This is a genomic window from Pseudomonas corrugata (assembly GCF_001269905.1).
Taxonomy (GTDB): Bacteria; Pseudomonadota; Gammaproteobacteria; order Pseudomonadales; family Pseudomonadaceae; genus Aquipseudomonas; species Aquipseudomonas corrugata.
Window position 1 is genome coordinate 57,672 of sequence record NZ_LHVK01000010.1, and the last position, 57,671, is coordinate 115,342.

At 60.0% G+C, this 57,671-nt stretch carries 41 protein-coding genes and 3 pseudogenes (1 of these 44 only partly in view); 26 read left to right on the forward strand and 18 right to left on the reverse strand.

Going from position 1 to position 57,671, the window contains the following annotated elements:
* Positions 1-1,836, reverse strand: the 5' portion of a protein-coding gene (gene recQ / locus AD665_RS16945) for a DNA helicase RecQ (protein WP_024778613.1). It extends 291 nt beyond the left edge of the window; the window shows 1,836 of its 2,127 coding nt (coding positions 1-1,836); the start codon lies at positions 1,834-1,836; its stop codon lies off the left edge, out of view.
* A 431-nt stretch (positions 1,837-2,267) separates the two neighbouring features.
* On the opposite strand from recQ, the gene AD665_RS16950 reads away from it, so the two are divergent.
* From AD665_RS16950 to AD665_RS16995, 11 genes and pseudogenes are all read left to right on the forward strand, one after another.
* Complete coding sequence (locus AD665_RS16950) at positions 2,268-2,855, forward strand: UPF0149 family protein (RefSeq protein ID WP_024778612.1); 588 nt, start codon at positions 2,268-2,270, stop codon at positions 2,853-2,855.
* Between the two features lie 10 nt (positions 2,856-2,865).
* Entirely contained in the window at positions 2,866-3,261 is a 396-nt protein-coding gene (locus tag AD665_RS16955; RefSeq protein WP_053192891.1) for a YbaN family protein, read from the forward strand.
* A 184-nt stretch (positions 3,262-3,445) separates the two neighbouring features.
* Positions 3,446-5,296, forward strand: coding sequence for a hypothetical protein (locus AD665_RS16960; RefSeq protein ID WP_155514785.1), 1,851 nt, complete (start codon positions 3,446-3,448; stop codon positions 5,294-5,296).
* 169 nt (positions 5,297-5,465) lie between these two features.
* Positions 5,466-8,375 carry a hypothetical protein gene (locus AD665_RS16965; protein WP_053192893.1) on the forward strand — a complete coding sequence of 970 codons (2,910 nt, stop codon included), beginning with the start codon at positions 5,466-5,468 and terminating at the stop codon, positions 8,373-8,375.
* Positions 8,376-8,805: 430 nt separating this feature from the next.
* Positions 8,806-9,048 carry a DUF6124 family protein gene (locus AD665_RS16970; protein ID WP_053192894.1) on the forward strand — a complete coding sequence of 81 codons (243 nt, stop codon included), beginning with the start codon at positions 8,806-8,808 and terminating at the stop codon, positions 9,046-9,048.
* A 338-nt stretch (positions 9,049-9,386) separates the two neighbouring features.
* Positions 9,387-13,403, forward strand: a complete 4,017-nt coding sequence (locus tag AD665_RS16975; RefSeq protein WP_053192895.1) for an RCC1 domain-containing protein — start codon at positions 9,387-9,389, stop codon at positions 13,401-13,403.
* A 27-nt stretch (positions 13,404-13,430) separates the two neighbouring features.
* A complete protein-coding gene (locus AD665_RS16980) occupies positions 13,431-14,354 on the forward strand; it encodes an Ig-like domain-containing protein (protein WP_053192896.1) in 924 nt (307 codons plus the stop codon).
* A 29-nt stretch (positions 14,355-14,383) separates the two neighbouring features.
* Positions 14,384-15,997, forward strand: a complete 1,614-nt coding sequence (locus tag AD665_RS16985) for a hypothetical protein (RefSeq protein WP_201720614.1) — start codon at positions 14,384-14,386, stop codon at positions 15,995-15,997.
* A gap of 37 nt (positions 15,998-16,034) precedes the next feature.
* Positions 16,035-19,085: a hypothetical protein gene (locus tag AD665_RS27680; protein WP_175582009.1), complete on the forward strand. Its 3,051-nt coding sequence runs from the start codon at positions 16,035-16,037 to the stop codon at positions 19,083-19,085.
* A gap of 146 nt (positions 19,086-19,231) precedes the next feature.
* Positions 19,232-19,366, forward strand: a pseudogene (locus tag AD665_RS27515) (DUF6124 family protein); the annotation flags it as partial.
* Positions 19,367-19,818: 452 nt separating this feature from the next.
* Complete coding sequence (locus tag AD665_RS16995; protein ID WP_053192900.1) at positions 19,819-21,579, forward strand: hypothetical protein; 1,761 nt, start codon at positions 19,819-19,821, stop codon at positions 21,577-21,579.
* A gap of 21 nt (positions 21,580-21,600) precedes the next feature.
* Here the strand turns inward: AD665_RS16995 and AD665_RS27520 are convergent.
* Positions 21,601-21,765 (reverse strand): annotated as a pseudogene (locus AD665_RS27520) (UPF0149 family protein); the annotation flags it as partial.
* A pseudogene (locus AD665_RS28180) lies at positions 21,759-21,983 on the reverse strand (type I secretion C-terminal target domain-containing protein); the annotation flags it as partial. The pseudogenes AD665_RS28180 and AD665_RS27520, both read right to left, overlap by 7 nt.
* Positions 21,984-22,387: 404 nt before the next feature.
* Here AD665_RS28180 and AD665_RS17000 point away from each other — a divergent pair.
* Together AD665_RS17000 and AD665_RS17005 are read left to right on the forward strand one after the other, a co-directional pair.
* Complete coding sequence (locus tag AD665_RS17000; protein ID WP_231994996.1) at positions 22,388-22,711, forward strand: DUF6124 family protein; 324 nt, start codon at positions 22,388-22,390, stop codon at positions 22,709-22,711.
* 264 nt (positions 22,712-22,975) lie between these two features.
* Positions 22,976-24,877, forward strand: a complete 1,902-nt coding sequence (locus AD665_RS17005; RefSeq protein WP_053192904.1) for a trypsin-like peptidase domain-containing protein — start codon at positions 22,976-22,978, stop codon at positions 24,875-24,877.
* A 118-nt stretch (positions 24,878-24,995) separates the two neighbouring features.
* On the opposite strand, the gene AD665_RS17010 is transcribed toward AD665_RS17005, so the two are convergent.
* A complete protein-coding gene (locus AD665_RS17010; protein WP_053192907.1) occupies positions 24,996-32,120 on the reverse strand; it encodes a retention module-containing protein in 7,125 nt (2,374 codons plus the stop codon).
* 452 nt (positions 32,121-32,572) lie between these two features.
* Here AD665_RS17010 and AD665_RS17015 point away from each other — a divergent pair, with 452 nt between their 5' ends.
* From AD665_RS17015 to AD665_RS17025, 3 genes are all read left to right on the forward strand, one after another.
* Positions 32,573-33,931 (forward strand): TolC family outer membrane protein, encoded by a 1,359-nt coding sequence (locus tag AD665_RS17015; protein WP_024779106.1) that lies wholly within the window; start codon positions 32,573-32,575, stop codon positions 33,929-33,931.
* 19 nt (positions 33,932-33,950) lie between these two features.
* Positions 33,951-36,110, forward strand: a complete 2,160-nt coding sequence (locus tag AD665_RS17020) for a type I secretion system permease/ATPase (RefSeq protein ID WP_024779105.1) — start codon at positions 33,951-33,953, stop codon at positions 36,108-36,110.
* Positions 36,111-36,202: 92 nt separating this feature from the next.
* Entirely contained in the window at positions 36,203-37,567 is a 1,365-nt protein-coding gene (locus tag AD665_RS17025; RefSeq protein ID WP_024779104.1) for an HlyD family type I secretion periplasmic adaptor subunit, read from the forward strand.
* 116 nt (positions 37,568-37,683) lie between these two features.
* Here AD665_RS17025 and AD665_RS17030 read toward each other — a convergent pair whose 3' ends face one another.
* Together AD665_RS17030 and AD665_RS17035 are read right to left on the reverse strand one after the other, a co-directional pair.
* Positions 37,684-38,277 carry a tRNA-uridine aminocarboxypropyltransferase gene (locus AD665_RS17030; RefSeq protein ID WP_024779103.1) on the reverse strand — a complete coding sequence of 198 codons (594 nt, stop codon included), beginning with the start codon at positions 38,275-38,277 and terminating at the stop codon, positions 37,684-37,686.
* Positions 38,278-38,284: 7 nt separating this feature from the next.
* Complete coding sequence (locus AD665_RS17035; RefSeq protein ID WP_024779102.1) at positions 38,285-39,178, reverse strand: LysR family transcriptional regulator; 894 nt, start codon at positions 39,176-39,178, stop codon at positions 38,285-38,287.
* A gap of 229 nt (positions 39,179-39,407) precedes the next feature.
* On the opposite strand from AD665_RS17035, the gene speB reads away from it, so the two are divergent.
* The 4 genes from speB to AD665_RS17055 all read left to right on the forward strand — a co-directional run bounded on the left by speB (position 39,408) and on the right by AD665_RS17055 (position 43,902).
* Positions 39,408-40,358 carry an agmatinase gene (gene speB, locus AD665_RS17040; protein ID WP_024779101.1) on the forward strand — a complete coding sequence of 317 codons (951 nt, stop codon included), beginning with the start codon at positions 39,408-39,410 and terminating at the stop codon, positions 40,356-40,358.
* A gap of 9 nt (positions 40,359-40,367) precedes the next feature.
* Positions 40,368-40,775: a YybH family protein gene (locus tag AD665_RS17045; RefSeq protein WP_024779100.1), complete on the forward strand. Its 408-nt coding sequence runs from the start codon at positions 40,368-40,370 to the stop codon at positions 40,773-40,775.
* Positions 40,776-40,824: 49 nt separating this feature from the next.
* Positions 40,825-42,375, forward strand: a complete 1,551-nt coding sequence (locus tag AD665_RS17050; RefSeq protein ID WP_231995067.1) for a purine-cytosine permease family protein — start codon at positions 40,825-40,827, stop codon at positions 42,373-42,375.
* Between the two features lie 138 nt (positions 42,376-42,513).
* The gene (locus AD665_RS17055; protein WP_024779098.1) at positions 42,514-43,902 is read left to right on the forward strand and encodes a sodium:solute symporter family protein; all 1,389 of its coding nucleotides are present in this window, start codon (positions 42,514-42,516) and stop codon (positions 43,900-43,902) included.
* Between the two features lie 228 nt (positions 43,903-44,130).
* Here AD665_RS17055 and AD665_RS28050 read toward each other — a convergent pair whose 3' ends face one another.
* On the reverse strand, positions 44,131-44,244 hold the full coding sequence (locus AD665_RS28050) for a PA1414 family protein (RefSeq protein WP_282958520.1): 114 nt from the start codon (positions 44,242-44,244) through the stop codon (positions 44,131-44,133).
* Positions 44,245-44,383: 139 nt separating this feature from the next.
* Positions 44,384-45,277 carry a putrescine utilization regulator PtrR gene (gene ptrR, locus AD665_RS17060; protein WP_024779097.1) on the reverse strand — a complete coding sequence of 298 codons (894 nt, stop codon included), beginning with the start codon at positions 45,275-45,277 and terminating at the stop codon, positions 44,384-44,386.
* A gap of 102 nt (positions 45,278-45,379) precedes the next feature.
* Here ptrR and AD665_RS17065 point away from each other — a divergent pair, with 102 nt between their 5' ends.
* Positions 45,380-46,546 (forward strand): MFS transporter, encoded by a 1,167-nt coding sequence (locus AD665_RS17065; RefSeq protein ID WP_024779096.1) that lies wholly within the window; start codon positions 45,380-45,382, stop codon positions 46,544-46,546.
* On the opposite strand, the gene AD665_RS17070 is transcribed toward AD665_RS17065, so the two are convergent.
* Positions 46,547-48,001, reverse strand: a complete 1,455-nt coding sequence (locus AD665_RS17070; protein WP_053192909.1) for an NCS1 family nucleobase:cation symporter-1 — start codon at positions 47,999-48,001, stop codon at positions 46,547-46,549.
* Positions 48,002-48,440: 439 nt separating this feature from the next.
* Complete coding sequence (locus tag AD665_RS17075; protein WP_053192911.1) at positions 48,441-49,277, reverse strand: CvfB family protein; 837 nt, start codon at positions 49,275-49,277, stop codon at positions 48,441-48,443.
* 339 nt (positions 49,278-49,616) lie between these two features.
* Here AD665_RS17075 and AD665_RS17080 point away from each other — a divergent pair, with 339 nt between their 5' ends.
* From AD665_RS17080 to AD665_RS17090, 3 genes are all read left to right on the forward strand, one after another.
* Entirely contained in the window at positions 49,617-49,805 is a 189-nt protein-coding gene (locus AD665_RS17080) for a hypothetical protein (protein WP_016702300.1), read from the forward strand.
* A 186-nt stretch (positions 49,806-49,991) separates the two neighbouring features.
* Positions 49,992-50,708 carry a TorF family putative porin gene (locus AD665_RS17085; protein WP_024779093.1) on the forward strand — a complete coding sequence of 239 codons (717 nt, stop codon included), beginning with the start codon at positions 49,992-49,994 and terminating at the stop codon, positions 50,706-50,708.
* Positions 50,709-50,771: 63 nt separating this feature from the next.
* A complete protein-coding gene (locus tag AD665_RS17090) occupies positions 50,772-51,638 on the forward strand; it encodes a DUF6279 family lipoprotein (RefSeq protein ID WP_053192913.1) in 867 nt (288 codons plus the stop codon).
* A gap of 138 nt (positions 51,639-51,776) precedes the next feature.
* Here the strand turns inward: AD665_RS17090 and AD665_RS17095 are convergent, their stop codons facing one another.
* A complete protein-coding gene (locus AD665_RS17095) occupies positions 51,777-52,169 on the reverse strand; it encodes a hypothetical protein (RefSeq protein WP_024779091.1) in 393 nt (130 codons plus the stop codon).
* A 174-nt stretch (positions 52,170-52,343) separates the two neighbouring features.
* Between AD665_RS17095 and AD665_RS17100 the strand changes: the two genes are divergently transcribed.
* Positions 52,344-53,075, forward strand: a complete 732-nt coding sequence (locus tag AD665_RS17100; protein WP_053192916.1) for a DUF899 domain-containing protein — start codon at positions 52,344-52,346, stop codon at positions 53,073-53,075.
* A 199-nt stretch (positions 53,076-53,274) separates the two neighbouring features.
* Here the strand turns inward: AD665_RS17100 and AD665_RS17105 are convergent, their stop codons facing one another.
* From AD665_RS17105 to AD665_RS26990, 3 genes are read right to left on the reverse strand one after another with little or no spacing between them, the layout of a single operon-like run.
* Positions 53,275-53,529, reverse strand: coding sequence for a BrnA antitoxin family protein (locus AD665_RS17105; protein ID WP_047701705.1), 255 nt, complete (start codon positions 53,527-53,529; stop codon positions 53,275-53,277).
* On the reverse strand, positions 53,507-53,749 hold the full coding sequence (locus AD665_RS17110) for a BrnT family toxin (protein ID WP_053192917.1): 243 nt from the start codon (positions 53,747-53,749) through the stop codon (positions 53,507-53,509). The genes AD665_RS17105 and AD665_RS17110 overlap by 23 nt, the downstream gene beginning before the upstream one ends.
* Before the next feature lie 3 nt (positions 53,750-53,752).
* Positions 53,753-54,040 carry a HigA family addiction module antitoxin gene (locus AD665_RS26990; RefSeq protein WP_080996595.1) on the reverse strand — a complete coding sequence of 96 codons (288 nt, stop codon included), beginning with the start codon at positions 54,038-54,040 and terminating at the stop codon, positions 53,753-53,755.
* Positions 54,041-54,685: 645 nt separating this feature from the next.
* On the opposite strand from AD665_RS26990, the gene AD665_RS17120 reads away from it, so the two are divergent.
* Complete coding sequence (locus AD665_RS17120) at positions 54,686-54,949, forward strand: hypothetical protein (protein ID WP_053192922.1); 264 nt, start codon at positions 54,686-54,688, stop codon at positions 54,947-54,949.
* A 48-nt stretch (positions 54,950-54,997) separates the two neighbouring features.
* Here the strand turns inward: AD665_RS17120 and AD665_RS17125 are convergent, their stop codons facing one another.
* The 4 genes from AD665_RS17125 to AD665_RS17135 form a co-directional block, all read right to left on the reverse strand.
* The gene (locus tag AD665_RS17125; protein WP_053192924.1) at positions 54,998-55,558 is read right to left on the reverse strand and encodes a hypothetical protein; all 561 of its coding nucleotides are present in this window, start codon (positions 55,556-55,558) and stop codon (positions 54,998-55,000) included.
* 124 nt (positions 55,559-55,682) lie between these two features.
* Positions 55,683-56,000, reverse strand: coding sequence for a hypothetical protein (locus AD665_RS17130; RefSeq protein WP_024779088.1), 318 nt, complete (start codon positions 55,998-56,000; stop codon positions 55,683-55,685).
* 568 nt (positions 56,001-56,568) lie between these two features.
* Positions 56,569-56,832, reverse strand: a complete 264-nt coding sequence (locus tag AD665_RS26995; RefSeq protein ID WP_080686244.1) for a hypothetical protein — start codon at positions 56,830-56,832, stop codon at positions 56,569-56,571.
* Positions 56,833-56,921: 89 nt separating this feature from the next.
* The gene (locus tag AD665_RS17135; protein WP_024779087.1) at positions 56,922-57,497 is read right to left on the reverse strand and encodes a hypothetical protein; all 576 of its coding nucleotides are present in this window, start codon (positions 57,495-57,497) and stop codon (positions 56,922-56,924) included.
* Positions 57,498-57,671 lie beyond the last annotated feature (174 nt).

Genomic DNA, 57,671 nt, shown 5'->3' on the forward strand with positions numbered 1-57,671 from the left:
CAACTCATGGCGTACATCGGCCACCGCCTTCGGCGCCTCGGCCTCGCCGCCCAACACCTGGAGGAAAGCCTCACCATAGCGCTCCAGCTTACGCGCGCCGACGCCGCTGACCCGGGCCATCTCCGCCAGGGAGGTGGGTTGGCTGCGCAGCATTTCCAGCAGCGTCGAGTCGGGAAAGATGACGTATGGCGGTACGGCATGTTCCTCGGCCAGCTTGCGCCGCAAGGCACGCAAGGCTTCCCACTGATCGCGCTCCTCGCCGCGGACCAGTTGGCTGGCCTGGCTCTTGCTGCTCTTGATCGCGGTCGCCGGCTTGAGATCGCGGCGCAGTTCCAGGCTCACCTCGCCTTTGAGCAACGGCCGGCAGGTCTCGCTCAGACGCAGGCCGCCGTAGCCTTCCAGGTCGATGTCCACCAGGCCACGGGCCACGAGTTGGCGGAACAGAGAACGCCATTCACTTTCGGAGCGGGACTTGCCTACGCCATACACCGACAGATGCTGGTGGCCGAAACTGCGAACCTTCTCGTTGTCCTTGCCCAGCAAGACATCCACCAAGTGCCCCACGCCATAGCGCTGCCCGGTGCGGAAAATGGTCGACAACGCCTGACGCGCCGGTTCAGTGGCGTCCCAGGTTTCCACGCCGTCGACACAGTTGTCGCAGTGCCCGCACGGCTGGGGCATGTCTTCGTCGAAATAGGCCAGCAAGGTCTGGCGGCGGCAGCGGGTTTCTTCGCACAGCGAGAGCATGGCATCGAGCTTGTGCTGCTCCAGGCGCTTGTGGCGTTCGTCACCTTCGGAGTTCTGCAGCATCTGCTTGAGCATCACCACGTCTTGCAGGCCGTAGGCCATCCAGGCGTCGGCCGGCAAGCCATCACGGCCGGCACGACCAGTTTCCTGGTAATAGGCCTCAAGGGACTTGGGCAGGTCCAGGTGCGCCACAAAACGCACGTTGGGCTTGTCGATGCCCATGCCGAACGCCACGGTGGCCACCATGATCAAGCCTTCCTCGTTGAGAAAGCGCTTCTGGTGATAGGCCCGCAGTTCGTTGGGCAGCCCTGCGTGATAGGGCAACGCCGGAAACCCCTGTTCACAGAGAAACGCCGAGACTTCGTCGACTTTTTTCCGTGACAGGCAATAGACGATGCCCGCATCGCTGCGCCGTTCGGCGAGGAACGCCAGCAACTGCTTGCGTGGCTGCTCCTTGGGCACGATGCGGTAGAAGATGTTGGGGCGGTCAAAGCTGGAAAGGAACCGCTCGGCGTCTTGCAAATGCAGGCGCTCGACGATTTCTTCCCGGGTCCGTTTGTCGGCGGTGGCGGTCAGGGCGATGCGCGGTACATCGGGGAACAGCTCCGCCAGTTGCCCCAGTTGCAGGTATTCGCGACGGAAATCGTGACCCCACTGGGACACACAGTGAGCTTCGTCAATGGCAAACAGGGCGATTTCCAGGCTCTGCAGGAAAGCCAGCATGCGCGGCTGTACCAGGCGCTCCGGGGCGAGGTAGAGCATTTTCAGCTCACCGCGCCGGATCCGCGCCGCCAGGTCCCGCTGCTGCTCGGCACTCAGGGTGGAGTTCAGCGAAGCCGCGGCGACGCCCAGTTCCTCGAGCGTCGCGACCTGATCGTCCATCAAGGCGATCAGCGGCGAAACCACCACCGCCAAGCCATTGCGCAACAACGCCGGAACCTGGAAGCACAAGGATTTGCCGCCGCCGGTGGGCATCAGCACCAGGGCATCGCCACCGCTGGCCACGCGCTCAATAATGGCACCCTGGCGGCCACGAAAACTGTCGTAGCCGAAGATGTCCTTGAGGACGCGTTGAGCCTGTTCGAGCATAGAAACTCCAAAAATCACCAAAACATCCCTGCAAGGCTGGTTCAGAATCGAACATGCTGCACCGGCAAATCGTAAGTGCGAGTTTCGAGCCGGTGGGACACCGCAGGGCATCACAAAGCGCGGCAGTATACCCGAGGCCCTCTGTGCAGAGGGCGTTGCTGACAAGAGGTGTTCAAGATCTGTAAGGCCTGACATTGCACTCTGTGGCGATGGGATTTATCCCCGCTGGGCTGCGAAGCGGCCCCAGAACATGCAACTCAATCTACCTGACACACCGGAGCGTATGGCTTCAGGGCCGCTTCGCAGCCCAGCGGGGCGGTGCGACGTTTCGCTAAATCCCCTCGCCACAGGCAAATCAGCCAAGCGGCTGGCCTGGGCGCTCAAGAAGGCCTAGAATTCCCGCATTGTTTATTCCCCCAAGGTAGCCCGTAATGTCCTTCGCTGAGCAACTGACCCGCCTGCAAGTCTTCCTCGACGCCGATGAGCTGCACGAGGAAGCGCTGGACTACGTGGCCGCTCACGGCTACCTGACCGCCCTGTCGATCTGTTCCGAGCAGGTGCCGGATCGCGAGTGGATCGACGCCCTCTTCGCCGAAGAGCCACATTACACCGACGAAGCCCAACGCATCGAAATCGAAGCCACGCTGGTTGGCCTCAAGGCCCACATTGCCCGTCAACTGGCCTCCGACGAAGAATTCGAGCTGCCCTGCGAGCTGGACCTGGGCGATGACCCGGACGACTCGGAACTGCGCGGCTGGTGCATCGGTTTCATGGAAGGGGTGTTCCTGCGCGAAGCGGCCTGGTTCGAAACCGCCGAAGAGGAAGTCAGCGAAATGCTGCTGCCGATCATGGTCGGTTCCGGCCTGTTCGACGAACAACCGGAGTTCTCCGACATCGCCGCCGATGCCAACCTGATGGACGACATGATCGTACAGATCCCGGAAGCCCTCACCGCGTTGTACCTGCTGTGCAACGCTCCGGACGAGAAGCCGGCGATCCTCAAGCCTCGTCACCACTAAGACGCGGCCTATGGACAACCCCATAGGCAACCGCCCCCTGATGTTGCGTTACGTGCTGCTGGCCATCGGCTGGCTGAGCGTTGCATTGGGGGTGATCGGAATTTTCCTGCCGGTGCTGCCCACCACGCCCTTCCTGCTGCTGGCGGCGGCCTGCTTCGCCCGCAGCTCGCCGCGTTTCTACCAATGGCTGGTGGAGCACCCGCGACTCGGGCCGTGGATCAAGGATTACCTCAGCGGCAACGGCATCCCGCTCAAGGGCAAGGTCTACGCCATCGGGTTGATGTGGGCGAGCATTCTGCTGTCGTGCTACCTGGTGCCCTTGCCGTGGGCACGGGGGTTCATGTTGACGAGTGCGGTGTTGGTGACGGTTTATATCCTCAAGCAAAAGACTTTGCGCAGGCCTTGATGGTGAGACCGCCTGCTTGAGAGAACAGCAGGCGCCCATGCCCTTGGCTTCGCCTACCACTCGTCGAATAACACGCCACACCTGTAAGCTCTGACAGTAGTCAGGCGCGGTCGCCGTCACGTCAAATGTGCTCCATCGCCTTGCGATTCAACACCATCGCATCGTTCTGGACCAGGAGCTGGCCGTGACCTCTTTCCGTCTTTACCTACCGCCATTCAGGTCCTCCACCGACGGTCAGCGGGCACTGTGGCCTCTAATGATCGCGGGCATGACCAGCCCTGTCGCAGACGGCGATGGCGGCATCAATCTGGCCGTGGTTGAAGATCACACGGAGGGTGCTTTCTGTATCATCGATCCGTGGTCACCCATGCAAGAGGGTGACATCGTCGATGTCTACCTGGACTCGAACAATGTCTGGCATCACGAACTGCTCGCTGACCAGAACGAGAGATTGTTCTTCTTCGTGGACCGGCAATGGTTTGTGCCCGGTTGGATCGAACAGTGCTATTACGTACTGCTGCGCAAAAATGAAACGACACCTGACGATCCATCCGCGCCCCTACGGCTTCTGGTCAAGCTGGACCGACCCGGCGGTCGCGACAAGGAACCGCATCTGCCGGGGCACTCGGAACTCAAGAGGGTGCAGTTGCCACCCGAAGTGATCACTCAAGGCGTCGATGCCGAATGGGCCGCCAAGGGCGTGCCCATGACAATCCAGCCCTACCCCAACATTGCCGTGCGTGACGTCATCCAGGTGAAATGGGGCAGTGTCTTCCTCGCCCCCCGGAGCCTGTCACCGGAGCAGGCCGCGGGCACACAGCCCATCGAAATCATCGCCGATCAGGCCGCGATACTAGCCGGCGGCGACAGCAACGCCCTGCTGGTACAGTACGTGGTGCACGACGAGGTGTGGAACTATTCGGAAAAATGGTCGATTTCCACAACCGTACGAGTCGATGCCGGGGCCTGGCGCCTGGAAGCACCGATCATCGAGGAGGCGATCGACGGGATCATCGATCTCAAGACCTTGAACCAGCAGGACGTCACCGTGCAGATCCTGGTCCGGACGGAAGACTTCAAAATCGGCGATACGGTGACCATGACATGGATCGGCACGCCACAAGTCGGCAAGCCGCTGATCCACACCCAGGCACAGCAGATCACGAAAACACCCACCATCCTTGCGTTGAAGGTTCCTTACGCAGAAGTCCGCGCCATTGCCATGGGATCGGCCGAAGCGTCGTATGTGCTGACCAAGGAAAACGGAGATCCACCTCTTTCGTCCAGGCGCGCATTTGCCAATGTGGTGGGCGACCTTTATGCCCACCCCGCCCCGGTCCTTCACGAACAACTGGGCGATATCTTGGAACCTGACACGCTGATGGCCAACGTGGACATCTCGTACCCAGGTATCGCCGATGGAGATTTCATCGAGCTGATCTGGGAAGGCACGCGATCCGACGGCACGCCTTATGTGTATCCGCAAACCCATAGTGTCAGCAGGAGTGAAGCCGAAGACAAAGCGGTCACGCTGTACGTATCTGACGAGCACATCAGCGTACTTGCCAACGGCCGCCTTGATCTGTGGTATCAGGTGTCCAACGACCAAGTGGGTGTCTACGGACAAAGCGAATCCGAACATCTGCTGGTCACGGTCCAGGCCTTGATGGCTACGCTACCGCCCCCCACGGTCGAGGGGGTCGAAAACGGCATCCTCGATCCCTCGAAAATCTTCGATAAGGTCCGGGTATTGGTCGACTACACGGGCACGGTCAAAGGCGACATCCTGACTTACTATTGGACCGGCTCCAATCCTTCCGCCAGTACCAGCGGCTGGATACCCATCACAACGGTGTCTGCCGGTAAACCTGTGACGTTTCGAGTGGATGCCGAATTCGTGACAGGCCATATCGGGCAATCCGTAAAAGTACGCTACGCCCTCAAGCATGCTACCGGAGCGTATAGCTATTCAAACACTCTGGATTTTTTCATCGATACCTGCGGCAAGGAGGTCGAGCAGAACAAAAAGGCCTGATGTCCCTGCGATACTCCCTCGCCACAGATTCATCAGTCACTCCAACATCCCCGATGACTGTCAGATCTGACAGTAGACGCCCTCATCCCGGCGCGTCCTAATAATCCCCACGTGCATTGCGCCTCTACTGCTTTATTGGCGGCCCCTCAACCAGTCGAGGTGTACCCCCATGGAAAAGCGATTTCCCCCAAGCTATTCACCAGACAGCCAACCGCTTGCCGGCCTTGAGCCGCCCTGGTTTCCGGGCTGGACGCTTTTCGTCGAGGATTATGACGCGGGTATTCCGGCCAGGCTGGTGGAGGGAGGACTGCTGTGCATCGTCGATCCCTGGACCCAGATGGAGGTCGGTGATGTTTTCCACCTTTACTGGAAGGACACCACCACGCCGGTCTGGAGCACCGAGATCGATCTGAACCAGAAAGGGGCGCGCCTGGTTTTTCGTATCGACGCGGGGCATATCGTCAGGGGTGACGCTTTTCCGGTGTTCTACAGTGTACTGCGGGTGGGTACGACGGTGCCTGAAGAGTCGCAGCCGCAGTGGAAACTGCTGGTCAAACTCGACCCGCCCGGCGGTTTCGATGAGGATCAGGGCACCCCGGGACACTCGGGGTTGGAGTATTCGATCCCCCAGGACATCCTCGACAACGGCGTTGGCCCCGAAGAGGCCGCGGCCGGTGTGCCGATCACCATCAAGCCGTACCTGTTCATGCGCCGCAATGACAAGATCAACGTGGCCTGGGGAGCGGAAAATGTCGAGCACACGGTGGCCGAGGGTGAGGTGGGTGGGGAAATCATCGTCACTATCCCCCTTGAGGTCATCGAGCGAGCCGACGACAGCGATGGCCTCGCCGTGGCCTACCAGGTGGTGGATGAGTGCGGCAACTACCCCGGCGGGTACTGGCGCTGGTCTGCGGTGACCCACGTCCTGGTCGATGTGAACAATGACCGGCTCGACCCGCCACTGGTGCTGGTCAACGGCCTGCCGGTGGACGAAATCGACCTCGCCGAACTGGCCGGCGAACCCGTCATCGCTCGTGTTAACACCAACCGCCACGAACATGTCGTGGGTGATCTCCTGCGCCTGACCTGGCGTGGCACCGCCGCCGACGGTTCGTCGGTGATCGTCGGCCCGCTGGAGCAAACGGTTGCAACCATTCCCTACTTCTACGACTTCACTATTCCCCATGCCGATGTCGCCGCCATCTCCCAGGGACGAGCCTCGGTAGGCTACGTGCGGGTCAGGAGCGGTGAGGTGGACCGTCCCTCGAAAAGCGCGGCGGTGACCGTGACGGGCGATACTCGTCGCTACCTGCCGCCCGAGATCGTGGAAGCCGTCGCGGGAACCCTGGACCCGGACCTGAATTACTACACCCTGTCCATTCCCGACTATCCGGGACGTACCACTGGCGACGAGATCATCATCGTGTGTGAAGGCCGTACCGCCACCACCCAGCCGACCTACCATGAGGTGATCGCCATCGTCGGTGGGGAGGCGGTCGGCGAACCGGTGCTGGCGAACCTGGCTAAAGAGCAAGTCAAGCGCCTCGATGGCGGTTCGCTGACCGTGTACTACAGCGTGAACGGCCAACCGGATTCGGATTTCCTGCAACTGAGCGTGGGCGTCGCGGCGCCGTCGTTGCCGATTCCCACGGTGGTGGACGCCCCCGACGACGTGCTGGATCCTGACGACGTCAATCCCGCCATCGGCGCTAATGTGATCGCGACCTACACCGCCACCCTGCCCGGGGATGTCGTCGTGCTGCGCTGGCGCGGCTCGTCGAGCAATGCCCCGGATCAGCCAAGAACCCTGACCGCGAATACGGCGGGCAAGGTGGTGCCGTTTACCGTGCCGTTCACTTATGTGAGCGGCAACCTGAACGGGACGGTGGATGTCAGCTACTCCATTACCCGGGGCACGACTTCATTGGGCAACTCCATCGTCCGGCACCTGAGCATCGGCTCGGCCCTGGAGCTCCGCGCACCCTCGGTCAAAGAGGCCAGTGGTGCGACCCTGAATCCGGTCAATGCCAAGGACACACTGACGATTATCGTGCCATCCAACCCTGCACTGCTGCCTGGCGACAAGCTGAAAGTCACCTGGACCGGCGCCCCGGGCACGCCGGCCGAGGGTTCATACACCTCGGATGAATGGCTGGTCAGGGACGGCTGGGAAATCCCGATCGACAACAGTGTAGTGGCGTTTAGCTTGGGCAAAGCGGTGACGGTGACCTACACGGTCAATCAGGGTGGCGTGGATCTGCCGCCCTCGGCTCCCTTGACGTTGAATGTACAAGCGATGCCTATGGCCAGCCTGGCGATGCCGCTGATTCCACAAGCGGCACAGGGTGGCATCGGTAGCGAGCTGGATTTGGGTAGCTTCAGCGGCGATGCGAGGGTCACGGCGGCACCCTGGCCGCTGATTGCCGCCGGCCAGCGGGTCTGGCTGCGCTGCGAAGGAACTGCCAGCAATGGCTCGGATTACACGATTACGCTTTACACCGGCACAGAGCTGGAGTCGGGCGATGTATCGACCGGGTTGTCCAAGGAAATCCCTCGGACAGAACTTGAAAAACTGCGCGTTAGTTCAGCGCTCAAAGTGGTGTTGGAGGTGACGTTCAATCGAAGTAGCAACCAGGGAGAGGCAGTTGCCTTCCCATTGCGAACCTACACGGTTCGAAACGAAGAGCGGAAGGTGGATCATTACACGCCGTTTGATGGTGGGAATGCCAATGGTTGGCACAACGGAAATGCGTTTGAGGTCGTTCATGAGGCTGGTAATTATTTTGGTCGAATCAGTCACAACGCAGCCGGATTTGGGTCATCAGTGCTGGATCTTTCACTCCGAGAGGATGTTCGCTATGAGCTCAGCTTTGTTGCCCGTACCTTTTCCGGCGTCTACCCGTTGCATTTTTGGGCCATTGGACCTGGGACTATAGGATTTCAGATTACTATCGAGCTCTCTAGTGTCTGGGCGCCATACTTAAGGCAATTCACGTCCAGCTCGGTAGTCGATCAGCTACTGATTAGTGCGGAAATGGGGGGCATCGACGTGGATAACATTCGAATACGCCAGCTATGAAAGAAAGCGGATTTTGACTGCTTGACCAAAGGGTTCGTGACGGCATGAAAAAGGGCGAAAAAGGGGACGCATTTATTTTCGAAAGACTGTAAGCCTTGATGTAGGACACGGCCGCTCGGGGCTACACCTTCTTGCGCCATTGCCTACAACTGCGCCAGAATCCGCCGGCTTGTGCACCTGGTGGGCGGGTTCTATCGTTTTCCGGTCGCTGATTTATCAGTGATCGGGTTTGGTAGCCCGGGTCGTTGGTGCATAGCGTCACCTCCTGCAAGCGCATCCATGCGCTTTGCCTTTTGGTGGCCATGCGCAGGGTCTCTCCGGAGACGCCGGTTCCAATGCCCGGTCTACCAACCTTCGTATGGCCGCCACCCTCATTCGTTTGGTAGCGAGAGGGTGATGGCTCCTCTTTTATTGCATTGGAGCTTCAACCATGTTCAAACCAACACCCAATCCGCCGACAGACCCGCTCTTCACCGTCGTGAATGGCATCGACACCGAGTGCCTGCTCGCGAACCTCAGTGAAACCCTGGCCTCTGCGGACGCCATGATCAGCGACCTGGCCTTCGAACTGGACGGTTCGCGACGGCATGTAGCGTTGGGCATTCAGCAATTGATCGAGCTGGGCGGATTACTGGTGAGCCGGGCGCTGGATAACGTCGATCCGGGCCAGTAGGCGCTTTTCATTCAACTCCAGAAACGGAACGCGGAGCATCCCAGGCGGCATTCCCACGCGGGAGCGTGGGAACGATCAGACCGTGCTGGCTGACACACCACCTCTGTGGCGAGGGAGCTTGCTCCGGCTGGACTGCGCAGCAGGCCTTCTTTTCGGCGGTCGCTGCGCCCGAGGCGTCGGACCGACCGAACGGGAGCTCTCCCTCGCCACAGGGAACATGCCCAACACCGACCATTCGTCTACAACCGCCCCACACCTGTAAGTTCTGACAGTAGCCACTCCCCTCGTCCCCGGGCATAAATCACTCCATCGTCCCCGCCGCGACTGGAGTGCCCCCCATGCTGAATCAACCCAGAAAATACCCTGCTCCGCTGGCACTGCGCGCGCCGGACATTCCCGGACGCTCCGAGCAGGACCTGCCCTCCGGTGAGTGGGGCCTCAACCTTGCCGCCGTCCTGGGCACTCATCCCAACAAGGGACTCAAGGTCCACATTCCCAGCTGGCCGATCACGGGCACGGGCATAGGCGACAACGTCAAGTTGCTGCTGAACGGCGGCCAGGTCGATCAGCACACCATCACCCAACCTGTCGAAGTGGGTGAACGCGTGACCTTGTGGGTCGCACCGGGACGCCTCCAGACCGGTTCCTACGAGCTGACCTATGTGATCAAACGGCCCAGCCAGACAGAAGAGACCTTCACCCCACCGGTCAGACTGTACGTCAAGCTGGAACTGCCCGGCGGCCAGGATACCGATCCGGACCCTGGTTCGCATTCCGAACTGTATATGGACATTGACCCCGAGCTCGTCGAAAACGGGGTGGACGACGACGCCGCCCGAAACGGTGTCGACGTCACCATCAAGGCCAAGCCGGGCAGCCCCAGCCCGCTGCCCTACCCAAACATTGCCGAGGGCGACCTGATCTATTTGAGCTGGGGCGGCGTCGAGGTGATCTCCGATCCGGTCAGCCAGGCGCAGATCGATGATCCGGGCAACAACCCCATCATCGTCCATGTCAGCGAAACGGTCATTCGCGACGAAGCCGGAGACTCCGGCCCCGAGGGGCTGGCCGTGACGTTCAAGATCCATGACCGAGTCAACAATGCTTCCGAGGACTGGTGCCCAGAGACGCGCCTGGTGGTCGACACCGGCAACTCGCGACTGGAGGCGCCGATTCTCGAACAGGCCGACGGCAACCTGCTCGACCTGGACACCCTCGGCGATGCAGCGCTCCAACTACAGGTCTGGGCCGCCAATACCACCTTATTCGCCAAGAACGATGTGATCATCATGCGCATCAAGGGCACCACGCTCGACGGTGACCCTATCGAGGAAACCGCTCGTCAAGCGATCGAGGAAAACCCGCCCACCGTGGTCAATGTCCTGTTGCCCAACAGCGCCGCCCGCGCCCTGGCCAAGACCCAGGCAGTGTTCTCCTACAAACTGGAACGCGGTGGCACGATCATCCAGCAATCCAAGGGCCGCTTCATCAACATCATCGGCGAGCCCAATCTCCTGGCGGCGCCCATTGCCGAGGACGCCCAGGGCGGTGCGCTCGATCCGGACCTGACCAGTACCCGGATCCGCATTCCATTCGATGAGCGCATCGAGGAAGACATGGCCATCGAACTCAAATGGTTCGGTACCCGTCCCGACCAAAGCAGCTACGAACCGGAACTGGAGTGGTACTTCCCCAGCCGGGACGAAGTCGAGTCCAAGGAGGACTTCTTCATTCCCGTCGACGGTCGCCACCTCAAGACCCTTGAGGGCGGCACGCTTGACCTTTCCTACAACCTGCTCAGCGACGAAAACGGCGAGATCGTCAGCCGTGGCTCCCGACATGCAGCGCCCGTGAATGTGGGCGAGCCACAGTTCGAACTGGTCAGGGCCATCGTCGTCGGCGAGCAGAACGGCGCGCTGGAACCGGGCGACCTGCCCAACGGCACCAGCAAGGTCACGTGTCCCGCCCCCGTGGCGAACCCGACCAAATCCGGGGATGTGGTGAGTTGGCAGTTGTTCGACGCCCAAGGCACAAAACTCTTCGACGACTCGAAGACCCTCACTGCGCTGAACGCCGGCAAGAATGTGGATTTCCCCCTCAATGCTGCATTTGTGCAGCAGCACTTCGAGGCTCATCGTGGTGAAGAACTGACCGTCAAATACGACATCCTGCGCTTCGACACGGGTAAGTACAGTTATGCAACCCCCTTGGAATTTGTCATTGGTGAAGCGCGACAGCCGCTGCTGGATCCGGCCAAGGTACGCGAGGCCATCGATGATGTGCTGGATCCGGCCGATGCAACGGGCGGCGCCCACATCGACATCGAACCCAACCGTGCAGAAAATGCCGGCGATCACTTCTATGTCACGTGGGCCACCACCGATGGCGCAACAACTCACACCGATGACAAATCGATCACCGGCAGCATGAAGGGCAAGCCCGTCGAGTTCCCGGTACCCCGCAGTATCGTGCTGGCCAGTGAGGATAAAACCGTCATCGTCAGCTACCGGGTCGAGTTGCTCGAAGGAGGCGACCAACCCGGCGAGGATTACGAGCTGTTGGTACAACACCAGGCGTTCAGGCTGCCTGAGGCAACCTTCAGGGAAGCGACTGGCCCGGGACAGGACCAGCTGAATCCCGATGACGTCTACCCCAACGGCGCCACCGTCATTATCCCAGCTACCGCACTGCTGAAAACCGATGATGAAATCACCGTAACGGTGCAGGGACAGGCCACCACCTATTACTCACACACAGTCCTGCCAACGGAAGCCGACAAGGAGCTGGCGTCGATCAAGGTGCCCCACGCGGTAATCAACGCCAATGAGGGCAACAGCATTGCGTTGGACTACACGGTCGCACGCAAGGCCGGTGGCACGGACGGTCCCTCGACGCCTACCGAGTACGATGTTCGCCGCGTGATCGGGTCTGGAACACTGAAGGTCATGGGTGCCCGCTATACCCGCAGTACCTACAGGGCCTCCAGTGCCAGCCGTATGCTGAGCGCATTCAATGCCACCACGGGCCAGCCTATCCAGGCACAGTGGAAGTACACCATCGACAAGGACTGGACGACGGCCGAGACTTGGCGCGACACCGCCCCGCATCAACCGTTGCAGGTACGCACGACCGACGATCAACTCACCCTCAATCCGGCCAATATCATCGGTAACGGCATAGACACAACCGTGACCGGTCTCGCCGCCTTTGTCGCCCATCGCGATGTCGGCGACGTAGTCGGATGGGGCAACGCCGCTTACGGCGGCGACATTGATGCCACCATCATCACCATGGACGACATTGTGGAAGTGAGCTGCACACGCAGCGCCTATGCAGCCCGTCGGGCCAACACCGCCGTAGTGACCTGGGGAACCCCAGCTGAAGGCGGGCTGATAACGGGCGATCCGTTGAATTTCGCCCAGGTCGTGGGCAACGCAACAGCCTTCGTCGGGTTGAAGACCACCGGTCGGGTGGTCGCCTGGGGCGTGGCCGCTGTTGGCGGCACGGTCCCTGACGCGATTGCCAACCTGAATGACATCATTGAAGTGACCTCCGCCGGAACGGCCTTTGCTGCCCGACGGGCAACTGGCCAGGTCGTCGCCTGGGGAAATGCCACCAACGGTGGAACGGTTCCCTCTGAAATCGGCGGTTTCACCGATATCAAATCCGTCATCGGCAGCTTCGGTGCCTTTGCCGCTCACCGGGGGAACGGCCGGATCGTCGCTTGGGGCCACGCAACCTATGGTGGCACCGTACCGGCCGACATTGCCGCCATGACCGACATCATCGAGCTGAGCTGCGCCAACGCCCAAGCCTTCACAGCCAGGCGCGCCACCGGTCAGGTCGTCGCCTGGGGCACCGCAGCGTATGGCGGCACCATCGATCCTTTGATTGGAGGATTGACGGACATCGTCGACATCAGCTCCACCTGGCGCGCCTTCGCAGCGCGGCGCGGAAACGGGCATGTGGTAGCCTGGGGGACTGAGGCAGAGGGCGGCAAGGTGCCTGCCGATATTGCAGCGTTGGATGACATTGTTCAGGTGACCGGCTCATCGGTAGCGTTCGCGGCCTTGCGAAAAAACGGCACGGTGGTGGCGTGGGGCAACGCAGTGGCCGGCGGCGATACCTCGGCCGTGGTGGGAGAACTGACGCAGGTACAAGCGCTTTACAACAATACCCACGGTTTTGTGGCACTGACTGCAGACGGTCGAGTGGTGACATGGGGGCATGCCGGCGGCGGCGGTGACAGTAGCGCTGTGCAAGACCGGCTGGCAGGCAAGGTTTCCTACACGGCCAACTCGGCCTCAAGGGGCCTTGCACTCAAAGCCAATCGGCTGGCCGGCCTCGTTCGGTAATCCTCTACCTCCTCAGGAAACGTCGACATGCCAACGACTCTGGATGATCTGAAAGAAGCGTCCGTGGACGAAGCGCCGGATGAGGTGCTGGACCCGGCGAACCTTCCGCCCGAGGGTGCGACAGTCCGCATCGAACCCTACATCCCAATGAAGTTTCGCGACATCGTCACGCTGTACTTTTATGACGAACTCATCGACTACATTCCAATCGCTGCCGGTGCGGTGGATAAGGACGTTGAGTTTCCCGTAACCGCCCAGGTGTTTATCGATAACGCCCAGGACGACGTCGTGGAGATCTACTACGAGGTGCAATTCGAAGGCGTCGGGCCGGCACAGAAATCTGCGGTGCTGCCACTGAGGCTGTATGCAGGCTTCGAAGCCGACGCCAAGCTCGACCTGAGCGGCAGGAACTACATCGCCGCCGTCGAAAAGCCGCCGTTGCAAGTGCCGGACTACGCTCGCCTGACGCGCACGGCGGATTGGGGGAGCGGTCCCTATAACTTCAGCAGCAGCGACGCTCACATCGCGCTTGTCGATGAGAGCAGCGGCCAGGTCACTGCCCGGCGCAACGGGCAATGCACCATCAGCGCCACCGACAGCAGCACACCGCCCCAAACCCAGCATTATTCACTGACGATCCAGGGCATACAGGAACTGCATTTCCTGACCCATAACGCAGACTGGGAAGGCATGAAAAACCTTTGTGCGCAGGCCGGCCTCGAGCCCGTGACGCTGACGCAGATCAAGCAATTCTGGACGCTGTACAAAGCGGGGTTGCAAGAAGGTGTGGGAACCTATCTGGGCTGGTTGAACTACCCCGTCTGGACCGGCACCGCGCTGGGCGCCGGAACAGCCTGGCAGTACGACCTCAACGGCGACTCCGTCAACGACAATGCCGATGGCTCGGACACCCAGACACACCATCAAGTGGTAGGTATTTACTCGCCATGAATGGGTTATTCGTAGCCAAAAGCAAAGGAATGACTCATCGGATAGTCGCTTGGCTGGTGTCGATTGTCGCCCTGATAGCCATGACGGTCGATGCGGCGACAGGCCCGGAAGTCGCACAGTTGCTCAATCGTAATTTCCAGTTTGCCCCCCCCGGGTGCGCAGCGCAAAAACCGGCATATACCTGCAGCGGCGTATTGGCCCGGGGAAGTCCGGCATCGGGGGAGTTCTGGAAACATGATCCGATATCGTCGCAACTGGGCGCACAAGGCTTCACCTACCTGCGCGCCGACATTGGCACGCAATCCCTGGGGCTGCCCTACGGCGTATTGCTCAGCGATGGATTCACGGCCATCGGCCAGGGCAAAGCCCTGGACGTATTGTGTGCCTACCCTTTCCAATTTACCCCGCAAGCCGACCGGCCCGACTTCGGCTGTGGCTGGATCGCGGCCAATGCCAGTACGGCAACGGATCCCGCTTCCTGCGCAGCCCAAGGCGTCAGCGACGCTGAAGGCTGGCTCGAACATTTTCGTCAGCAAAACCTGCGGCCTACTGGCCAATGTTCTTTCAGCGGCCTTGAGGCCGAACAATTCCAGGCCAGCCTGATCGCCCACGAAAGCCTCAACAGCATCTGGTCGGTCCTGCCTATGCAAGTTCAGATCAGGAACTGGGATGCCAACGCTCCCAGGCAGATGCCGATTCTAGGTCTGTTCTACGATGTAACGCAGGCGGATGCCCTGCTCGGCGCCCAAAAGGATCAGCGGGATTATTTCAACGCAACGGGTGACTGGTTGCCCATCTTGCGCATGAACCTGAGTCAGGCACCGGGGGCCGTATTCGGTTTCAACCAGCAGGACCAGTTGTACGTCGGCTATCAAGTCGCATCGAAGTTGAATGCGCGGTATGGCGATGTCTCTGCGAGCTGCCAGGGCGAGCAACCGGCGTTCAGGTGCAATGGTGTCCTGATTCGGGCCGCCGATGCCTCGGCCGGTTTTCGCGCCTGGAATCCCAGCCCGAATTCGATCAGTCGTAACGGTGTTTCATTTTCTTACGTACGAGCCGATGTCGGCACCCAACAGCTCGCGGGCACCCAGGGATTCATATTCAGGGAAACCTTCGCCCCGACAGGTTATCCGGTGGCCCTGCGCTGCGCTTATCCGGCCAACGCCGGGACCGCCTCGATTCCTGACAGTTGCCGCGCAAGCTGCGAGTCTCAGGGCGTGACGACGGTCGCCGCCTGGCAATCCAGGTACGCCGGCAACCCGGGAAACAGTTGTGCATTCGCTAGCAACCCTGCTCAGTTCCAACTCAGCATCGCTGTACGCCCGACCTTCAGCAGCCCCCCAGCGATACTGAAGTGGAACGAAATGATCATCGCGGCCTGGCCCGACGACATTCCCAAAGAACTGCCACTCGAGGCGCTTTTTTATATCTCGGGAAGCGCAACGGGGTTCGCGAACGCCGCGTTCATCCAGCGTGACTACTTCCTGCACGCGGAAAACTTCCTGCCTATCGTGCGCTTGAACCTGCTCGCCACCGATGGACATCCGTTCAGTTTCGAACCGCAGGATCAAACGGTCCTGGGCACATCGACGCAGGCACTGATCCAAGGCATCACCCCCAACCCGGATAATGAAGGGTGGTAGTGACTGATTGAAGGGTTTTACCAGGAGCATCAAGCTCATGCGCTATCTCATTGTGTTCATGCAAACCCTGGTGCTCACCCTGCTGTTCGCCAGCGTGCCGACGCTTGCCGTCACCGGCCCGGAAGTCGCGCAACTGCTCAACAACCGCTACAAGAACACCGTTTCCGAATGCCCGGTCAACAAGCCGGCCTACTTCTGCAGTGGCGTGTTGGTACATGGAAGTCAAGGCTCGGACACCTTCTGGACACATGACGCCGCGTCCATCCAATCAGGTGCCGAGCGCTTCAACTATTTACGGGCCGATCTCGATACCCGCCAGTTGTCGCAAAAAAATGGAATCGTGTTTTCCGATTCGTTCACGGCCATTGGCGTGGGTAAATCTCTCGACGTGTTGTGCGCCTACCCCTTCGAAATGACCGTTTCAGGTCATCGCCCCGACCATGGTTGTGGATTGCCAACTGCGACGAACACCACGCAAGATCCCAGTTCATGCGCCGCATTGGGGATCAGTGACGCCTCCAGTTGGCTCACGCATTTTCAGCAACAGACCCAACAGCCCGAGCAGCAATGCTCGTTGAGCAGCCGCGTGGCCGCGCAGTTCAAGGCCAGCCTGGTCGCCCACCAACTCATCGATTCCGAGTGGGCCGCCAAGCCTAACCTGTTGCAGATCAGAAACTGGGATGCCCAGGCACCTGAACGGCTGCCTTTGCAGGGCCTGTTCTATGACACGACACAAACAGGGGCCCTGCTGGACGCGCAAAAGGACCAACGCGATTACTTCACCGCTACCGGAGAGTGGTTGCCGGTCCTGCGAATGGATCTGAACCGCGCTCCGGATGCGGTCTTTGGTTTCAATACCCAGGATCAGTTGTACGCCGGTTATCAAGTAGCGTCTCGGCTCAATGCCCGGTACGCCAATACGGCAGCGGCCTGTCAGGGCGATACACCCGCCTACAACTGCAGCGGTGTACTGATTCGAACCACCGATGCCTCGCTGGATTTTCGGGCATGGAATCCGAGTCCCGGCTCCATACAGCGCAACGGTGTGTCATTTTCCTATATGCGGGCAGATGTGTATGTGCCCAAACTCGCCTGGGCCAAGAACCAGGGCTTGATCCTGAAAGAGTTAGCGGCCCCCAGCGCCCACCCGCTCACGGTACGCTGTGCTTATCCTTATGATGGGGCCACTTTTTATCGCTCGGACAGTTGCAATGCACATTCCTCAGCACCGCAAACAAGCATACCGTGCGCAGAACAGGGAATTACTGACGAACACCAATGGCTAGCGTATTTCAATGCGCTGGCCAGTAAACATACGTTGTGCAGCTTCACAGGAGAAACAATACCCTTTGATGTCAGCCTCAAGGCCAGAGCTTTGTTGGATCCCGCTGTACAGCGAGAGCAGAATGAAATCATCCTCGCCAAATGGCCGCAGGACATCGGAGAGCAACTTCCGCTAGAAGCCTTTTTCTACACAACCGTCGCAGCAAAACCCAACGCGGTCTTTTTTCAGAAGGATTACTTCCTGCACACGGGGCGCTTTCTGCCTGTCGTTGGCGTTGACCTTTCGGCTACGGACGGCAGCGTCTTCAGCTTCAATCCAGACGATCAGATATCCCCCCTCTCCGCTTCGGTAAAAGAAGCCAACGGGAATACCCTGGACCCGGTCAATGCCGAGGACTCGTTGACAGTCGTGGTGCCATCCAACATCGGCTTGCTTCCCGACGACAAACTCAAGGTCACCTGGGCCGGTGCGCCGGGAACACCAGCCGGGGGGTCATACACCTCGGACGAATCGTTGGTCAGCGCCGGGTTGGAAATCCCAATCCCTTACACGGTGGTGGCTTTTAACCTGGGCCAGTCGGTGACGGTCACCTACACGGTCATCCGCAACAACGTGGAGTCGCCGGCGTCGATTCCACTCAGTCTGACGGTACTGCCTCTATCCCAGGACGATCTGCTGGTCTCCAAGCCAAAGATATTGCAAGCGGCCAACAATGGCGAAGGGCCTGAGCTTGACCTGGCCCTGGCAAACCCCGATGTCGAGTTACGCATTGAAGGCTGGCCGCACATGGCCAAGAACCAGTACGTATGGTTGCGTCTGAGGGGAGAAAAAACCGATGGCACCAGGCACGACTACACGGTGTGGAAGGCCCCGTCGCGGGTTACGCCGTCGGAATATGATCGCCGCTACCTGAAAGCCCCGGTCCCCTACAGTTACTTGCAGGCCCTGCGCGACGGCAGTGTATTGAGCGTGGAATTCAAGGCCGCGCTCAGCCAAAGCACGGACGAATCCCAGGCGGTGACCTTCCCGTTGCGTACATATACCGTCCATGGGCAGGTCTTACCGTTCCCTCCTTCGGTGAAAGAGGCCGATGGCACCACCTTGAACCCGATCGATGCCGAGGACTCGCTGACCGTCATGGTGCCAACCAGCATCGGCTTGCTTCCCGACGACAAACTGAAGGTCACCTGGGCCGGTGCACCGGGAACACCGGCGGGGGGTTCATACACTTCGGACGAATCATTGGTCAGCGCCGGGTTGGAAATCCCAATCCCCAACACGGTGATGGCTTTTAACCTGGGCAAGTCGGTGACGGTCACCTACACGGTCATCCACCACAACGTGGAACCAGCGACGTCGATTCCACTCAGTCTGATGGTACTGCCTCTCTCCCAAGACGATCTGCTGCGAGCCAAGCCGAAGATATTGCAAGCGGCCAATAATGGTGACGGTCCGGAACTGGACGTGAACACGTTAACCGGCAGCGCCAGCGTGCGAATCGACAGTTGGCCACATATCGCGGCAGGCCAGTACGTATGGCTGCACCTGGCAGGTACGAAGATCGATGGCTCGGACTATGAACGCACCCTATGGGGAGATGCCAACGGGAGCCGGGTCTCAGACAAATGGGTATCAGATGGCTTCGCAACCAATAGCACCGCATCGCTTGGCGACCTTCAGGGGTTACGCGATGGCAGTACGCTAACGGTGGGTTTCAAGGCTGCCTTTGACCAACGCAACGTCGAAGCCGAGGCGGTGACCTTTCCGTCACGAACCTACACGATCCGGGGGAAGCAGGAGTAGCTCCTGTTCAAAAGAGGCGAACCGGGCGTCCGCCTTGATCCTTCCCACGCTCTGCGTGGGAATGCCACAACGGACGCTCTGCGTTCGGCTCCTGAGGGACGCAGAGCGTCCCAGGCTGCATTACCACGCAGAGCGTGGGAACGATCAACAATCAGCTCTTTGCCGTCGTCAATGGCATCGACACTGAAGTCCTGCTCGCCAACCTCAGCGAAACCCTCGCCTCGGCCAATGCCATAGTCAGTGATCTGGCCTTCGAGCTGAGCGAACCGTGCGCTGGATAACGTCGAACAGCGCTAGCCACTCCGCCCTTGATCGTTCCCACGCTCTGCGTGGGAATGCCTCAAGGGACGCTCTGCGTTCGGCTCTTGGGGACGCAGAGCGTCCCAGGCTGCATTACCACGCAGAGCGTGGGAACGATCAACCAGCGCTAGCCAAGACAATACACCTCCTGTGGCGAGGGGATTCATCCCCGCTGGGGTGCGAAGCGCCCCCAAACCGGACGACGCGGTGCAACAGAACAACCCCGTCAACCGTTTTGCGACTGTCGCGCAGTCGGACTGGGATAAGCCTCTCACCATAGAAGTCTGCCCCCGAGCAACTCTGGGGAGGCATCCGCCAACTCCACACCACCGCTCGTCTTAAATCCGCGCTCACCTGTAAGTTCTGACAGTAGGCAATTGCCTCGGCCTGACGTGTGATACCCCTAACGTCCGTTACCTGCCAGGAGAATCCGATGGATATCCAATCTTCTACCCTGGACGATTTGTTCGAGCTGTATCCCGTGATCATTCCAGGCTGGATCACCCCAGTGAAACCGGCCGGCATCGCCGATGGTGGGATTCCCAAAAGCCTTTACGACGGCCAGCCTCAGGGGCTTCTCTGCCTGATTGATCCGTGGACGGAGCTCAAGCGTCAATCCTGGACAATGGCGGCCTATGATCGCGCTGACCTGTTCGTCAATGACGATCCCACTCCCGTCGCCGGCAAGACCGTAGATCCGGGGGAAGAGCAGGATCGCCTCCCCTTGTACATCCCCCATGGGCAGTTGATTCATGGGGTCAACAGGCTGCATTACAAAGTGACCCGCCCCGGTGAAAACGCCGCGCCCTCCAGGGACCTGCATGTCCTGTATCACCTGCGCGCACCCGGTGAGCCGGCACCGACAGGCCTGGATCTGGTGATCCCGCCCGACGTTGTCAACGATGGGGTCAGCGCCGAGCGGGCGGCGCAGGGCGTGGAGTTCGGCTTCGACTACAGCCACCGGCGAGACTACGACCATATTCGCCTTCTGCTGGGCAATGCGACGGTTGAATGGGAAATCACCGACAGTTCGATACCGGTGGTGAAAACCCTGTTCACCGACACCTTTCAACAGGCGGGTGACAATCCCAATACGCTGGCGGAGTTCGTGGTTTTCGACCAGTTGGGCAACGTCAACCGGTCGCCTACCAAACGTTTGGATATTCATCTTGGCTCTGCGCTGGTCCTCCCTACCCTCGACAGCGTCCAGGACGCCAACGAGGTGGAGATCCCGGACGGTACCACCACCGTCAGCACCACTTTGAAACTGTCGGGCCAAGCCAGCAAAGGCCGGAAAGTCGAAATTTTCGAAGGCAATGACCCCAACCCTGTCTCCAAGGGTGAGGCAACCGCTGATAACGCGTCCGGCATTTGGGAACTCGAGATAACGGTCGAACTGGGCCCTCGCCGGCTGTACGCAAAGTCGCTCTATCACAGTGGCAATGTCTACTCCAACGCACGCACCCTCACGGTGGTGGAGGCCATCAGAGTGGTCTCGCTGACCGCTTCGCCTCGTGGCGCGGAGTATTCGTTCGCGCCCGATAGCGGCTTCCCGACTACAGGCTTCAATGGCGCACGTTTCAAAATAAACGTGGCAGGAGGACGGCCTCCTTATTTGTTTTCTGCATCGAATTCCGCATGGGCGTCCATCCATGCAGAAACCGGTGAAGTGACAAGAATCACTTATCATGAAGTTACCTTTACGGTAACGGACGCTGCGCAACCGACCCCCAACCGTGCCACCTTTGCAATGAAACAAGCGGCCTTATGGTTCACAGGACTTTATGGCTACGAGACGTGGTCCGCCGCCGCGGGCCGTGGCAGACTGCCTGCACCGGGGCATTTGACTTCAGGACAGGGCGTGCGGGGGTTAGGGACCCTGTTTGGGGAATGGGGGGATATGCAACAGGGGTATAACTGGACGCTGGGTGGCACAAACGAAAGCGGTGTTCCCGACCCCAACCTATCGGAATATTGGACGCATCAAAATTCAGGAGACGGAAGCTATTACACGGTCAGCATCAAATACGGCTATGTCTATAAGCGCCCTCACAACTGGTTTATTCCTCATGTTGGAGTTGAATCCTTAGGACCTGCCCCACTGTTCCTGGACGCCTTCGGATTTCCTCCGGGATTGCGCCCTCCCAAGGATTACCCCGATACCCGCGAGCTGGAAGAAGGCTCGCCGACCTGAGCCCCCGGGAGCCAGGCTCTATCGCAGTTCCGAGTCGTCCAGGTCATCGCCCAGGTCCAGCTCGCAGGGCAGCTCGAATTCTTCGTCGGAGGCCAACTGACGGGCAATGTGCGCCTTGAGGCCGACCGGCGTGGCTTCGATTTCGGCGCGCGGGGCTTCGTTTGCGTAATGCGGTTCTTCGCCGTATCCGCCCCGCCCGCAATCATCCCCCCTGCTCCCGGTGTCACGCCGTAGTGGCTGGCGAGGTCGATGCCGGCCAGGTCGATGGTCTGGTTCGGCGTGGCGCCGGCGGTGGCGCTGACGTTGATGCTGGCGATGACCGATGCGCCGTTGCCGGTGACGGTGAAGTGCAGGTAGTCGTCTAGGGAGGCACTGGTGCCGTTCTCTCCCAGCAGCAGTTGATCGTTCCCACGCTCTGCGTGGGAATGCCTCAACGGACGCTCTGCGTTCGGCTCTTGGAGACGCAGAGCGTCCCAGGCTGCATTACCACGCAGAGCGTGGGAACGATCAATCATCGCGAGCAAGCTTTGCTCCCACAGGTTTGTGGCTCAACTGACCGGCATTGCGCCCCTATGTTTATTTCACAGTAGGACACTGCTGGACGGGCTACGTCGTCTTACGCCATTGCCTACGACTACGCCAGAATTCGCCGGCTTGTGTGCCAAGAGGACAGGCTCTATCGTTTGTCCATCGCTGACAAATCAGTGATCGGGTTTGGTAGCCCGTATGCCACATGACATATAGCATCACCTTGACGATGGCTTTCTTGACATCTGTTCAATGGTGGTCATGCATGGAGCTCCACCTTATGCCCAGCACCCCGGATACCGACCCCACATCCTCTTACGACAAAACCGCCGATCGCGCCCTCGACTTTTACTTGAAACCAAAACCGAGCGGGTCCGAGATCGATCCGCCTCCCGATCAGCTTTTTACCATCGTCAATGGCATCGACACTGAAATCCTGCTCGCCAACCTCAGCGAAACCCTGGCCTCGGCCAATGCCATGGTCAGTGATCTGGCCTTCGAGCTGAACGGTTCTCGGCGGCATGTGGCGCTGGGCATCCAGCAATTGATTGAACTGGGTGCATTGCTCGCGAACCGGGCACTCGACAACGTCGAACATCGCTAGCCACTCCGCCCTTGATCGTTCCCACGCTCTGCGTGGGAATGCCTCAAGGGACGCTCTGCGTTCGGCTCCTGGGGACGCCCAGGCTGCATTACCACGCAGAGCGTGGGAACGATCAATATCCCCTGTCCGCGCCACAAGGCAAACCTCCAGCAGCGCCGACCATCCGTCAGCAATCTGCTCAGCCTGTCAGACCTGACAGTAGGCAGAGAACAGGTTCCACTTCATTAATCGCTCCATCGTCCCTAAGCGACCGGAGCTTCCGCCATGCTGACTCAACCGAAAAAAATTTCAGTGCCGCTGGCCTTCTTTGGGCTGGTACTGGGCGCCGGGGCGGCGGTCGCTGCCGTGGAGACTGCGCCTCCCACCCCGATCACTCCAGGTCAGATCATCGGGGAAAGTCAGCTTGAGAAGGCTCGATGCGTACAGGAGTCGGACCCGGCAAAATACCGGCGCTCACGCGCAGTCGGCAGGATTTATACCGGGCCCAGCTATGGGACTGCATGGCGGATAGGGCCTGGAAACCTTGTGCTCACCAACCTGCATGTCATTGGTGAAAATCCGGATCCGAGTCGGATGGTCGTGGCGTTCGATTACGAGGAACCCAGCTGCGATTCGGATGCTGTGCGGCCTGCTGTCCAGGTGCCAGTGGCGCGGATCTTGACCTCTCATAACTTTACCGATTCTGCGCTACTTGAGTTGGATCCGGATGTGGTTGACAGCGGCGTATTGGATTCCTTCGGTTATCTGGGCGTGGATACCCGTATCTCGGAGGTTGGCGACCCGGTCTACATTGCGGGGCATCCCAGGGGCGGGCCGAAGCGGATCTCGCGCTTTCACGATGACGGACGTCCCTGCTGGGTGACCGCAGTGAATAACAACGGCTTCGCTGATTTCGCAAAATACAACTGCGATACCGAGTCAGGGTCTTCCGGGTCGCCAGTGATCGATGCGCGGACCAATGCAGTTATTGCCCTGAACTATGGTTACAGTTCGGGGTACAACACCGGCGCGCAGATGAGCAGCATCTGGCCCCGTATCGCGCAGTATTTCGGTGGCAAGTTGCCCGAGGGCAGTATCCCGGTGGGACAGCTGACCATACCGTTGGCCAAGCCGGGAGGGGTTGGCGTACAGGTTCCGGTGCGAGTGACGCAGGTGGACGGCAAATCCCCGGTGGTAGGGGCACCCGGCGAACAGCTGTATTACAACGCTCCCGCACACACTGTGATCACCGACGTGTCCTGCCAGAGCGGGACTACCAAGTGGATCGCCGAGAACGGCAACGCCGCGTCATGCACCCTGCCAAGCGCAGCGAACTGGACCGCAGCACAGTCGGCGACGCTGCGCGTGGATGACACAGCCGCCGACGGCCACATCACCAATGGCCGGGTACGGCTATTGTCCGATACAGGACAAATCCGCGGAGCGAACAACATCGCTCTGAACGTGATGTCGCGGTGGCCAGGCGAGGTTCAGTCGCTACAAACGCAAGCGGGGAATTTCCAGGCCGTCTCAATGGACAGCAGGTTTCCGAAACCATTGACCGCACGAGCCACAGACCCCTTGAACGCGGCTGTCGTGGGTACGGAGGTTACCTTCGCGGTCACTGATGACGGTGGGACAGGGACACGGTTCAACGGGGGCGACCAGACACCGACCGTGCAGACGAACGCCGAGGGTGATGCTACGTCGCCAACGCTGGTGGCCGGCGCCAAGGCGGGTACGCTGCAGGTTACCGCCACGTCTAGCGATAGGACGGCTACGTTCCACTTGCGGGTGGTGTCGCAAGAGGGTGACCCGACGGAGGATGTGGAGCATCTATCCGTGATCGCTGGGCATGGACAGTTCGCGTCAGAAGGTACTGAGTTCGCCCTCCCCCTCACGACACGGACTTCGAATCAGGACCAAGATCCAGTAGAGGCTGCCTGGGTCACCTACACGATCACCAATGATGGTGGAACCGGAACCCTATTCGTCGGGGCCGATCAGACGCCGACAGCCACGACCAGCAGTCATGGCGACGCAGTGTCACCGAAGCTGATCGCCGGCAACAAAATCGGTTTCGTGACGGTAATCGCGACATCCAACGGCAAGTCGGTGACGTTCACTCTGATTGTGCTGACCCGAGATGAGCGCGCGACGGCCAATACCCGGAATAGTCATCAATAGTTGGCAGTGGGCGAACTGAACGCCGGATAACGTCAGTTCGCCTCGGTCGCCATCACATCCTGTGGTGAGGGAATTTGCTCTCGCAGGGTTCACACCAAACGCCACAGTACGACTTACCTCATACCGTATCCACCTTCAACGAATGATCATTCAACATCCCGTTGATGATGGTCGCCGTGTCCGCCCCGCCCGCAATCATCCCCCCTGCGCCCGGTGTCACGCCGTAGTGGTTGGCGAGATCGACGCCGGCCAGGTCGATGGTCTGGTTCGGCGTCGCGCCGGCGGTGGCGCTGACGTCGATGCTGGTAATGACCGATGCGCCGCTGCCGGTGACGGTGAAGTGCAGGTAGTCGTCCAGGGAGGCGCTGGTGCCGTTCTCTCCCAGCAGCAGTTGTGACAGGTCAAGTTTATCGAGACCGGGGGTGAAGTCGGTGATCACGTCATGGCCGCTATTACCTGTCATCCACTGGAAGGTATCGGCGCCGCTGCCGCCAGTGAGGGTGTTGTTGCCCAAGCCGCCGATCAGGATGTCATCGCCGCCACCGCCATTGAGCACGTCATGACCCAGTCCGCCGTCGATGCGGTTGTTGGCCCCGTCGCCGGTGAGGGTGTCGTTGAAGTTCGAACCGACGAGGTTTTCGATACCGCCCAGGGTGTCGGTACCGGCGCCTAGCGTGTTTTGCGCGGCGAGCAGGCCCAGGTTCACCGTGACACCGGCGGTGGCATGGGCGTAGCTGGCGGTGTCGTTGCCGGTGCCGCCATCGAGCAGGTCATTGCCGGCGCCGCTGTAGAGCAAGTCATTGCCCGCTCCGCCGTGCAAGGTGTTGTTACCCGAGCCGGCACTGAGGATGTCGTTGCCGTCTCCGCCGTTGAGGAGGTTGTCGCCATTGCCGGCCAACAACACGTCGTCTCCCGTAGTGCCGGTCAGGGTATGGCCGGACTGGTAGCTGATGCTCACCGCCGCACTGTCGCTGCCGCCGTGGTTATCGCTGGCGGTGTAGCTGCCGTGGTAATCCGGCGTGCTGTCCTGGGCGCCGGCATAGTTGACGGTCAGGGTCAGTTGGTAGTTTTCCGCGGCGTTGGCGTTGCCGCCACCAGGGTTGGGGATGTTGGTGACGTGGATCTGGTAGTTGCCGTCCGCCGCTGCGGTGAACGAAGCCCCATCGTTGATCGCGATGAACGGTCCGCCATTGAGGGAGTATTCCATGGCGATATGGCCGGCCGACAGATTATGGTCCAGCGTCAGGGTTTCGCCCTGTTTGAGACTGATGTTGAGGCGGTCCTCATCGTTGGTATTGTTGTTGGACACCATCCCCAGTGCACCGCTGACCACCAGCACCGCGGTCATGGCGGCAGCGTTGGCGACAAAGGTACTGCGGTCGAGGTTGATCGACTGCACGTTGTTGCCAGTGAAGCTGACCGTGCCGGTGCTGCCGGTAAAGTCCGCGCCTTTGCCGACCCAACCGGTGTTGAAGCTGGTGGGTGACGCGGTCAGCGGATCGCCATTGGCGTCGCTGTCATTGCCCAGCAACAGTTCCCCCGGTACCACGATATTGCCCGACAGCACGTTGGTGATGACGTTGTCGTCCATCGCCACGGGTGGACTGTTGGGCACGACGTTGATCACCAGGCTGGAGCTTGCCAGGTCACCATCATTGTCGCTGACGGTGTAGACGATGTTTTCGCTGATCACCGTGCTGGTGGTGGTCTGGGAGGTGTAGCTGTACTCGCCGCTGTCGAGGTTGATCACCAGCGTACCGTTGTGGGCAGTGGCGATGCTCACGGTGTTGTTCAGGCTGTTGAACGTGCCATGGTCGGCCCCGCCACTGGCCGTCAATGCACCCTGGCCACCGTTGGCGGCCGGGTCATAGCTGTATGTGGTGCCGTCGACCACCAGGCTTTTGACATACCCGCCGTCGGCACCGAATGTACCGCCCTCGCCCAACAGGCTGCCGGTGACCGGCACACCTTGCACAGTGCCGGACAATACCGAATTGAGCTGGTTGAGATCGGTCACCACCACGGCGTCGGTGTTGGTATGGGTGCTGCCATCGTAGGCCAGCGGGTCGAGGTTGGCATTGCTGACGCCGCTGCCCAGACCGATGGCGTAGTTCTTGATGCCGTTGGCGTCGAGGAAGGCCTTCCAGGCGGCTTCATCGGCCGCACCGGTTTCCTGCCCCGACGTCGGCTTGCCGTCGGAAAAGAAATAACCGATGTTCTGCGCCCCGGTCAGTTGTCCGGAGGTGACGAACGCGGTCTTGGCCGTCGCCACTGCCGCATCGTAGTTGGTCCCGCCGCCAGCCGTCAGGCTGGTGAGCAGTGTCTTGGCGGTGGCCACATCGACCCACACTGAAGTCTGGTCAGTGGCACTGCTACTGAAGGTCACCAGCTGAACCTTCACGTCTCCCAGGTCATCGTATTTATCGAGCAAGGCGCTGATGGCCTGCTTCGCCAGGTCCAGCCGCGAAAGCCCCGGTACGCCGGAATCATCGGCCATGCTGCCGGACACATCGAGCACGATCAGCAGGTTCGAATCGATCTCCACCGCCGTCACCGAACGTTCGGATGCAACAGCGGTGGGCACATCGTCGACGATACTCACCACCAGGCTGCCGGTGACGTGGTTGCCCAGGGAGTCCGTGGCCTGATAGGTGAAGCTTTCGCTCAAGACGTTCGGGCCGTCATTGGTGTGTGGAGTCGTCGTGGCGGGCGAGGTCAGGGTGTAGGTGTAGGAGCCGTCAGGATGGAGCAGCAGTTGACCATAAGCCCCTGTGGCGTTGCCCACCAAGGTGAAGGTCACCGCGCCAGTGGCGCCCGACACCGAACCGACAAGGCTGCCGCTGGCCGTTTCGCCGGTGCCGCTCGGGTCGCTGCCGGTGACCGTGCCGGGGGCCAGGTCCTGGCCGTCTTGATGCAGGTCGAGGGCTTTTTCGTAGACGGTAATGTCGTGGTCGGTTTCGGCGACAAGACAGCTGTCGTGCACATCGATGGTGATGGTGGTGGTGCTTTCATCCCCATCGCCATCGCGCACGGTGTAGGTGAACACGTCCGTGGCGCCGGATGCGCCGACGGCGTCCGGGTTGCTGTGGTAGACCGCATTGCCACTGGCATCCAGGGTCAGGTAGCCATAGGTACCGTTGATCTGGGTGTTGAGGCCGCCAACCGCCGAGGTTGAAGTATCGCTGCCAACCCGTACGCCGATGACGGTACCGCCGTCGGCGCCGAGCACATCGTTGTCCAGCACATTGCCGCTGACCGTCCCGCCCTCCACTACTGCGGCGGTATCGCAATAAGCCTTGGGCACATCGTCGACGATGTTGATGACGATGGTGCTGGTGACGGTGTTGCCCAGGGAGTCCGTGGCTTGATAGGTGAAACTTTCACTCGTCACGTTCGGACCGTCGTTGGCACTGGGCGCTGTCGTGGCAGGCGAGGTCAGCGTGTAGGTGTAGGAACCGTCCGGGTTGAGCAGCAACTGCCCATGGGCGCCGGTGGCGTCGCTCACCAGGGCGAAGGTCACGGCGCCAACAGCACCGGTCACCGCCCCCACGAGACTGCCGGTGGCGGTTTCGTTGGTGGCACTCGGATCACTGCCGGTGACGGTGCCGGGGGCCAGGTCCTGGCCGTCCTGATTCAGGTCGAGGGCTTTTTCGTGGACGCTGATGTCCTGATCCGGTGTGGCGACAAGGCAGACGTCGTGCACGTCGATGGTGATGGTGGTCGTACTTTCATCGCCATCGGAATCACGCACGGTGTAGGTGAACACGTCCGTGGCGCCGGGTGCGCTGACGGTGTCCGGATTGCTGTGGTAGACCGCATTGCCATTGGCATCCAGGGTCAGGTAACCGTAGGTACCGTTGATCTGAGTGTTGAGGCCGCCAATCGCCGGAGTCGAGGTGTCGTCACCGGCGCGTACGCCGATCACCGCGCCACTGGCAGCGGGCCCATCGGCACCGCCCACGTCGTTGTCCAGGACATTGCCGCTGACCGTCCCGCCTTCATTCACCGAGGCGGAATCGGCGTGGGCGGTGGGCAGGTCGTCAACGATGTTCACATCGAGATTGCCGGTCGCCGTGGTGCCGTTGTCATCCGTGGCGACGACAGTGAACTGCTCGCTGAGGCTATTGGCACCGTTGGCGTTGGGATGGGCTTCGTTGTCCAGCAAGGTGTAGCTGTAGCTGACCACCCCTGTGGCTGCGTTGAAGCCAGTGACGGTCAGGGTGTTGCCCAGCGCCGTTGTGATGGACTGTGGAAAACCTGCCACCACCCCGCCGCTGACGACGGTGATACCGCCGACGCTCAAGGTCTGCACGCCATCCAGCGCGGTCACGGTGAAGGTGCCGCTCTGGGTCAGGGCCGGCGCATCCGGGTTCGTGCCGTCGCTGAGGTTTTTCTCCTGCACCGTCAGCTCGCCGCCCTCGGTGTCCAGGCCGGTGATGATCACCGGATCGTCGTTGTTGTGCACTTGCAGCACCAGGTTCGCAGTGCTGGTGTCACCGTCCGCATCGGTCAGGGTGTAGGTGAAGGTTTCGGTACCGTTGCCGCCACCGTGCAGACCTTTGAAATCCGTGTCGGCAGGGTTGAGGGTGTAGGTGTAGGAACCGTCGGCGTTGAGCACCAGGGTGCCGTAGGTGCCGTAGGTGCCGGTGAACGTGCCCGGTGTGATGGGCCCCGAAGCGACATGGTCTGCGCCTTCGGTGTCATTGGTCAGGACGCTGCCGGTCAGGGTCAGGTTGGTTTCCGACGCAGTACCGGCGTTGCTGTCGTCCACGGCGTGAGGCAGGTCATCGACGATGTTCACATCGAGATTGCCGGTCGCCGTGGTGCCGTTGTCATCCGTGGCGACGACAGTGAACTGCTCGCTGAGGCTATTGGCACCGTTGGCGTTGGGATGGGCTTCGTTGTCCAGCAAGGTGTAGCTGTAGCTGACCACCCCTGTGGCTGCGTTGAAGCCAGTGACGGTCAGGGTGTTGCCCAGCGCCGTTGTGATGGACTGTGGAAAACCTGCCGCCACCCCGCTGCTGACGACGGTGATGCCGCCGACGCTCAAGCTTTGTACACCGTCCAGCGCGGTCACGGTGAAGGTGCCGCTTTGGGTCAGCGCTGATGTATCAGGACTGCTGCCATCGCTGAGGTTTTTCTCCTGCACCGTCAACTCGCCGCCGTCGGTGTCCAGGCCGCTGATGATCACCGGATCGTCGTTGTTGTGTATTTGCAGCACCAGGTTCGCAGTGCTGGTATCACCGTCCGCATCGGTCAGGGTGTAGGTGAAGGTCTCAGTGCCGTCGCCGCCACCGTGCAGACCTTTGAAATCCGTGTCGGCGGGGTTGAGGGTGTAGGTGTAGGAACCATCGGCGTTGAGCACCAGGGTGCCGTAGGTGCCGGTGAACGTGCCCGGTGTGATGGGCCCCGAAGCGACATGGTCTGCGCCTTCGGTGTCATTGGTCAGGACGCTGCCGGTCAGGGTCAGGTTGGTTTCCGACGCAGTACCGGCGTTGCTGTCGTCCACGGCGTGAGGCAGGTCATCGACGATGTTCACATCGAGATTGCCGGTCGCCGTGGTGCCGTTGTCATCCGTGGCGACGACAGTGAACTGCTCGCTGAGGCTATTGGCACCGTTGGCGTTTGGATGGGCTTCGTTGTCCAGCAAGGTGTAGCTGTAGCTGACCACCCCTGTGACTGCGTTGAAGCCAGTGACGGTCAGGGTGTTGCCCAATGCCGTTGTGATGGACTGTGGAAAACCTGCCGCCACCCCGCTGCTGACGACGGTGATACCGCCGACGCTCAAGGTCTGCACGCCGTCCAGCGCGGTCACGGTGAAGGTGCCGCTCTGGGTCAGGGCCGACGCATCCGGGCTCGTGCCGTCGCTGAGGTTTTTCTCCTGCACCGTCAGCTCGCCGCCCTCGGTGTCCAGGCCGGTGATGATCACCGGATCGTCGTTGTTGTGCACTTGCAGCACCAGGTTCGCAGTGCTGGTGTCACCGTCCGCATCGGTCAGGGTGTAGGTGAAGGTTTCGGTACCGCTTCCTCCACCATGCAGCGCCACGAATTGCGGGTCGCTGGTGTCCAGGGTGTAGGTGTACGTTCCGTTAGGGTTGAGCACCAGGGTGCCGTAGGTGCCGGTGAACGTCCCGCCGATGATCGGCCCGCTGTCGGGGCCGGTGGGAATGCGGTCAGCGCCCTGGTGATCGTTGGGCAACACGTTGCCGGTGAGCGTGACCAAGGTTTCCGATGCGGTGCTGGCGTTGTTGTCGTCGACCGCCTGGGGCACGTCGTCGGTGATATTGACGTCCAGGGTGCCGCTGGCGCTGTCGCCGTCGCTGTCCACGGCCACGACCGGGAACTGTTCGGTGAGGGTATTGGCACCTTCGCCAGCAGGATGGGTTTCGTTGTCGAGAAGGGTGTAGGTATAGCTGATCACTCCGGTGGCGGGATTGTAACCAGTGATGGTCAGGGTATTGCCCAGTGCGGTGGTGATGGCCTGAGGAAAACCTGCAGGGACGCCGCCGACGATCACGCCGATACCGCCGATGCTCAGGCTGCTCAACCCGTCAGGCGCGTTGACGGTGAACGTGCCGCTTTGTACCAATGCGCCCGGATTGCTGGCTGAACCATCGGGCAGGTTGGCCTCGTTGGCGGTCAGTTCGCCTCCTTCCACGCTCAGGCCGTCGAGGGTCACCGGATTGTCCGGAGGTTCAGGGGTCACCGGTGGCACGGTTTGATTGTTGCCGTTCTCATCGCCAGCCAGACGGACCAGTGGAAACTCGGGAATCCCGTTGAACCCGGCCGTAGGGAAGCCTATCTGCGGTGCGACCGCGCCGCCCACCTCCTCCAGCAGGACAAAACTATGCCCCCCACCCAAAGCACCGGGCGCATTACCAGCACCGGGGCCAGCGGCCGTGGCTTCTCCAGTCTGGGTCGGGTCGGCACCGGCAGCGATGGCTTGCTGCAGTTTCTGCACATCGGTCAGTTGCCCGGCCGTCGGCGTCGCCACTTCAGGCGCGTCGACATGAGGGGCCTGGTGGGCCAGCAGTTGTGGGGTGAGGGTCAGGTTGCTTTCACGACCCAGGGTCAGGTCCTGGCCGTTCTCAAGGTGTACGGCCACTGCCCCTTCGGCACCGGTGATCAGGTGATCGCCGGCATACAGCCGATCCCCTTCGACCAAAGGCCGCCGCTGGCCCGCGGCAGTCTCTGCGAAAACCTGCCCCACAATTTTGCTGACGGTACCGATGAGCGCTGCCATGTGCATTCCTCCGTTGCCAACCGCGGTCGGCACCTGTTTGGGTGAAGAATCCGTGCTCAGAGGCAGTCAGGAAATCTGGAAAATTTGCCAGCTTCCACAGGCTTCAGAAGCGCTAGCCATCCGCCACAATGACAAAAAACCGTCGCTTTAAAAGCCTGCTCGCCCTGCCCTGTTTGCATCTCTTCATGTTGGTTTCAAAGTTCCAAGGGAACTTTTATTTGACGTCCAAAAGCCGTCAGAGCCCGCAATTTCAAAGGATTCGCCTTTGAACAATGTGCCGCTTTTTTCCGTGTACATAAGTTTTTTTCGGCATAAGTCTTATGAGAAATTCTTCTTAGGTTTCCCGCAGGATGTTCTTAGCTGTGTTGTTACAAGGTTGAAACGGTTTTGATCTTAAATACGTCAATATTCTGGCGACACAGAAGCACAACAGATCTCAGGAGATGCACCCCATGCGCGTTTTATCCCCTCTTTGCAGCGCGGTTTTGCTGGCGATAGCCTGCTCTTCTTCTGCGCAGGCGATGTCGCTGACCGAAGCGATCCAGAGCACCATCGCGACTCACCCTGAATTGGCGCAACGGGTGGACAGCCGTCTGTCGGCCAATGAAGACGTCAAGGTCGCCAGGGGGGGCTTCTTTCCGTCGGTGGATTTGAATGCCGGCTACGGCCGTGGCTATAGCGACAACCCCAACACCCGCGCCCAAGGCAATCACAACACCAACACCCTGAACTACACCCAGTCGGAGCTGCGCCTGCGGCAGATGCTCTTTGACGGGTTCAACACCAGCAATGAGGTGGAACGCACCAAGGGCGTGGTCAATTCCCGGGCCTATTATGCACAAGGCACCGCTCAGGACCTGGCCCTGCGCACCATCGAGGTCTACCTCGAAGTGCTCAAGCGTCGCGAACTGGTGACCCTGGCCAAGAACAACCTGCAGGCGCATCTGCGGGTCAACGACCAGATCGGCCTGCGCACCCAGCGCGGAGTAGGCAGCGCGGCTGACTCCGATCAGTCCAATGCCCGTCGGGCGCTGGCGGAAAACAACTACGACACAGCCCAGGTCGACTTGGCCGACGCCGAGGCGAACTTCTACAGCGTGGTCGGGCGCATGCCCGATGAGCTGGAAACACCGCCGTCGACCAAAGGTGAAATTCCCGCCGACCTGCGCGAAGCCCAGCAGAGCATGGTGGAAAACCACCCCTACCTGAAATCGGCCCAGGCTGACGTGCAGTCCGCCGAGAGCCAATATGAAGTGGCCAAGTCGCCGTTCTACCCCCGTTTCGACGCCGAAGCTGCGGTGGGCGCCAATAACAACATCGGTGGCGAAGAAGGCCATGACAACAACTGGCGGGTCGGTGTGGTGATGAACTACAACCTGTTCCGCGGCGGTAGCGACAAGGCAAGGTTGGCATCCGACGCGCACCAGATCGACCAGGCCATGGACATCCGCAACAACGCCCTGCGCCAGCTCAACGAAGATACGCGCCTGGCCTGGAACGCGATGCTCAACGCTCGCAAACAGACCCCCACCGCCCGGGAATACGCCGACACCACCGCCCGGGTGCGCGCCGCCTACCAGGATCAGTTCGGCCTCGGCCAGCGGACCCTGCTCGACCTGCTCGACAGCGAAAACGAGCTGTACAACGCCAACCGTCGCTACACCGAAGTGCGCTACACCGAGGAATACTCGATGTACCGGGTGCTGGCGAACATGGGCCTGTTGTTGAGCAAACAACGGATCGTGCTGCCGGCCGATGCCATCGCCCAGACCGAAGTCAAGAGCGAAGCACGGCTGCCCGAATTGAAGTAGCCCACTGGGAGCGATCAATGTGACCAGCATGGAACCCGCTATCCCCGGCGCCGACCCGCGCCTGAGCTTCGATGACCCTCTGCTGGATGGTCTGTTGATCCTCTGCAAACTCCATGGCGCGGCGGTCAGTCGCGCCAGCCTCAGCGCCGGGCTTCCAATGGCGCACCAACGGCTGAGCCTGGACCTGCTGCCTCGTGCAGCGGCCCGGGCCGGTTTGCAGGCCCGTGTGCTGCGCCGTGGCCTTGCCGAGATTTCCCCCCTCAATCTACCAGTGATGCTGATCCTGGCCGGTGGTCGTTGCGCGGTATTGCGACGCTGGCACGAGAACGGCCAGGCATTGATCCTGCCGTGCGAAGCCGATGGCGGTGAGCAATGGGTCAGCCGCGAGGAACTGACTGCCGATTACAGTGGCCAGGCGCTGTTTGCCCGGCCACGCCATGAACTCGAAGACTTGCGTTCGCCCCTGGTGCCACGGGTCGAAGCCTGGTTTCGCGACACCTTGAAGCTGTCGCGCTGGCTGTATAGCGACGCGATCCTGGCGAGTCTGCTCATCAACCTGCTGGGGTTGATGGTGCCGCTGTTCGTCATGCAGACCTATGACCGCGTGGTGCCGAACCAGGCCACGTCCACCCTGTGGGTATTGGCCGTAGGGCTGTTGATTGGCACCGGCTTCGAACTGGTGCTGCGAGTGGTGCGCGCCCACCTGCTGGACAGCGCCGGCAAGAAAACCGACGTGATTCTCTCTGCCACCCTGTTCGAGCGCATCACCGGCATGGCGATGAAGGCCCGGCCGGTGACCATCGGCGGGTTCGCCCAGAGCATCCATGACTTCCAGGGCCTGCGGGAATTTCTCACCGCCGTGACCCTCACCAGCTTGATCGACCTGCCCTTTGCCGTGCTGATGCTGTTGGTGATCGGTTTGCTGGGGGGCTGGCTGGTGGTCATTCCAGTGGTGGCGTTCCCGATCACGATCATCTTCGCGATGATCATCCAGGTGCGCCTGCGAGACACCGTACAGAAGAGCCTGGCCCTGGGTGCCCAGCGCCAGGCCTTGCTGATCGAAACCCTCGGCGGTCTGGAAACCCTCAAGGCCTGCAGCGCGGAAAGCGAGCGCCAGCATCAATGGGAAAGCACCCATGGTGCCCTCACTCGCCTGGACAGCCACGCACGCAACCTCTCGGCGCTGGCGACCAACGGCACCCTGTTCCTGCAACAACTGGCCGGCATGACCACCATCGTCGCCGGGGTCTACAGCATCATCGCCGGCAACCTCAGCGTCGGCGCGCTGGTGGCGTCCTATATGCTGGGCAGCCGGGTCCTGGCGCCATTGGGGCAGATCGCCGGGCTGATCACCCGTTACCAGCAGGCCCAACTCACCATGCGCAGCACCGACGCCCTGATGGCGTTACCCCAGGAACGCGATGCCAAGCAGCGGCCGCTGGACCGCACCCAATTGCAGGGGGCACTGGAGGTCCAAGGCGTAACGTTCCACTACAACGACCAGAGCACACCGGCACTGTCGAACGCGAGCTTTCATCTCACGGCCGGTGAGCGGGTCGGAATCATCGGTCGCAGCGGCTCGGGCAAAAGCACCCTGGCGCGTCTGCTGATGGGATTTTACGAACCGCAAGAGGGCCAACTGCTCCTCGACGGCCTGGACCTGCGGCAACTGGATGTCGCCGACCTGCGCCAGCAGATCGGCTATGTCGCCCATGACCTGCCGCTGCTGGCCGGTAGCCTGCGCGACAACCTGACCCTCGGGGCCCGCTACATCAGCGATGCACGCATGCTCGAAGTGGCGGAATTGACCGGCGTCAGCGAACTGGCCCGCCAGCATCCCCAGGGCTTCGACCGCCCGGTGGGCGAGCGCGGCCAACTGCTCTCCGGCGGCCAGCGCCAGGCCGTGCTGCTGGCCCGGGCCCTGCTGCTCGATCCACCGATCCTGCTGTTGGACGAACCCACCAGCGCCATGGACAACAGCAGCGAAGACACCTTGCGACAAAAGCTCCACACCCACATCCAGGGCAAGACCTTGCTATTGGTCACCCACCGCACCTCGATGCTGAGCCTGGTGGATCGCCTGGTGGTGCTGGACAACGGCCGGATCGTCGCGGATGGGCCGAAAGAAGTGGTGATCGATGCGCTGCGCAAGGGGCGGGTGGGTTCCGGAACGGCCTAGCAAGCACCACCGAATCTTTGTGGCGAGGGGATTTATCCCCTCGCCACAAAAGCCGTGCCCAGCATTACTTCACTTAACCGACGGGTATCCCCATGTCTGCCCAAACATCCGATCAAGCCGCCCGAAGCTACTTCGGCAGTTTCAGCAAAAGTGCCGAAAGCGAGTTCATGCCGGAAACCGCCGGTGCGGCGCTGCAGGATTCACCCCGCCGATCCCGCGTCACCGTGTGGCTGGCCGCCGGGCTGATCGTTACTGCACTGGTCTGGGCGAAATTGGCGATCCTGCAAGAGGTCACCACCGGCGAGGGCAAGGCCATTCCCTCGAGCAAAGTCCAGGTGATCCAGAACCTGGAGGGCGGCATCGTCACTGAGATTTTCGTCCGCGAAGGCCAGATGGTGAACAAGGGCGACACCCTGCTGCGCCTGGACGATACGCGGTATCGGTCGAACAAGGGCGAGAGCGAGGCTGATCGCTATGCGTTGATGGCGCAGGTCCAGCGGCTGTCGGCGGAGGCTGAGGGGCGGCCGTTTCAGGTATCGGCCGAAGTGACCGCCAACGCTCCGCAAGTGGCCGAAGACGAGCGCGCGCTGTATGAGCAACGGCAACGATTGCTGGCCAGCGAACAACGGACCCTGACCGAGCAACTGCGGCAGAAGACTCAGGAGCTGGCGGAGTTTCGTTCCAAGCAAGGCCAGTTCAGTTCCAGCCTGGCCCTGCTGCAAGAGGAAATGAACATGTCCGCGCCGCTGGTGAGCACCGGCGCGGTATCACCGGTGGAAATCCTGCGGCTCAAGCGCAGTGCGGTGGAGATCCGCGGCTCGCTCAACGCCACCACCCTGGCGATTCCCCGGGCCGAATCGGCAATCAACGAAATCAAGAGCAAGATCGACGAATCGGAGCAAACCTTCCGTTCCGACGCGGCCAAGGAGCTCAACGAGAAACGCACGGATCTGTCGAAGATCACCGCCTCGAGCATCGCCATCGACGACCGTGTGACCCGCACCACCGTGGTTTCACCGGTGCATGGGGTGATCAAGCAGCTCAAGGTCAACACCATCGGTGGCGTGGTGCAGCCGGGCAGCGACATGCTGGAAATCGTGCCCATGGAGGACAACCTGCTGATCGAAGCCAAGGTGCGCCCGCAAGACGTGGCCTTCCTGCATCCGGGCCAGAAAGCCATGGTCAAGTTCAGCGCTTACGACTACACGATCTATGGCGGGCTGAGCGCCCGGCTCGAACTGATCGGCGCCGACACCATCACCGACGACAAGGGCAACAGCTTCTACCTGATCCAGGTGCGTACCGATAAGAATCATCTGGGCGGCGACACCAAGCCACTGCTGATCATCCCGGGGATGGTCGCGACGGTGGACATTATTACCGGGGAAAAAAGTGTGCTGGATTACTTGCTCAAGCCGGTGTTGAAGGCACGGACCGAGGCGATGCGCGAGCGGTAATGGCCTGATCGTTCCCATGCTCTGCGTGGGCACGCATCCTGTGACGCTCCGCGTCACGCTTGGGAGGACGCTGAGCGTCCCTGGCGGCATTCCCACGCGGAGCGTGGGAACGATCATCAGTGGGTGTGGTTACGCTGGTAAGTCTCCTCCCCCATGGCCGCGATCTGTCCCTCGATCAACGCCTCGAACGGTCTGAGCAACGGCTCGAAACTCATCGGCGCTTCCAGTACCTGCAACGCCTGGACAATCGCCTCCACCGTCGACAACGCGCCCGGCCCCGGTGCCTTGCGCAAGCGGTAACGAGATATCCCGCCTTCGACCAGCGTCACCCTCGGCAACGCCGCCAGCAAAGGATTGAGGTGCAGCAACTTGCGCGCCTTGCGCCAAGTGCCGTCTGGCACAACCAATAGCAGCGGATCATCGGACGGTCCATAGGCCTGCATCGGCTGCGCATCTTCACCGGGAAACAGCAGGCAGGCCCGATAACACGGTCGATTGAGCAACGCAGGCAGATGCTCGAACACTTCGCCCACGATCAACTCGGCATTGTTGAGCCCCAGCGCCGCCAGCCGGGCGGTGTTCAAGGCGTGGTTCACTTCGCTGGGATGTTGCAGTAACAGGACCCGGGTACGGCTGTCGAGGCTGGGTATCAGCGGGCACAAGCAGTGGCTTTGCGGCCTGTGGCAGCGCGGGCAGTGGATTCTGGACATCGTCACCTCAGGCCTGGTGGAGCTGCGCTTTAAGCAGATCGCGGAAAGTCTGGATCAACGGCTCGCGGCTGCGGCCCCGGCGCATGATCATCGAAAACGGCGCCTGGTAGCCGAACGTGGCCGGCAGCAGCACCCGCAAGTCGCCCTTGTCGACCCAGGCCTGGGCGTAGTGCTCGGGCAGGTAACCGATGTAGGCGCCGGACAGGACCAGGATCAGCTGCGCCTCCATGCTCTCCACCGTCGCGGCGCTGTGCTTGAAGCCGTGGCGGGCCAGCTCGGCCTGGCTCCAGTAACCGCGTCCGACCATGCGCTGCTGGGTGATGAGTTGTTCGGGGATACGCCGTTCGTTGAACAGCGGGTGGCGGTTGCTGCAGTACAACCAGTGCTGCTCGCGGTACAGCGGCATGTAGACCAACCCGCTCATGCGCGTGGAAAACGCACCGATGGCCAGGTCCAGGCGGTTGTCCTGCACGCCAAGTTGCAGTTCGTAAGGACTCATGACCGACAAGTGCAGGTGCACGGCTGGATGCTCCAGGCTGTAGGCGCCGATGGCCTCGGCGAACGGCAGGGCCTTGTCACTGACGGTGGAGTCGATCACCCCCAGGTTCAACGTGCCACGCAGCTCGCCCTTCAGGGCGGCGGCGTACTGCTCGAAACCTTCGAGCTCGCCCAACAGGCGCAGGGTTTCCTGATGGAACAGCTCGCCTTTGCTGGTCAGGCTGAACCCGCCCCGACCGCGATGACACAGCACCAGGCCCAGGGCCGACTCAAGCTGGCTCATGTAAGTGCTGATGGCCGATGTAGAGAGATTGAGTTCGTGCTGGGCATTGGCGAATCCCTGGTGCCGGACCACGCTGACGAAAATGCGCAGCAGTTTCAGGTCGGGTAGAGCGTTGGTCATTGGGGGTTCTCCATACCGGCGTTCACTGCAAAACCTTGTGGCGAGGGGATAAATCCCCTCGCCACAGGGTATCCATCAGGGCCAGCCTTGCTGGACTGGAGTCTATCGCCCCGCTCCGCATTAGTTTAGAAAAATCTGAACTAAGTATTTGCCCCCAGCGATTCTTCGCGGCCACGGCTTTTCGCAGAATCGGCCCCTGATAACTAAAACAAACGATGAGGCCCTACCCGTGGACAAGATTCTTCACCAACCACTGGGCGGCAACGAAATGCCGCGCTTCGGCGGCATCGCCACCATGATGCGACTTCCCCATGTACCGACTGCCGCCGGCCTGGACGCTGCCTTCGTCGGCGTGCCGCTGGACATTGGCACCTCCCTGCGCGCCGGCACCCGCTTCGGGCCCCGGGAGATCCGCGCCGAATCCGTGATGATCCGCCCCTACAACATGGCCACCGGGGCCGCGCCGTTCGACTCGCTGTCGGTGGCCGACATCGGCGACGTGGCGATCAACACCTTCAACCTGCTGGACGCGGTACGGATCATTGAGGAGTCGTACCACAAGATCCTCGAACACAACGTCATCCCGTTGACCCTGGGCGGCGATCACACCATCACCCTGCCGATCCTGCGGGCCATCCACAAGAAGCACGGCAAGGTCGGTCTGGTGCATATCGACGCTCACGCCGATGTGAACGACCACATGTTCGGCGAGAAAATCGCCCATGGCACCACCTTCCGCCGCGCCGTCGAAGAAGGCTTGCTCGATTGCGACCGCGTGGTGCAGATCGGCCTGCGGGCCCAGGGCTATACCGCCGATGACTTCAACTGGAGCCGCCGCCAGGGTTTCCGCGTGGTCCAGGCCGAAGAGTGCTGGCACCATTCCCTGGCACCGCTGATGGCCGAAGTCCGGGAGAAAGTCGGCGGCGGCCCGGTGTACCTGAGCTTCGACATCGACGGCATCGATCCAGCCTGGGCCCCCGGTACCGGCACCCCGGAAATCGGTGGCCTGACCACCATCCAGGCCATCGAAATCGTGCGCGGCTGCCAGGGCCTCGACCTGGTCGGTTGCGATCTGGTGGAAGTCTCGCCACCGTACGACACCACCGGCAACACCTCGCTGCTGGGCGCCAACCTGCTGTACGAGATGCTCTGCGTACTGCCCGGCGTGGCCCATCGCTGAGGCGTCGTCATGAACGAACAGGATCAAGTACTCAGGGCCGCCGCGGAGCTGGTGTCGGCTTTCGCTCGCAACGATCGTGACGCCTACTTCGACGCGTTCACCGTTGACGCGAGCTTCGTGTTCCACACCCTCGAACAGCCCCTGCTGTCTCGCGATGCCTACCAGGTGTTGTGGGACCGCTGGCGGTCCGAGGAGGGTTTCGAGGTGCTCTCGTGCACCTCGAGCAACGCCTTCGTCAGCCTGCAAGGGGACGTGGCGGTTTTCATCCATGACGTGGCCACCGAGCTGCGCATGCTAGGGGAGCTTCACTTTAGCCAGGAGCGCGAGACCATTGTGTTTCGCCAAGAACAACAAGGCCTATGGCTGGCCTGTCACGAACATTTGTCCGCAATGCCGGAAGGGCTGCCAATCCCTTAGCAACAGGTGACGCCCGCACACGACGGGCGCGCCTTTATGATCGGAGCAGATCATGCATAACAATAACGACAACAGCCTTACGCAAATCGAAACCAACGGAGTCGAACAGATTCCGGACCACCAACGAACCGCCGGCCCGGGGGACCTGTTTCGCCTGATCTTCGGCGGAGCCAATACCTTCGCCACCGCCGTGCTCGGCAGTTTCCCGGTGCTGTTCGGCCTGTCGTTCCAGGCCGGGGTCTGGGCGATTGTGCTGGGCGTGCTGGTGGGTTCGATCATCCTCGCCCCCATGGGTCTGTTTGGTCCGCTCAACGGCACCAACAACGCCGTGTCTTCCGGTGCGCACTTCGGCGTACATGGGCGGATCGTCGGTTCGTTCCTGTCGCTGCTGACCGCCATCGCGTTCTTCTCGCTGTCTGTCTGGAGTTCCGGGGATGCGCTGATCGGCGGCGCCAAACGCCTGGTCGGCGTGCCGGAAACCGACCTGAGCCTGGGTTTGGCCTACGGCCTGTTCGCCCTGCTGGTGCTGACGGTGTGCATCTATGGCTTCCGCTTCATGCTATGGGTCAATCGTATCGCCGTGTGGGCCGCCAGCCTGCTGTTCCTGCTGGGCATCTTCGCCTTCGCGCCGACCTTTGACAGCCAGTTCGCCGGTACGGTCAGCCTCGGCCAGCCGGGTTTCTGGGCAGCGTTCATCGGTGCGGCGCTGGTAGCCATGAGCAACCCGATTTCCTTCGGCGCATTCCTCGGTGACTGGTCGCGCTATATTCCGCGCCACACGCCCAAGCGTCGCATCATGGCAGCGGTGATCGCCGCGCAACTGGCGACGCTGATTCCGTTCCTGTTCGGCCTCGCCACCGCCACCATCGTGGCGATCAAGGCACCGGACTACATCGCGGCGAACAACTACGTGGGCGGGCTGCTGGCCGTGTCACCGACCTGGTTCTTCCTGCCGGTATGCCTGATTGCGGTGATCGGCGGCATGTCCACCGGCACCACGTCGCTGTACGGCACCGGGTTGGACATGTCCAGCGTGTTTCCTCGCGTGCTGTCACGGGTCAAGGCGACGCTGTTGATCGGCGTGCTGTCGATTGCCTTCATCTTTATCGGACGCTTCGCGGCGAACCTGGTGCAAAGCGTGTCGACCTTCGCCGTGCTGATCATCACCTGCACCACCCCGTGGATGGTGATCATGATCATTGGCCTGCTGGTGCGACGCGGCTTCTACTGCCCGGATGACCTGCAAGTGTTCACCCGGGGCGAAACCGGCGGCCGCTACTGGTTCAGCCACGGTTGGAACTGGCGTGGCCTGGGGGCCTGGATCCCCAGCGCGCTGGTCGGGCTGTGCTTCGTCAACCTGCCGGGGCAGTTCGTCGGCCCGCTGGGCGAACTGGCCGGCGGCATCGACATCAGCCTGCCGGTAACGCTGGGCCTGGCTTCGGTGGTGTACCTGGTGTTGCTCGGGATGTTCCCGGAACCGAAGGCGGTGTATGGGCCGGATGATCCGCGTAACAAGAACCAGCCGAGCGCTGACCCTGTGGCGAGGGGATTCATCCCCGCTGGAGCGCGCAGCGGTCCCAACCCTGACCCCTCGGTGTAACAGACAGATCAAGTTGACTGCCTTTGGGGCCGCTCCGCAGCCCAGCGGGGCGGTGCGACGGGTCGCTGAATCCCCTCGCCACAAAGGCAGCACACGCCCCGACTTCACTATAAAAAAGACAATCGGAGACACGCCATCATGGCTTTGGATTTAATCGTCGTTCTCATCTACGCCACCGGCATGATCGCCCTCGGCTGGTACGGCATGCGCCGCGCCAAGACCCGTGACGACTACCTGGTCGCCGGGCGCAACCTCGGCCCGGGCTTTTATCTGGGCACCATGGCCGCCACAGTGCTGGGTGGCGCGTCCACCATCGGCACCGTGCGCCTGGGTTATGTCCATGGGATTTCCGGGTTCTGGCTGTGCGGCGCCATCGGCCTGGGGATCGTCGGCCTGAGCCTGTTCCTGGCCAAGCCGTTGCTCAAGCTGAAGATCTACACCGTTACCCAGGTATTGGAGCGTCGCTACAACCCGGCCGCACGCCACGCCAGTGCGTTGATCATGCTGGTTTACGCACTGATGATCGGTGCCACCTCGACCATCGCCATTGGCACCGTCATGCAGGTGCTATTCGGCCTGCCCTTCTGGGCTTCCATCCTGGTGGGCGGCGGTGTGGTGGTGCTGTATTCCACCATCGGCGGCATGTGGTCGCTGACCCTCACCGACATCGTGCAGTTCCTGATCATGACCGTCGGCCTGGTGTTCCTGCTGATGCCGATGTCCATCATGGACGCCGGCGGCTGGGATGCGATGGTGGCGAAACTGCCGGCCAGCTATTTCGATTTCACCGCGATTGGCTGGGACACCATCATCACTTACTTCTTGATCTACTTCTTCGGCATCTTCATCGGCCAGGACATCTGGCAGCGGGTGTTTACCGCTCGCAGCGAAGGCGTGGCAAAAGTGGCCGGCACCGCAGCGGGCCTGTACTGCGTCCTGTATGGCTTGGCCGGGGCGCTGATCGGCATGGCGGCCAAGGTGTTGCTGCCAGACCTTGCCAACGTCAACAACGCCTTCGCCAGCATCGTCCAGACCAGCCTGCCCAGTGGCATTCGCGGGCTGGTGGTCGCCGCCGCACTGGCAGCGCTGATGTCCACCGCCGCGGCGGGCCTGCTCGCGGCCTCGACCACCGTGGTCCAGGATCTGCTGCCCCGTCTGCGCCAAGGCCGCGAAAACACCGGCGGCGACGCCCATGAAAACCGCATCGCGACGCTGTTGATGGGGGTGGTTGTGTTAGGCATCGCCCTGGTGGTCAGCGACGTGATCAGTGCCCTGACCCTGGCCTACAACCTGTTGGTGGGCGGCATGCTGATCCCGCTGATCGGCGCCATCTACTGGAAACGCGCCACTACGGCGGGGGCGATCACCAGTATGTCGCTGGGCTTCCTGACGGCGCTGTTCTTCATGCTCAAGGATGGCCTGGACGCCAACACGCCGATTTACTACAGCCTGGGCGTGGCGCTGGTGAGCTTTGTGGTGGTCAGTCTGTTGTCGCCACGCTCGAACGTGGTGGCGAAGATGGTTTGATCTACAACTGAGAAAAGTTTTCTTCTAAGGTGTGGTGTCGGTGACCACACCTTTTTTATTTGCTTAAGGCAAAAATAGAAATAGACGCAGTTGTGGCGAGGGGATTTATCCCCGCTGGGCCGCGGAGCGGCCCTCGCATCAGGATTATTCCAACATGACAGACGAATGGAGTGGGTTTGTTTGGGGTCTGCTTCGCAGCCCAGCGGGGATAAATCCCCTCGCCACAGGTTAGCGGCGGCGTTGCTCGTCATCGGTGCGAATCGGTATCGGCTGCATGGGCGGTTCGATCAGCCCGAGCGCGACACCCAAGTCGTGAAGCCAGTTCTGGATTTTCTCTTTCATCGTGGTGCCCCCTCAGGGTCGTGCGAGCGGCAGATTTCTGTGGCCCCTTCGCGTTGATAATAGTCCGATGTGCTGCGCAATGCTCGTCTCTGTTTGCAATGATCTGTTACTGAATTGATCCAAATCCCACGCCCGTAGTTCAAGCCGATTGGGCCGTTGCCACGGGCATCCGTGGCCAGGCCTGTTGCTGCAACTCGATCCAGGCGTTCAGGTTGGCTCCGACCATGCCTTTGCGCCACATCAGCCAGGTCGTGGCGCTGGCAAACGGCTCGGCCAGTGGGTGCACTGCCACCCGCTCGCGACCCGGCATGCTGGTCAGCATCGACTCGGACAACAACGCCACTCCGGACCCGGCTATCACGCACGCCAGCATCCCCTGGTATGACTCGATCTCCATCGCTCGCCCCATGGTTGCATGATCATGGGCAAACCAGGCTTCCAGGCGCATGCGGTACGAACAGCCCCGGCGAAAGGTAAACACCGAGCGGCCCTGGACATCCAGCGCACTGCGCACCGGCGGATGATCGGCCTCGGTAATCACCACCAATCGCTCGTCGCACAACGGCACGCCGTCCAGTCCCGCCAGCTCCAGCGGGCCATCCACCAGCGCCGCATCGAGCCGCCCGGTGAGCAAGCCCTCGAGCAATTCGCCGCTGGGCCCGGACTGTACTTGCAGATTCACCGCCGGATACGCCCGGTGATAACCGGCCAGCAGGTCCGGCAGATGAATCGCCGCTGTGCTGTACATGGTGCCCAGCACAAACTCCCCGGCCGGTTGCCCACCCTGCACGGCCGCATGGGCTTCGTCATGCAAGGCAAAGAGCTTGGCCGCATAGTCCAACAGGACTTTTCCCGCAGGCGATAGCTGCAAGCGCTGACGCTCCCGCAGGAAAAGATCCACACCCAATTGCTCTTCGAGCTGCTTGAGCCGGGTCGACAGATTCGACGGTACCCGGTGCAGGCGCTCGGCGGCGCGGGTGATGGACCCTTCCTCGGCCACCGCCTGGAAAATCCGCAACTGGCTGAACTCCACGACATTCTCCAAAAAGGAACAAGTTACTCACTATTATTCATTTTTAATGAAAGTCAATCGGTTCTAGCCTGACGGTCATTCGCCTCAATGTGGAGAACAACCATGTCGCCCCTTGTTCGCCTGCTTGCCAGCTTCATTGCCTTGATGATGGCCATGGGCATCGGCCGCTTCGCCCTCACACCTCAGTTACCTCATCTCATCGGCGAAGGTCAGATCGACTTGACCGCCGCCGGTCTGATTGCCGCCGCCAATTACCTGGGTTATTTCCTCGGCGCATTGGACGCCATGTTCGCCCGCCGCCCGGAGCAGGTGCGCCGACGTTTGCTCGGCGGCCTGTGGCTGTGCGTGCTGCTGACCCTGGCGTCGTTCTGGGCCTGGGGCTTCTGGCCGCACCTTGCACTGCGCTTCGGCACGGGCGTGGCAAGTGCCTGGGTGCTGGTGATGATCACGGCCTTGAGCCAACCTCTGGCAGCCGCGGCGGGACGACCACGATTGGGCGCGCTGGTATTTGCCGGACCGGGGCTGGGGATTTTTCTCACAGGCCTGCTGGCCTTGAGCTCTAACCTGTTGGGCCAGACATCCGCCACACTGTGGCTGGTGTATGCCGGTGTGGCTCTGGCGATGCTGCTGGTGGTGCTACCGATCCTGCCGCAACCCGCTGCTGCCATGACCGTTGCGCCGCCGACCGGCTCATCAGCGAACCGTGGCATTGCCCGGCTCGGCGTGGTGTACGCCTTGTACGGCGTGGGCTACATCATCCCCGCCACGTTCCTGTCGCAAATGGCTTCGGCGCAATTCCATGGTCAATGGCAGGCCGACTTGTTCTGGCCCTGCTTCGGCCTGGCGGCCGCCCTCGGTGTGCTGCTGGTGAGCCTGCGTCGACCAACCCCAAACACCACTGGTCGCTGGTTGATCGGCACGTTATGGCTACAGGCCGCCGGAGTGTTCGCCTGCCTGTTGGGCAGCGGGCCGGGGCTGGCGCTTGGGGTCATCCTGTGTGGCACGCCGTTCCTGGCGTGCATGCAACTGGTGATGCTGCGCTCCCGGGAACTGGCCCCCCACGCCACCCAGCGCAACGCCGGGCTGTTGACCGCTTGTTTTGCCGTGGGCCAGCTCAGTGGACCGTTGCTGGCGGCGCTGAGCAGCCACTTCAGCGGGGGTCTGCAACCGGCGCTGATCGTTGCCGGCTGCGGCCTGGTGCTGGCCGGTGGGTTGTTGCTACCGCGCCGGAGCGCGGTAAACCCTTGTGCTCAAACCGTCCTGCGTTGATCAGGCCTGGCCAACCGAACTGAACGATGGGCTCGGTTGCGCGGCCGGCTCACGCCGCGCCAGGGCAAAATACAACACCCCGCCGAGGAAACAGCCGGTGAACCAGGCAAAGCTGGCCATCGGTTGCAACAGCGGCGTGAAGGTGATCGCCACCCCCATCAACGTCGCTGGCACCAGCGCCTTGACCGCCGTCCAGTTGATACCGCCGCTGTAGTAATAGCGCCCGCTCGGGCCGTCATTGAACAGCGCATCGACGTCAATCGACTGCTTTTTGATCAGATAGAAGTCCACCAGCAGAATCCCGAACAACGGACCGATGAAAGCTGCCAGCACATCCAGGGTGTAATGGATCACTTCAGGATTGTTGAACAGGTTCCAGGGCGTGATGAAAATCGACGCCAGCGCAGCGATCATGCCACCGGCACGCCAACTGATCTTGCTGGGTGCGACGTTGGCAAAGTCGAAGGCCGGCGAGACGAAGTTGGCGACAATATTGATGCCGACGGTGGCCGTCACGAAGGCAAAGGCCCCGAGCAGCACCGCCACATCGTTGTCGATGCGCGCTACGGTGGCGATCGGGTCATGGAGCATTTCGCCGAACACCGGCAAGGTTCCGGAAACAATCACCACGGTGACCAGCGAGAAGGCCAGGAAATTCAGCGGCAGCCCCCAGAAATTACCCCGACGCACGTCAGACATGCTCCGGCAGTAGCGACTGAAATCGCCGAAATTCAGGGTCGGCCCGGAAAAATATGACACCACCAGCGCCGTCGCCACGATCACCTGACCGAACGCCTGCCAGCCGGACAGGGATTTTTCCGCCAGCGTAAAGCTGATGTTGCTCCAACCGGCCTTCCACACGATCCAGCCGGCCAGCAGAAACATCACGGCGTAGACCACTGGCCCCGCCCAGTCGATGAAACGGCGGATCGACTCCATGCCCGTCCAGAACACCAGCGCCTGGACAAACCACAGGCTGAGGAAACCAAACCAGCCCAGGTAAGATAAACCGGCAAAATGCGGCGTCGCATACACTTCCATTGTGGGAAAGAACCGCAGGACCACGATGATCAGCGCACTGGACGCCAGGTACGTCTGAATGCCGTACCACGCGACGGCAATCAAACCGCGAATCACCGCCGGGATATTCGCCCCGAACACGCCGAACGCCAGCCGACAGATCACCGGATACGGAACCGCCGCCTGCTGGCTCGGCTTGGCCACCAGGCTGGCGATCACCTGCACGATGCAAATCCCGCCCAATAACGCAATCAACACCTGCCAACTCGCCAACCCCAATGCGAACAGGCTGGCGGCGAACACATAACCACCGACGCTGTGCACATCACTCATCCAGAACGCGAAAATGTTGTACCAATTCCATTTCTGCGGCAGCGGGCCCAAGTCTTCGTTATAGAGACGGGGGCTATAACCGTTGGGTAATTGCTCGGACATCGCGGGGCTCCTTATGAGTACCGCCGTGCCCCCGGGATGAGTTGCTCACCATACTGCGCACGGGAGCCGGCAGGGTTTGTATACGAAGTGGTACGCAGAATGCGTGCCATAGGCGGAGGATGTGAGACAAACCGAGGTGTACGACAGTGCTGAAAGGCAGCCGAGAAGATGGATACGCCCACGAACAGGGCGCGAGTGCATGCTAAAGGTGCAGAATTTTGTATACAGCCAGATCAAAAGGCTAGACCCAGCACTTGTGGCAACGGGATTTAGCGAAACGTCGCACCGCCCCGCTGGGGCGCGAAGCGGCCCCAAAACAGTCAACTTGTTCTGCCTGGCACACCGAGATGTCAGGGCTTGGGGCTGCTACGCAGCCCAGCGGGGATAAATCCCCTCGCCACAAACCACCTCGCCACAAGTCACTTTGTCAGGCTGCAGATCAGCTCAACTCAATGCGATCCGCATGAATGACAATCTGTCCATTCTTGTACAGCGCACCAATGGCTTTCTTGAAGTTGCCCTTGCTCACCCCAAACAGGCTGCTGATCAGCGCCGGATCGCTCTTGTCGCTGACCGGCAGGGTGCCGTTGTTGTCACGCAACTTGGAGAGGATCTTGGCATTCAAGCTGGTGGCAGCTTCCTGGCCCACCGGTTGCAGACTCAGGCTGATCTTGCCGTCCGCACGGATTTCCTTGATGTAACCTTTTTCCAGCTTGCCGGGGCGCAGGAACTTGAAGACTTCGTTCTTGTGGATAAGTCCCCAGTGGCGGTTATTGATGATCGCCTTGAAGCCCATGTCGGTGGCCTCGGCAACCAGCAGATCCACTTCCTGCCCCGGCGCATAGTTGGCCGGAGTCTTGTCCAGGTAGCGGTCAAGGCGCGCCGTGGCGGTGATGCGGCGGGTGTGCTTGTCGAGATAGACGTGCACCACGCAATAATCCCCGGCAGTCATCTGGCGTTTCTCTTCCGAGAACGGCAGCAGCAGATCCTTGGGCAGTCCCCAATCGAGGAACACACCGATGCTGTTGACTTCAACCACTTTCAGGCTGGCGAATTCGCCAACCTGGACTTTGGGTTTTTCCGTGGTCGCGATCAGTTTGTCGTCGCTGTCCAGATAAATAAAGACATTGAGCCAATCTTCATCTTCGCTGGGAATATCCTTGGGGATATAACGATTGGGCAAAAGAATTTCGCCGTCCGCACCACCGTCCAGATATAAACCGAAGTTCGTGTGTTTAACCACTTGCAAACTGTTGTAGCGCCCGACTAAAGCCATTTCCGAATACCCTCATTGCGTGGGCGGCATTCTACCCGGTTTTGCGGTGCGATTCGTGACCGGCGGGAAAGCGCCCGTCCCGACCTTGATCTGCCAGCGTTATCCTGCCGGAAGCGGCCATTCGTCAGGCGGACGACACACCATGCGACTGATTCGCACAGGCTGCTCGACGTTATATTTCCTTGTCGGTTTTTATTTAAAACAGTGGCTTAGGGCAACGACTGCGGCATAAATCCAGCCATTATCCGGCCCTATCCAGATCATTCAACGGGATATCAGCCAAGCAAGGGTCACGTATTTCCTGTACGATACCTGGCCCAATTAATTATCGACAGGTTAATGGCCGCCATGCGCGTAAAAGCATCCAACAGCAAAGCAAAGCCAGCTCCAGCCGTTGAAACCAGCGAATCGATCAACGACCAGATCGCTGCGTTCCTCAAGTCCGGCGGTGAAATCCAGCAAATCGCCAAAGGCGTCAGCGGCCAGACATTCGGCCCGTCCAAGCAGATCAGCCTGGGCAAAAAGTAATCCCCGCATCACCTGGTCCCAAAGCGCTTTGAGCTTCGAAGCGCTTGGACTGGAACCTCCCCTGCCACATCCCACTCGGAAAAATCGACGAACGGCCTTCATCGCCGGGTATTCGCCGGTATGCTTGCACCTCTCTAACTCAAGTGTTCCAGCTTATTCTGCTCCTCGCTATTCACGGAGTGAAGCATGCGCCTCCCCATTACCCTGCTGAGCATCAGCCTGCTGACCTGCCCGCCTGCTCACGGACAGATCTTCCAGCGCGAACTCGGCGACTTCGACCTCAAGCTCGGCACCAACCCCAGCCGTAGCATGGCCCAAGGCCTCGTCACGCCTTCGAGCACTGGCTCGTTTCACGGAGGCCTGGACCTGAGTCACGACAGCGGCTGGTACTTTGGACAATGGTCGCCCAGCGCCGGCCTGACCTCATCCGCCAACCTCGAGGTGGATTCCTACATGGGGTTCAAGCATCCCTTCGACCAGACCCTTGGCTACGAAGTCGGCCTTATCCACTACAGCTATCCCACCGTCGACACCCTCGACAGCCAGGAACTCTATGGCGGGCTGACTGTGCTCGGCAGCCGTTTCGGCCTAGCCCTGAGCAACGATCCGGACAAACAGAACAGCACGCTGTTCGCAGACCTGGGCGGTAACGTGCCGTTCGGCATCGGCGTCAGCGCCAAGTACACCACCCATCAGCTCAATACACCGGTTTCGGTCGAGGATGGCTATGTAGGCAGTTTCAGCGACTGGTCGTTGAAAATTTCCCGTCCGTGGCGCGGCATCGACCTGGACCTGATCTACAGCGATTCCAGCCTCAGCGGCAGCAGCTGTTCGGCCTACTCCGGCCACAACAGCGAATGCGACGGCCTGCTGACCCTGAAGATGGCCCATCCGTTTTACTAGGCTGAACTGCCGCGCGCCTGCCATGCTCAAACAAAACACCGATGGCTTCGCAAGGACTCGCTCATGTCGCGCTGGTTTGCACGCACCGTCCTGTTTATCGCCCTGCTGCTGTTGCTGACGGCCTGCAGCCGCATCGGCCTGGCCTACCGCAACCTCGACCTGATCATCCCCTGGACCCTCAACGACTACCTGGATATCAACCGCGAACAAAAAGACTGGTTCAACGAACGCCTCAAGGAGCACCTGAGCTGGCACTGCACCACGCAATTGCCCGGTTACCTCGATTGGCTGGACCGCTTGAGGAGCATGGTCCAAACCAACCAGGTGACCGATGAAGCCCTGCAGCAGCGCACCGAGGAAGCCAAGGCCGCCATCGCTGAAACCGCTCGGGAAATCACGCCGTCAGCCATCGAATTGCTGCAAGGCTTGAACGACGAACAAGTCGACGACATGGACGCTGCATTCACCAGGGACCAACGCAAGCGCCAGCAGGAATACCTCAAACCGTCGCTGCAACAGCAGATCCAGGAACGCAGCGAGCGCATGGAAAAACGCCTGAACGACTGGCTCGGCCCCCTCAACATCGCCCAACGCCAGCGCGTGGTGGCCTGGTCCACCGCCCTGGGCGACCAGAACCAGCAATGGATTGCCAACCGCGCCCACTGGCAAAACCAGTTCAGCGCCGCCGTGGCCCAGCGCCACGCCCCTGACTTTCCAAAACGCATCGAGCAACTGCTGGTCAACCGCGAAAGCCTCTGGACCCCGGCCTACCGCGAGGCCTACAACAACACCGAAGCCCAGGCCCGCAGCCTGCTGGTAGACCTGATGGCCGACAGCACCCCGCCCCAGCGCGAACGGCTGCTGAAGAAGATCGACGGGGTGAAGAAAGATTTCAGTGACTTGAAATGTCTGAAAGCGGCAAGAAACTGAACGAACAAGCTCTCAAAAACACTGAGAACCCCTGTGGGAGCGAGCCTGCTCGCGATAGCGGAGTGTCATCCTGCTACATGGCGACTGACACACCGCTATCGCGAGCAGGCTCGCTCCCACAAATGTTGTGTACAACCCTCAGGCAATCTGCGCCTTCGAAGCCAGGTCATCAAAGGTAAACTCATCCAGCGCATCCTCCTGTTCATCCAGCACCTGGCGCGGATGATCATTCCCGGGAATGCTGCTGTCGATCAGGCTCAACAAACGCGAACCCCGCACCGTCAGCACGAAATTCTCGCCATTACCGCCCTCTTCCTCCGGCCGAGGCTCAATGAAGCCACGCTGCAGCAGCAACTTCTCGTACTCCCCGGCGACCGCTTTCAGATGATCGAGGTTCTCTATCTCCTCGCCTGCGGCCGCCTTCGCCGCCGCGTACTGCTCCGCGTAAGGCCTAGGGGTAAAACTGTGGCCGGCGCCGTTCTGCACTTCGTGCAACAACCGTTCGATCAAGTCCCAGTTATAAGTCGTCATCCTGGTCCATCCTCCAAAGAGTGAGATGCCTACTCAAGTTGTGACCGAGGCGCCACGCCACCGTTCAGCCAGGCTTCCAGGCGGACCGTCGCGCCAACCGACCAACGGTCTGTCGAATTCATCCAGGGCCAGACGACCACATGTTGAAACGCCCTGCCTCCAGGAGAAATCACCATGAACGTAGAGAACCATCCAGCCGTCTCGCGGGAAGAATGGCTCAAGGCCCGCCAACAACACCTGGCCCACGAAAAAGCCTTCACCCGCGAACGGGACAAACTCAGCGCCGAACGCCGCGCCCTGCCGTGGGTGAAAATCGACAAACCCTACCGCTTCCAGGGGCCGAACGGCGAACTCAGCCTGGCCGACCTGTTCGGCGGCCGCAGCCAGCTGATCGTCTATCACTTCATGTTCGGCCCCGGCTGGACAGAAGGCTGCCAAGGCTGCTCCTTCCTCTCCGACCACATCGACGGCGCCAACCAACACCTGGCCCACCACGACGTCGCCGTAGTAGCCGTCTCCCGCGCGCCGTTCGCCGAATTCCAGCCATTCAAACGCCGCATGGGCTGGGCCTTCGACTGGGTCTCCTCAAACGGTTGCGACTTCAACTACGACTTCGGCGTCAGCTTCAAAGCCGAAGGCACCGCCGCCGGAACGGCCACCTACAACTACGAAAAAACCGACACCGCCGAAGGCGAACTCCCCGGCCTGAGCGTCTTCTATCGCAACGAAGCTGGCGAGATCTTCCACACCTACTCCACGTATGCCCGAGGTTTGGACATGCTGGTCGGGACTTACCAATACCTCGACCTGACGCCCAAGGGGCGTAATGAGGACGAGATCATGGATTGGGTGCGGCATCATGATAAGTACGAGGATGCGAAGCCCAACGGGTGCTGCCACGGTTGATGCAGAGCATTCACCTACCGCCCAGTCGAGCAAAGCTCCCCTGTGGCGAGGGATCTTGCTCCCGCTCGACTGCGCAGCAGGCGCCTACGGTGCCTGAATCAACACCACCACTTGAATGTAATTGGGAGATTGCGGGCGCAGGAAGAACAATAATGAAAACGGACGAGCTGATTCGCCCGTTTCATTGCTGCATCCTTTATTACCGGTGGTTTTGCTGCGCTTGCATGTACTGACGCAGAAGTTGATTGATGCGCGTCTGGTAACCAGCGCCCTGTCCCTTGAACCACTCCAGCACATCGGAGTCGAGGCGAATGGTCACCGCTTGTTTTGTCGGAACACGCAGCTCCGCGCGACGAAAGAAATCCTCTCCCAATTCGGGGATGTCGGTAGTGTCGATGTCTTCGTCATTGATTCTGGCCAGGCGCTCCCAGTCAGTCTTCGATGCTTTTGACATACAGTTTGGCCTCCTGCTGAGTGGATTTTCGGGCTGAGATGATACGGATGACATCACCACGCCGCTCGGTATACACGACCACGCCAATCAACACCTTGATCCAGCCAATTGCGATCCAGCGATCTTCGTCGTAATCCGCTCGGTCATCGTGCAGAACCAGCACAGGATGCTGGAAGACGGCCGGAACGTCGTTGAAGTCGATACCGTGTTTGGATCGGATGAATCATGAGAAGACCAGCTTTCCTACCTGCCCCAAATCAACATGCCGGCGAGCAACCTGCAGATCGTAAACACCTTGCATAGCCAGCCAACTCTCCGGCGAGCGACCTGCTGCGACCGACAGACGCAGCGCCATTTCAGGCGAGACGCGATAGGTACTTCTCAAGACACGGCTCAGAGTCGAGGGCGCTACGCCAAGCTTTTCAGCCAGGTGACGACCGCTGATACCGTTCGGCTCCAGATAGATTTCGGTAATGAACTCACCGGGATGGGGAGGGTTGCACATGTTCATCGGCTGTAATTCTCGACAGTCCTGAGACGTGGCTGAATCTCTTGAAGAGCCTTAAAGAGACTCGAGCACGCATTGCGAAGCGTTAAGTTAAATCGTGATATTTCTTAGCCCCTGGACTTTTCCTAGGACGTTGAATCAAAACGAAAGACAAAAGAGTAGGGAGCGCATTTCCGAGGGACAACCCTAAAAAGTCGTGGGATATTTCGCTGAAGGTAGGGCAATCCTTCCGACATGCACCAATAATTTGCGGCTCCCGGTCAAGACAACTCAGTGCAAGGACGACTGCCCAGCAGGCTAGGCTGCTCGACCTTACGCAGAGTCAAAGCCGACCGCTGCCTAAGCAAGGTCCTACATAAGGCTCGGAAAGCGGTGTCTTGTGACCAAGGAACCGGCAAGCCTATAGTCCCTTGTCGCTCAAATGGCGGCTCGGGTTTGGCGACCTGGTAACGAGGTGCGAAAGCGATCTGCTTGTTTGCAGGCGCCCGCGCATCCGCGATACTGCCTCGCTTCATGGCAGTTGTACGCGGGAGATCTTCGGGTCTGCCGGTACCTCGTTCCGGTTCGCCAACCTGCGTACAGCTGCCACCCTTTCGTTTGGCGACGATCCGTTGGTAGCTCTCACTAAATCAAACGAGGCTACAATTCATGAATCGATACATGCCCATCACCGGCATCGACTGCATCCCCGCCACCCTGCTCATCGATACCGAAGCCCCGCTCGACGTTCTCTTCGAAACTGCCGACTATCGTATTCGCACCGTGACTCAGGTGTTGGAGAACATCGCGTTTCGTTCGGATATCAGCTCCGACACCGTCGTGCTTTCCGACTTCTGCAAAATGCTGACGATATCGTTGCGCGATGGGTGCGACGTGATTGGACGGCGGTTGCGAGCGCAGGCGGCGGAATAATGAAAATGGGCGACCTGTTGGTCGCCCATTTCGCATTTGTAAACTGAATCAGAGGCTAGGTGCACTCGCAACAGGAATGCGCTGCTGAGGCTGAGTGGTGTCATAGACATGCAGTTCACAGCCCTGACCCACAAACTGAAACTCCGCCAGATAAACCTTACCTTTCTCCGGCGTGAACGTGGTGTTGATCGGACCACAGCGGTAGCCATGGTTGATACTCTCACCGCTGGCGTAACCCGATACCTCGAATGGCTGACCGGGGTCAGCTTGTACTTCCAACTGAGGGAAGTGCTTCAAGGTCGCGCTGTGAGTCGCTTCGTTAAGCTTGGCGATCCAGCCGAACACTTTGCCACGACCGGAATCCACTACGATTCCCTGCACATCCAGACGCTGGTCAGGATCCATTGCGCGCCTGATCGAGAACTCTACCGGGACGACGTTGCCGATCGCTTTCATGATGACCTTGGCGTGTTGGGCGTCGGCGGTCACTCTGTTTTGCTGGAGTTGGATGCCGTTGTTGAGCAGGGTTGGGGAAGAATCTCGGACATTGGATTTGCAGCCTGGTAACGTCAGGACAAGGGACAGCAACAGCAGCGTGGTTTTCTTCATAAATGCTCCAAGCACATCGTTAAGAATTAACTTCCATCAACAAGCCAAAACCGACTTTTATATATCCAAGCCTCACCTTCCGCTTGCGAAGAAGCCAGCAGAACGGCCTTCTGACTCAACCCCCTCAGTCGTATAGCTCATGTCTAAGCAAACAAAAATCAGAGCCCAATAGGTGCCTAATTTCCTCAGAGCGAGTGGTCATATCTACGTAAAGAAAAACAGGGTACTCCCCCATTTTTCGCTCAACAGCTTCCCCATCAAAAGGATCGATGTTGTGCTTCAAAACAAATTTTTCCGACTCATTATCACCGAAGCGATAATAAACAACTCCTTGGTATGCACTCTCTCTTTCCTCAAAGAAAATCTTTAAGCATTCTTCGACCTTTAATCTCACCTCAAAAAGTGTAAAGCCTTTCGATCCGTACAAATCATAAGCGACCACCCACCGTTTACTCCCAAATAAACTCAGGTGAAACTCTGTAAGTCAACCCGACAGAAGAGAGAACATTCCTAACTCGTAAAGCTTCCCTAGCTCGCCCAGAAAACACGATAACAACACCTTCCTGAAGAGCTTTTCTAGACATTAAAAAATTTAAACTCGTTATTTCAGATACGACCCTAATATGACTTTCATTCTTATAGTTTCCACTACACCTAACCTCGTAGACGGTCTCATCCACCTGAACACCTGGAATTTGTGTTGTCAATGCTGACCAATCGCAGTTAGGACACCTTAAACCTTGTGTACTTGCTTGTCTGAAGACTTCCAATTTTTCTCCACAGCGCTCACATGTCATAGTGTTTTTTCTATCCTGGCTCACCTGAATTCGGTACACGGGGGGAGAATTATTTCTAGTTCGATTTTACGATCCCTCGCCCTCGCCGCCCTTTACAAAGCAATAAACTGCGCTATCTCATCACGAGACGGCTCATAGCTGTCAAATGACCGCGCTACCAGATTCTCCATGGAAGCTATCACCATGGCAGAGATAAAAAACATACGCCTTTTCTCAGTATTTTTCTAACCCACAGAGAAAAATAAAATCTGAGAGAGGCATCTCCACGCTACTTTCTGGCCCTGAGTCCAGGACATCTTGAATAACCACCAAATCTCTCAAAAAATCAAATGCAACATCAAAGCAATTGAATTCACACAGCCTAGCTACAACCTCATCGGATCGACTTCTTTGCCGGAGCGCCTCATTTAAAACCGCCCTAACATGAGCACTTAATCCCTGCGCTAAAAAACTCTCAATCAAGGTTGCATTAATCACATTCTCTCCATCAACTTTGAAAACCGCATTAACAGATTTAGAAAACGTGACCTCAGCCGGTCCTGCCTTCTGTTTATCCTACAACGTCGTTAACTCAAGGACATTTCTTCCAGACCGACTGCCTTCACTTGCGATACTTCCAGTACTGTAAAATCATCAGAATCATCATGCAGCCCATGGGATAAGATAAAGCTTTTACCCCCACAAACATCAAAACGCAGGCCTACTTCGCTGGGTCGTTGCTGCGCCTTCGCATTCATCTGCGCTCGTTTAAGTATTGTAATACCACTTACCCGATCTCCAATAAGGTCCTTCCAGAAAGCAGTGGCAAACCGTCCAGTCTCAGAAATAGAGAACAGCTCACTGTCACTTTCCAATGAGCTCGAACTCTGGCTTGCAATTCTCGCAGCCTCATCCCAGATAATGACACTATTCAGGGAGGGATCACTCGAAAAGCCAAGAACTATGTCGCACTCAAAATAAATGACTAATGGTCCGGCCGTTAATGAGAAGGCCATATCATCTTCGACACCGCAATGAGTTGAAACTTCCGAGGCATCCCACCAGCTGTACCTGACAAACTTGATAATCTGCTTTCCGGCAAGCTTACGAAGAAGCTCATTTGCCGCAGACGGAACCGTCGAAGCCGTACATTTACTACCCATTAAAATAGTCCATTCTTCTGCGCCGCCTGCATCAATAAATCAATCATACGTGGAAAACGGGGACAGACCAAGTTTTCTAACTATAAGATTGGGTAATTCCCCCCCGGTCGCTGTAAGCATCTAGCTAAACACGACGCCCGATCTTAAATGCGATTTATGCAGCAAACCATGAAC

Coding starts and splice junctions, on each gene's coding strand:
- AD665_RS16950 (WP_024778612.1), top strand. CDS start 2,268: ATGTCCTTCGCTGAGCAACTGACCCGCCTGCAAGTCTTCCTCGACGCC.
- AD665_RS16955 (WP_053192891.1), top strand. CDS start 2,866: ATGGACAACCCCATAGGCAACCGCCCCCTGATGTTGCGTTACGTGCTG.
- AD665_RS16965 (WP_053192893.1), top strand. CDS start 5,466: ATGGAAAAGCGATTTCCCCCAAGCTATTCACCAGACAGCCAACCGCTT.
- AD665_RS16970 (WP_053192894.1), top strand. CDS start 8,806: ATGTTCAAACCAACACCCAATCCGCCGACAGACCCGCTCTTCACCGTC.
- AD665_RS16975 (WP_053192895.1), top strand. CDS start 9,387: ATGCTGAATCAACCCAGAAAATACCCTGCTCCGCTGGCACTGCGCGCG.
- AD665_RS16980 (WP_053192896.1), top strand. CDS start 13,431: ATGCCAACGACTCTGGATGATCTGAAAGAAGCGTCCGTGGACGAAGCG.
- AD665_RS16985 (WP_201720614.1), top strand. CDS start 14,384: ATGACTCATCGGATAGTCGCTTGGCTGGTGTCGATTGTCGCCCTGATA.
- AD665_RS27680 (WP_175582009.1), top strand. CDS start 16,035: ATGCGCTATCTCATTGTGTTCATGCAAACCCTGGTGCTCACCCTGCTG.
- AD665_RS16995 (WP_053192900.1), top strand. CDS start 19,819: ATGGATATCCAATCTTCTACCCTGGACGATTTGTTCGAGCTGTATCCC.
- AD665_RS17000 (WP_231994996.1), top strand. CDS start 22,388: ATGCCCAGCACCCCGGATACCGACCCCACATCCTCTTACGACAAAACC.
- AD665_RS17005 (WP_053192904.1), top strand. CDS start 22,976: ATGCTGACTCAACCGAAAAAAATTTCAGTGCCGCTGGCCTTCTTTGGG.
- AD665_RS17010 (WP_053192907.1), bottom strand. CDS start 32,120: ATGGCAGCGCTCATCGGTACCGTCAGCAAAATTGTGGGGCAGGTTTTC.
- AD665_RS17015 (WP_024779106.1), top strand. CDS start 32,573: ATGCGCGTTTTATCCCCTCTTTGCAGCGCGGTTTTGCTGGCGATAGCC.
- AD665_RS17025 (WP_024779104.1), top strand. CDS start 36,203: ATGTCTGCCCAAACATCCGATCAAGCCGCCCGAAGCTACTTCGGCAGT.
- AD665_RS17030 (WP_024779103.1), bottom strand. CDS start 38,277: ATGTCCAGAATCCACTGCCCGCGCTGCCACAGGCCGCAAAGCCACTGC.
- AD665_RS17035 (WP_024779102.1), bottom strand. CDS start 39,178: ATGACCAACGCTCTACCCGACCTGAAACTGCTGCGCATTTTCGTCAGC.
- AD665_RS17045 (WP_024779100.1), top strand. CDS start 40,368: ATGAACGAACAGGATCAAGTACTCAGGGCCGCCGCGGAGCTGGTGTCG.
- AD665_RS17055 (WP_024779098.1), top strand. CDS start 42,514: ATGGCTTTGGATTTAATCGTCGTTCTCATCTACGCCACCGGCATGATC.
- AD665_RS28050 (WP_282958520.1), bottom strand. CDS start 44,244: ATGAAAGAGAAAATCCAGAACTGGCTTCACGACTTGGGTGTCGCGCTC.
- AD665_RS17065 (WP_024779096.1), top strand. CDS start 45,380: ATGTCGCCCCTTGTTCGCCTGCTTGCCAGCTTCATTGCCTTGATGATG.
- AD665_RS17070 (WP_053192909.1), bottom strand. CDS start 48,001: ATGTCCGAGCAATTACCCAACGGTTATAGCCCCCGTCTCTATAACGAA.
- AD665_RS17075 (WP_053192911.1), bottom strand. CDS start 49,277: ATGGCTTTAGTCGGGCGCTACAACAGTTTGCAAGTGGTTAAACACACG.
- AD665_RS17080 (WP_016702300.1), top strand. CDS start 49,617: ATGGCCGCCATGCGCGTAAAAGCATCCAACAGCAAAGCAAAGCCAGCT.
- AD665_RS17085 (WP_024779093.1), top strand. CDS start 49,992: ATGCGCCTCCCCATTACCCTGCTGAGCATCAGCCTGCTGACCTGCCCG.
- AD665_RS17090 (WP_053192913.1), top strand. CDS start 50,772: ATGTCGCGCTGGTTTGCACGCACCGTCCTGTTTATCGCCCTGCTGCTG.
- AD665_RS17095 (WP_024779091.1), bottom strand. CDS start 52,169: ATGACGACTTATAACTGGGACTTGATCGAACGGTTGTTGCACGAAGTG.
- AD665_RS17100 (WP_053192916.1), top strand. CDS start 52,344: ATGAACGTAGAGAACCATCCAGCCGTCTCGCGGGAAGAATGGCTCAAG.
- AD665_RS17105 (WP_047701705.1), bottom strand. CDS start 53,529: ATGTCAAAAGCATCGAAGACTGACTGGGAGCGCCTGGCCAGAATCAAT.
- AD665_RS26990 (WP_080996595.1), bottom strand. CDS start 54,040: ATGAACATGTGCAACCCTCCCCATCCCGGTGAGTTCATTACCGAAATC.
- AD665_RS17120 (WP_053192922.1), top strand. CDS start 54,686: ATGAATCGATACATGCCCATCACCGGCATCGACTGCATCCCCGCCACC.
- AD665_RS17125 (WP_053192924.1), bottom strand. CDS start 55,558: ATGAAGAAAACCACGCTGCTGTTGCTGTCCCTTGTCCTGACGTTACCA.
- AD665_RS17135 (WP_024779087.1), bottom strand. CDS start 57,497: ATGGGTAGTAAATGTACGGCTTCGACGGTTCCGTCTGCGGCAAATGAG.